The following is a 42,251-nucleotide window of genomic DNA, read 5'->3' as shown; positions in this document are numbered from 1 at the left end:
GTTTATTTTGAGGAGACGGACGATATGATTGCGGCCATTACCAGGGAAAAAGAAATCAAGAAGTGGCGAAGAGAAAAGAAAAACAGGCTGGTAGAACGGATGAACCCCGGGTGGGAAGATTTAAGTGAGACGCTGTAAGATTTCTCAGTCGCTTCGCTCCTTCGAAATGACGGTTATGGGCGTCCCTCCTTCGAAATGACAAACCCCTGTCATTCCGAACCGCCGAAGGCGTGTGAGGAATCTGTATCACACCACAGAAGGAGGGTTTTGTCATGACGACCACAGGCTACGTCTACATACTGACCAATTGGAATAACCAGGTCATGTATACCGGGGTGACGAGTAATCTTGAGCGGCGAGTGTACGAGCACCGAAACAATCTTGTGAAGGGATTTACAGCGAAATACAACATATACAAGCTGGTTTATTTTGAGGAGACGGACGATATGATTGCGGCCATTACCAGGGAAAAAGAAATCAAGAAGTGGCGAAGAGAAAAGAAAAACAGGCTGGTAGAACGGATGAACCCCGGGTGGGAAGATTTAAGTGGGACGCTGTAAGATTTCTCAGTCGCTTCGCTCCTTCGAAATGACGGTTATGGGCGTCCCTCCTTCGAAATGACAAACCCCTGTCATTCCGAACCGTCCGCCTCCCCTTCCTGTCATTCCGAACCGTCCGACCGCCCCCTTTCCTGTCATTCCGAAGCGCCGTAGGCGCGTGAGGAATCTTGATCACGCATCCCCCCGGGATTACACAGCCTCTCAATCCGGACCGCCACACTCCCGTCATTCCGAACTGTCCGGTTGCCCCCTTTCCTGTCATTCCGAACCGCTGCCCCCCGCCGTCATTCCGAACCGCCGAAGGCGCGTGAGGAATCTGTATCACACCACAGAAGGAGGGTTTTGTCATGACGACCACAGGCTACGTCTACATACTGACCAACTGGAACAACCAGGTCATGTATACCGGGGTGACGAATAACCTGGAGCGGCGAGTGTACGAGCACCGAAACAATCTTGTGAAGGGATTTACAGCGAAATACAACATATACAAGCTGGTTTATTTTGAGGAGACGGACGATATGATTGCGGCCATTACCAGGGAAAAAGAAATCAAGAAGTGGCGAAGAGAAAAGAAAAACAGGCTGGTAGAACGGATGAACCCCGGATGGGAAGATTTAAGTGGGACGCTGTAAGATTTCTCAGTCGCTTCGCTCCTTCGAAATGACGGTTATGGGCGCCGCTCCTTCGAAATGACGGGATGTGGGGGAGTTCCTTCGAAACGGCAAGTAGGGGGGCGCACCCTCCATCTTCGAAACGACACAGAGGGAGGCTTCTTCGAAAGAACGGTTGTGGGCGTCGTTTCTCTGGAATGTGATACGAGGGCTTCACTCTTTCACAGGACAAACATGGACGCCGCTCTTTCGAAATGACAAGTTTCGGGTTCGTCGGACCGCCGTCAGTCCCTGACGACTTCCTTGATTTCGGGGACATCCTGTTTGAGGCGCTTTTCGATGCCGCTTTTCAGGGTCATCTGTGCCATGGGGCAGCCCGCGCAGGCGCCCGTGAGTTTTACTCTGACCACACCGTCGTCGCTGACATCGACAAGCTCGACGTCTCCACCGTCGGCCTTCAGGGCGGGCCGTATTTCATCGAGGCTTTTCCTGACTTTGTCTTTCATGCTCTTTCTCCGGCGGGCATTTGCCGCACGGTGTTTATGATAGGCAGGTTTTTTCAAATGTCAATCGGAGGAGTCTTTTTGTTGAAAACACCGGGCCCATGAAGTAACATGCTTTTCCGGAATGACGGTTTCTGCCCCGTACCGCGGCACAGGCCTTGTACGACAACCATGACGCCGGGACCGGCCTATCCGGCAAAGGAGCGTTCCTGTTGACATCCCTGCTCAATTTTCTTGCCTCCCTGTCGATTGTCCTGCTGACCATCGTCAGTGCCGGTCACGCCCTCATTTCCAAGCGCGACCCCAAGGCTTCCATGGGCTGGATCGCCCTGTGCGTCCTCGTTCCCCTGGGAGGCCCCCTGTTATACTTCTTTTTCGGCGTCAACCGGGTACGGACCCGGGCCAGAAAGCTCCGTCCCGAGGAGGACGAACCACCGTACAGAATCTATGATGGGAGAGCGGAGCAGGAACTGGTGCGGGCCTTTGCCGTCAACGCCGCGGACTGCGCCGAACTGGTGAACATTTCCGGCGCCGTTACGAAACAGCCGCTGGTGGGAGGAAACAGCGTCGATCTGTATCACAATGGGGAGCAGGCCTATCCAGCCATGCTCGAAGCCATCAGGGAGTCTCGGGAGTCCCTGTACCTGACGACCTACATTTTCGAAACAAACACGACGGGACGGCACTTCATCGCGGCCCTGGGCGACGCGGCCCGCCGGGGTGTCGATGTGCGGGTGATTCTCGACGGCATCGGGGAATGGTACTCTCTGCCCCGGGCGGGGACGCTCCTCCGCCGGGCAGGCGTTGCCGCGGAACGGTTCCTTCCGCCCCGCCTGATCATGCCGACCTTTCACATCAACCTTCGCAACCACAGAAAACTGCTTGTGGCCGACGGCGTGACGGCCTTTGCCGGAGGCATGAACATCGGAGACCGTCACCTGGCGGAGAACCTGGAGAATCCCGCGCGGGTGGTTGACATGCATTTCCGGCTTGAGGGCCCTGTGGCTTCCCTCCTGGAGGCTGTTTTTCTCGAGGACTGGGCCTTTGTCACGGGACAGCACCGATCCGGGACGGATTACCGGCGGAAGCCTCCGTACATTTCCGAAAGCGACCCTCCGGACGGTCTGGCCCGGGAAAACGGGCGATTCGAGGGCATCCGGCCTCCCGGGACAACGGAGAGAAAATCAATGGCGCTCTGCCGTGTCATTACCGACGGTCCCAATGACGATCTGGACAAGCTGTCGGTGATTCTCAACGCGGCCGTCACGGCGGCCCGGAAATCGATCACGATCATGACGCCCTATTTCATTCCGCCCCGGGGACTCATGGCGGCCCTCCAGGCGGCGTCGCTTCGGGGAATACAGGTGAGCATCATTCTCCCCGAAGAAAACAATCTTCCCTTTGTCCACTGGGCAACACGAAACCTGCTCTGGGAACTGCTCATGTGGGGCGTCGAGGTATATTATCAGCCACCGCCCTTCGTTCATACGAAGCTTTTTATCGTTGACGGGTACTATATCCATATCGGATCGGCAAACATCGATCCCCGGAGCCTGCGGCTCAATTTCGAAGTGGCTGTCGAAGTCTATGATCGCCCGCTCGCTGCGGCACTGGCGGATCATGTGAAACGGGTGTGCCGGGTGTCGCGGCGCGTGACGCTCCAGGAAGTGGACAGCCGACCATTACCGCTGCGCCTTCGGGACTCCCTGGCCTGGCTCATGTCGCCCTATCTGTGAGGAATGATGATGGAGCATCCGCGTCTCAGACGAGACATACAGCTTGTTGCCACGGTCTACCGGGGCCGGCGGGTCATCCTGTTTTCCGATCCCTTGAGGCTCTCCGGCGATACTATCGCGCTGGACATGGCCCTGTACCGGTTCCTGGAAAAGCTCGACGGCCGCCACGACCGGCGGGACCTTCTGGAAAGCCTCGCCGGGACGGGGTTTCCGGGAGCCCTCACCCTGGATGACGTGGACGGCCTCCTGTCTCACCTGGACCGTCACTACCTGCTGGACAGCCGGGGGTTCAGGGAAACGGAGAGGGCCTTGCGGGAGACCTTCGAACGCGAAAAGGACCGCCTGCCTGTTTTTGCCGGAAGGGCCTACAGCTCCGACCCGGTGGAACTGGCGACAACGCTGGATGCCCTCGAAAACGATCTTCCGGCCCTCGGCCGGGATGACACAGGCACTGCCGTCACGGGCCTGCTGGCACCTCATATCGACACGACCGTCGCCGGGAACCTCTACGTTGACCTCTACCGCCGTCTCCGGGGCCGGCGGTACGACCGGGTCGTCGTTCTGGGAATCAATCACCAGGGACAGGACGGACTCTACTCGGTCTGCGACAAGGGATTCCTGACGCCCTTCGGCAGGGTCGCGCCGGACTCTGACTTTATCGGCGAGCTTAAGGGGCTCCTGCCGCCGGGGGCCCTTGCTTCCGATGATTTCGGCCATAAAATGGAACATTCCATCGAGCTGCAGATCCCCTGTCTTCAGCACTACCTCGATCGGCCTTTCCAGATCGTGCCGATCCTCTGCGGCTCGCTTCACCCCGTCATCGAGGACGGCGATGCGCTCGAAGACCGGCGCTTCGCGGAAACCGTCCAGGTGCTGGAGAGCATGATTGCCCGTCGGGGCGGCGGGACGCTGGTTGTTGCCGCCGTCGATTTTTCGCATCTGGGGCATAAGTTCGGACACCACGAGCCCGCGCCGGTCATCCTGCCCGAGGCCCTTGAAAACGACAGACGCATCCTGTCCCTCATCGAGCAAGGAGACGCGGAAGGGCTTTTCAGCAACGCCTGCCGGACGGATCACCGGTTTCACGTCTGCGGATTTCCGGCGATGATGGTTTTTGTCCGCCTCATGCGTGAAAGCAGGGGAAGGCTCCTCGATCACCGGGTATATCACGAAGATGCCACGGGAAGCGCCGTGACCTACGCCGCCATGGTTTTTGAGCGGGCCTCTGACGGATGACGGTGTCGACACACAGGCCGGAACGCGCCGGCAGGCACTCCGGCAGGTCCGCCTCTCCGCCCGGCCGGAGAGAGATTATGAAAATGATGATTGTCTTTCTGACGGTCTTCCTCCTCGTATACGGAGGAATGCACCTGTACCTGTTCACGCGCCTGGGCGATCTTTTTTCCCCGGGACCCGCGGGAAGCCTCCTCATGGGGGGCCTGGCGGTCTTTCTCGTGGTCTCACCCATCCTGGTGCGTTTTGTCGAACGGCATGGACCGGAGGGTCCGGCTCTCCTGTTCGCCTACGCGGCCTATACCTGGATGGGATTTGTCTTTATCACCCTTTCGCTGCTCATCGTCTTCGACATACTGCGTTTGCCCCTGTCTCTTGCAGGGTTCGGCGGTTCGCGCCTGCTTGCGGTTTCCACAACCACGGCCCTGTCCCTGGTTCTCGGCCTGGGACTCTCTGCCTGGGGCTGTTACGAGGCCCGGAACGTCGGTATCACGCACATTACCATCGAGACGCCGAAACTGCCCGATCACCTGGAGCGGTTCCGCATCGTTCAGATTTCCGATGTGCATCTGGGGCTGGTATTCCGCGAAGGCAGGCTTTCAAGGATTCTCGACCTGGTCAGGGAAGCCGGGCCTGATCTGCTCGTGGCCACCGGCGACCTTGTGGACGGCCAGATGGATCACATCGCCGGGATGATTCCTCTCCTGCGGGCCGTTGAACCGCCCTGCGGAAAATACGCCGTCATGGGAAACCATGAGTTCTATGCCGGCGAAGACCATGCACAGGAATTCATGGAGTCGGCAGGATTCCGGGTGCTGCGGGACGAAACGGTCACGATTCTCGACGGCGCCATGGTTATCGCCGGTGTCGACGATCCCGCCGGCCAGGGACGGTCACCCCTGCGTTCACCCCGGGGTTTCGGAGAGGGCGAACCGGAAGACGGCCTGCTTGCCGGGACCGCCACCGGGTCCTTCCGCCTGCTCCTGAAGCACCAGCCCACGGTGAGCGGTGCCGACCCGAGCCCCTTTGATCTCCAGCTGTCGGGCCACACCCACCGGGGACAGATCGCCCCCTTCAACCTCGTGACAAGTCTCTTCTACCGGTATGCCTCGGGGTATCACCACCTGCCCGGAGGGGGACGGCTCTACGTCAGCCGCGGTGCCGGCACCTGGGGCCCGGCCATGCGGATCCTCTCCCCGCCGGAAGTGGTCGTCATCGATCTTGTCAGAACATCCCCGAAGGATGGAACCTGAAGGATTCCTGCGCCATGCCCGCAAAAGCGGGCATCCGGTGACGTTCACTTCTACAGGGGACAATGCGAACGACAGGTCATTGCCGCAAAGGCGGCAATCCAGGGGGTTCCATCGCACGAACAGAAACCCGCATCCGTCATTGAGGCCGCCCCGTTACGTCATTTCGACCGGAGGGAACCGGAGGGAGAAATCTTTCACGATGACAAGTGAAAAGCAAGATTTCTCGTCGCTTCGCTCCTCGAAATGACGGAGTATGGGTGCTCCTCAAAATAACGGGATGTGGATGCTCATCGAGAAGACGGCACCACGGACGCCCTTCCACATAACGGGATGTGGGTACTCCTCAAAATGGTGGAATGTAACAAGCCCACCATACCAGCGGATCACCGTCATTCCGAACCGCCGAAGGCGTGTGAGGAATCTGTATCACGGATGCTCCTCTGAATGACGGTGTCATGGGTGCCCCTCGGAATGCGGCACCACGGACACCCTTCCACATAACGGGATGTGGGTACTCCTCAAAATGGTGGAATGTAACAAGCCTCTCGAATTGACAAACGTCAACGCCCTCACTCCGGACTCCCGCATTCGCGGGAATGACGGAGGGGTAGTGGCGGCGAAAGGTTGGGGCGGCGGAGTGTTCTGAGTCTGTCGTCAGGTCCTCATTGTTTCAGGCCGTACTTCTTCATTTTGTACCGTAGCGTCCGTTCCGTGATGCCCAGGATGTCGGCGGCCCGTGTCTGGTTCCCCCCGGCTTTCTCCAGGGCCTGCTCTATAAGCTGGCACTCAAGGGTTTCCACGGAATCCTTCATCAGGCCCCCCGTGGCGCCGACGGCGGCGCCGGGACGGTGAGGCAGGGCGTCCTTGAAAGGCAGGTCCCGCAGCGATATGACCCTGCTCCGGGTGATCACGGCGGCCCGTTCGATGATGTTTTCCAGTTCTCGCACGTTGCCCGGGTAATCGTACTTGAGGAGAAGGTCCTGTGCCTCGCTGCTGACGCCCTCGATGGGCTTTTCGTTCTCCCGTGCGAAGCGGGTGATGAAATGGCTGACCAGGAGCTCGATGTCCTCTTTTCGTTCCCTGAGCGGGGGAATGTGCATGGCCACCACGTTCAGCCGGTAGTACAGGTCGTCCCGGAAGGTCCCCTCCTTCATGCGTTCTTCCAGATTGCGGTTGGTGGCGCTGATGATTCTCACATCGGCCCTGAGCGTCTGGTTCCCTCCCAGGCGCTGGAACTCCCGTTCCTGGAGGAAGCGGAGCAGTTTTACCTGCACCGGCGCCGACAGCTCGCCGATTTCATCGAGGAAGAGCGTGCCCTCGTCGGCCTCTTCGAAGCGCCCGACGCGGCGTGCCGTGGCTCCCGTGAAGGAGCCCTTTTCGTGGCCGAAGAGTTCGCTTTCCAGGAGCGTCTCCGGCAGGGCGCTGCAGTTGACGACGATCATGGGCTTGTCCGCCCGCGGGCTGGTTCCGTGTATGAGACGGGCGAAGAGTTCCTTCCCTGTGCCGCTTTCTCCCTGGATGAGAACCGTGGCCCGGCTCGCGGCGACGCGGCCTGCCATGTTGATGAGCGATTCCATACTCGGACTCCGGTAGATGATCCGGCCTCCGTCCATGTCCTTTTTCCAGAGTTTCTGCCGGAGGATCTCGTTTTCCCGGATCAGCGTACGCCGCTCCGCAGTGCGGTCGATGAGCAGGAGCAGTTCATCCAGTTCAACAGGCTTCGTGATGTAGTCCAGGGCACCCTCTTTCATGGCCTGTACCGCCGTTTCAACGGTGCCGTAGGCGGTCATCATGATGATGTCGATGGAAGGATTGATGCCTTTTATTTTTCGGAGCGTCTCGAGACCATTCATGCCGGGCATCTTGAAGTCCAGAAGAACCATGTCGATCTGACCGTCCAGGACCTGGTTCAGGGCTTCGTCGCCGGTGCCGGCCTCGGTGATCATGTGCCCTTCCCGGGCGAGAAAATCCCGAAGCAGCTCCCGTTGCGTCCGTTCGTCTTCGGTGATAAGAATGTTGAGTCCCTTCATTGCTATGTGTCTCCCGATCGCGGCTCACACAGGGGAAGGATGATCTCGAAGGTGGTGCCCCTCCCCTTGTTGCTGGCGGCATGTATTTCGCCTCCGTGGCCGTCTATGATGTCATGGGCCAGCGTCAGCCCCAGTCCCAGCCCCTTTTCTTTGGTGGTGTACTCCGGGTTGAAGATCTGCTCCAGTTCATCGGGGGCAAGACCCGAACCCGTGTCGGCGATGACCACCGCGACGCGGCTGTCCGGCCGCGGTTCGACGTCGACACAGATTGTGCCCGTGCCGGATATTGACTCCGCCGCGTTTTTCACGATGTTGTACAGGGCCTGGGTGAGCTTGTCCGCATCCATGGAAACCAGGGTCTCACCCTCCAGGGAGCTTCGCAGAATGATGCCTCCGTCCTGCAATTCTGCTTCCATGACGGCCAGCATCTTCCGGAGTACCTCCTCAAGGGAGCGGGGATGCAGCTCCATGCGCCTGATCCTGAAAAAGGTGACGAATTCCTCTATGATCCCGTTGAGTCGCCGGATTTCATCCCGTATGACGCCCGATATGCGGCTGAAGTCGTCCCGGTCGTCTTCGTCCCTGGGAGAAAATTCCCGTTGCAGCCGCTGGGTGGCTATGCTGATCGCGTTGAGGGGGTTGCGGATTTCGTGAGCCACGCCGGCTGCGAGCTGACCCAGCGCCGAGAGATGCTCCGCCCGGCGAAGCCTCTTTTTCATCTCCTCGACCCGATGGAGCTGGTTTGCCTGGTTCCGGTAGAGCCCCACCGTGGCCAGGGTACCGATGAGGGCGAGGATGACGGTGGTAAAGGTCATCCGGTTCCTGTTTTCCGCCAGGATCGAGCGGGCGCGGTTCCACTTGAGGCCCAGGCGGGCGTAGCCCACGACATCTCCGTCCAGGTGCAGCGGCGCCGCGACTTCCAGAAAATGGCTCCCTCCGGCCTGAAGCTTCCGGCTCGCCACGTCCTTTCCTTCCGGAACATTCAGGAGCGGCAGGTTTGCCGCGGTGATGCCTGCCTCCGGCAGATCCCCCGCCTCACCCAGGATGTTTCCCTCCCGGTCCGTCACATCGAGCCAGGCAAGTTCATGCTCCCAGCCGATGCCCCCCACGACTTTTTCCACGGCAATTCTCGTGGCCCAGTATTTTGTCTTTCCCTCGTCCAGGGCGATGATGTACAGATCCTGCCCGTCGCTCCGCAGGGCCGCCACAAAGCTCATGGCCGACGGAAGGCCCAGGGATTCGAAGAATTCCCTCATGAGCTTTTCCTGTTCCCCCCTCCGGGAGAGAGGAACATAGAGCGGCTCGTCAGGCGCCGTGCCTCCGCTGAGCAGGGTAACGCGGCCCCACCAGTTGAGAACGGCGATGAGGGTCACTTTCTCGCGGGCGGCGATCTCATCGAGATCTTTTTGGGAAAGGGTGCCGTCACGCTGGCGTCCTTCGATCTTCTGGGCCACCCGAATCAGAGAGTTCACGAACCGCTGACGTATGTGGTACTCGGTTTCAGAGAGTTCGACGATGGAATAGCCAAGATCCCCGCCCTGGGTCCGCACCAGGAAGTCCAGGTCTTCCTGGGCGACGTTCTCGATGGTGGCGACAATGTCCAGGCCCCGGTTTTCCATGAACTCCACCAGGGTGCCGTCCAGGCGCCGCAGGTCCATGAATCCCATGATCAGGATGAGACTGACAAAGACCGCCACCACCAGGAAGACCGTGAGGGGTATGATATAGCTTGAAAATGCCTTGGTATCCTCGTCGGGGCCGGGTGTCCTGTCCCGTTCCTCCTCCGGAGGGGCGTCGTTCTCGCTCATGGGGCAGCCGCTCTCATCTCCCTGATAGTGTGATGAAACGAATAGTATACCACCCCGCCATCTATTACAAGGGGGAGTGGTATGACTCCGGGGAGCGCCCATATTCCGTCATTTCAGAGGAGCGAAGCGACGAGAAATCTTGCTTTTCACTTGTCATCGTGAAAGATTTCTCCCTCCGGTCGAAATGACGGAAAGGGGCGGTTTTATAAAAATTGTACCATTCCCTGGCCGGCCCGTTCAATCATTCGACAATTTTGTCGAATAGGGCCGCACAGAGTGGCGTTCTTCTAACGACTTGATTTATAAGGAAAATACAAGATACGCCTCGGTTGCCTTCGACAATTCTTTCCGGTTTCCTCGGGCCGTTCATTCCGGAAGGAACCTCGAAAACTCCAGTCATAACATGCACTTCAGCCTTTCCGGCCACATCCGGCACGGTTCATGCTTAATAGTAAGGCAAGAACAAACCGGAAACAAACCTCCAGGGTCCGGTTTAAACCGTAGAAGGACTGTTGAGACAAATATTTTGTCCCCCCGCCGGTTGCACGAGCCGGTCAGGGGGACCGGGAAGCGTCGGCTTCCAGGGAACGCACACCATCTACGACAGGGAGACCTCGAGTCTCCCTTTTTTTTGACATTCACCCCGTAGTTTCTTTACAGTATCTCTGTTCGAACCATAGAAAGGCACGTGACGGAAATGACACGCGAGGACAGTGATTTCAGGGTATGCGAAGGCCACTTGGACCGGGTATCCCGGACCTTCGCCCTCAATATCCGGGTTCTCCGGGGGGACGTATACCGGGCCATGCTTCTGGCCTACCTGCTCTGCCGCATCGCCGATACCATCGAGGACGAGCCTTCTCTTCCACCGGAGGCGAAAGTCGCCGGTCTGACGGCCTTCGCGGACCTCTTCCCCCCCGAACCGGGCCGCCCCGTCCCGATAGAGGAGTTTATCCACTCCCTGAACGTTCCCGGGACCGGCCCCGACACGGACCTTCTGCGTGACTCGCCCCGCGTGTTCAGGGAGTTCCTGAAGCTCCCCTCCCGTGCCCGGACGACCATATCGGAGCGGGTGCGGGAAATGTCCCTGGGCATGGCATCCTTCCAGCGCGGCCGCTCTGGCGGCCTGGTAACGCTTGCCGACCGGGAAGAGCTGGAGCGCTACTGCTACTACGTGGCGGGTACGGTGGGACTCCTGATAACGGACCTGTTCTTCAGGGACGGGGAGGGATGGATACTCCCCGACAGCACCCGGGACGCCCTCGTTTCCCGCAGTGTCGGCTTCGGCCTGGGACTGCAGATGACCAACATCGCCAAGGACTACATGGGCGATCTCGGCCGCGGATGGTGTTACGTGCCCCGCTCCTATTTCGACGACGAGGGCATCGACCCCGCCGGGGATCTCCTGGAAAGCAATGGCAGGGCTTACGGACGAGTACTCGGGAGACTCCTGGACGATGCCCTGGCCCACCTCGACGAGGCCGTCATCTATGTTCTTCATATTCCCCGGCGCTTCATCCGGTACCGCCTGTTCTGTCTCTGGCCGCTCTTCATGGCCCTGGAGACTCTGGCGCTGGTGAGCCGCAGCGAGGCCCGCCTGTTTCGGGGCGAGGCCGTAAAAATTACTCGACAGGACGTAAAAAAAATACTAGTGAGAAGTTCATTCGCGGTCCTGTCGAACGGAACGATCCGGTCCCTCTACGATGGAGCCAGGCGCCGCGCGGCACGGGAGAACTGAAGGGAACCGGCATTCCGCCGGCCTCCTTCCGTCATTTCGACCGGAGGGAACCGGAGGGAGAAATCTTTCACGGCGACGACGATTGAAAAGCAAGATTTCTCGTCGCTTCGCTCCTCGAAATGACGGAATATGGGTGCCCCCCGGAACGACGGGATGTGGATGCCCATCGGAATGCGGCGTCATGGACAGCCCTCCAAATGGCGGGATGTAACAAGCCCATTATACCAGCGGATCACCGTCATTCCGAACCGCCGAAGGCGCGTGAGGAATCTGTATTACGGATACCCCTCGGAACGACGGAATATGGGTGCCCCTCGAAATGGCGGCGTCATGGACAGCCCCCCAAATGACGGAATTCACAGGACTCGAAAGGAGATTTTCGTGAAAACCCGCGTGACTGAACTCTTCGGCATCCGGTATCCCATCGTGCTTTCCGGCATGAGCTGGATCAGTGTTCCTTCCATGGTTGCCGCCGTTTCCAACGCCGGCGGCCTGGGCATTCTCGCCACGGGCCCCCTCAACGCCGGCGAGACCCGGGCGGCGATCCGGGAGGTGCGTTCCCTGACGGACAAGCCCTTCGGGGCCAATGCTACGCTCATGTTCCCCGGTGCCCATGAAAACGCCCGGGTACTCCTGGAAGAGCGGGTGCCGGTCATCAATTTTTCCCTGGGAAAGGGCGACTGGCTGGCGAAGGGCGCCCACGCCTACGGGGGTAAGGTCATCGCCACCGTGGTGAACGAGCGCCACGCCCGGAGCGCCCGGGAGCAGGGCGCCGACGGCCTCATCGTCACGGGTCACGAGGCGGCGGCCCACGGGGGTGACGCCACGTCCATGGTCCTCATTCCCGCCGTGGCCGACGCCGTGTCCATCCCCATCATCGCCGCCGGGGGCTTCATCGACGGCCGGGGGCTCATGGCCGCCCTCGCCCTGGGTGCCGAGGGGATCGCCATGGGAACGGGCTTCATGACGACCCGAGAGAGTCCCCTGCACAGCATCTACAAGAACCTCTCGATGGAAAAATCCATCAACGACACCATCTACGGGACCCATTTCGACGGCCTGGGCTGCCGCTCCATGACCACGCCGGCGGCGCTCAGGGCCTACCGGAAGGGGATACTGGGCCTTCCCAACTTCCCGGCGGCGCTCACCAACTCCCGGGACATCGCCCGTTCGCTGGGCCTACCTTACTACAAACTCTTCCTGGGGGTCCTTGCTTCGGGCTGGAAAAACATGGTCACCATGGCCTACCTGGCCAACGCCTTCAAGATGATCCGGGTGGCCACGGAAGAAGGCGACACCCGGGAGGGGGTGCTCCCGGTCGGCCAGTGCCAGGGACTGATTCGTGACATTCCCACCGTGGCGGAGCTCATGGATCGCATCGTTGCCCAGGCCGCCGCCATCCCGGAACGGCTCGCCGGGACGATGGAATGAAAAGGATAACCTAAAGGATGATACAAGAGGCGAAAAAGTGAAAAATTACTTGACCTCATCAGAACTGAATGCTAGATATGATGGAAATCGCGGGGGCGGGCCTTCTGAGGATCCGTGCTCCGACTGTCTCGAGGGAGGGGGGTGAGGCCGGGAAAGCAGCCGGATAAAGCAGTTCTCAGCAGTTCAGACAAAGCGTCCCCGAAACGTGCGTCGGGGGCGACACAACAGGGTTTGAACCACACCAATCTGACACTAATCTGGAGGATGTATTATGAGAAAACTTTTAGTAGCATTGTTCGCCCTCGGCCTGGTGGTGGCCTTCACCGCCCCGGTGTACGCGGCCACGGTCGATTTCACCGGTCATTACCGGTGGCAGGGCAAATGGCAGTACAATGACGAGGTGAGAAGTCCGAACTCGACCAACCAGGCCTGGATGGACCAGCGGCTGCAGGTGGATTTCACCATCAACGTGGCTGAAGGACTTGCCGTCAAGGGCCGCTTCAATGCCATGGACCGGGTTTGGAACGGTAATACAACGGGAGCCTTCGGCGCCGATCAAGCTGAAAACATTTATTTCAGGCGAACCTATCTCTCCGCCAGAACCGAGTACGGCCTTTTCGAGGTTGGATACCGGAGCGCCGGTACCTGGGGAACGGTATTCGCCGATACGGAAGCCGACGGTCGTCCCCGCGTTTTCTGGACAGCCCCCTTCGGTAACCTGACGATGCTGGCCTTGTACGAAAAACTTGCAGAAAATGATGTGGGTATACAATCTTCCGAGGAGGATATGGACGCGGTGGCCGTTGCCGGTATCTACAAGCTCCCCTACGGCCAGGCCGGGCTCCTCTACTACTACATCAGGGACATGAGGGAAACCGCTGTGGGATTCGTCCCGGGTGGGTATGATCACATAACGCAGCTCCTCTCACCTTACTTCAAACTCACCTTCGGGGATCTCTACCTGGAAGGCCAGTACTACTACAAGTTCGGCGGTTTTGACTTCGCCGATGCCGCCATACAGGATGTCGATTACAGAGGCCATTCCTGGTACCTCTACGCCAAGTACGCCATCAACCAGTGGTACGTGGGCGGCCAGTACGCCTTCGTAGCGGGTAATGACGGCTCCGACCCCGGTAAAAACAAAGCAGGCCAGACCGGTTCCGACTACAACCCCACGCTGCTTCTCTGGAACGACGACATGGGCTTCAATCTCGGGTCCTACGGAAATACCACCACCGACGCAATGGCGAACGCTTGGCTGATCCAGGGCTTCGTGGGCGGAAACCCCATGCCGAAGCTCCATGTCAAGGCGGCCCTGACCTATGCCAAGGCCCACAAGACACCGGTAGCTGCGACCCTCATGGATAAGGAGATCGGTACCGAGCTCGATCTGGAAGCCAGCTACCAGATTTTCGACAACCTCTCCTGGTGGATCGGGTTCGGCTACCTCTGGACCGGCGACTGGTACAAGGCAAACAATCCTGCCAACCAGATCGACGATACCTGGATGGTCATGCACAGACTGCAGCTTGACTTCTAAACGAGCACTCTTAAAAGAAGTTCAACCGGCACGAACCAACAATCAAAACCACAAACCCCGGGGCTTCCCTCCCCGGGGTTTTTTTTGGCGGGATCGACGGGGACGGGGCAGCGAGGTCCGGGGAGGTGTGCAGGTGTTTCGCCGTTTCGAGGTGGGGTGGGGTGGCAGGGAGGTCTCGACCCCCCTGTCAGGCCGACGGTCTCCTGCTTCGAAACAGATCGATGATGAGGAGCAGGGCGCCGATGGTGACGGCGGCGTCGGCCACGTTGAAGGCGGGCCAGTGCCAGGCGGCGACGTGAAAATCGAGGAAGTCGATCACCTCGCCGTAGCTCACCCGGTCGATGAGGTTTCCCGCCGCCCCGCCGAGGATGAGGGTGAGGCCGGCGGTGAGGGCCCTGCCGGCATCCCGGTGCCGTTCCAGGCAGACGATGACGACGACCATGACGGCCAGGGTGACGATGAGGAGCAGGCCGAAGCGAAGCGACTCCGGCGCCCCGGCCAGAATACCGAAGGCGGCGCCGGGATTGCGGACGTGGGTGACGGAGAAGAAGCCCCCGATGACGGGGATCGATTCGTGGAGGGGCACCGTGGCTTCCAGGACATACTTGGTCGCCTGGTCGGCGAGAACCACGAGGATCGCCGCGAGGTAGGCGCCTGTCCCGGCGCGGCCCCGGGTGATGAGCCTCATGGCGTCTCCCGCAGGTTCCCTTCGCAGCGCCGGCAGATCGCGGGATGGCCGGCCACGGATCCCACGGTCTCGCTGTAGTGCCAGCACCGCTCGCATTTTCCGCCGGGGGCCTTCGCGACGGCAACGCGTAGCCCCGGGATCTCGACGCTCTCCCAGGCGTCGTCGAGCCCGCCGGCGGACACGATGGAGATGTCCGAGACGATACAGACGGTTTCGAGGGTCTCCCGGCAGGCTTCGAGGAGGGCCCGGAGCTTCTCCGGGGCCGCGATCCGCACGCTCGAGTCCAGGGAATGGCCCACTATCCCGTCCCTGCGGGCGATCTCGATGGCCTTCGACAGTTCCCCCCGGACGCTGATCAGCGTTTTCCACCGCTCTCCCAGGTCGCGGTCCAGGAACCGGGAATCGGCCTCGGGAAAGAGGGCCATGTGAACGCTTTCCTCACGCTCACCGGCGGCAGGCAGGGCCTTCCAGATCTCTTCGGCCGTGAAGGTCAGTATGGGCGCCAGGAGGCGGGTGATGCCGTCAAGGACGCGGTACATGGCCGTCTGGGCCGACCGGCGGCCCCGTGACCGCGGCGGTGAGGTATAAAGCCGGTCCTTGAGGACGTCCAGGTAGAGGGAGCTTAAGTCCACGGTACAGTAATTGTAAACCGTGTAATAGACCATGTGGAACTGGAACTGGTCGTAGGCGGTTCTGACCCGGGCGATGACTTCCTGGAGCCGGTGCAGGGCCCAGCGGTCCATTTCCTCCAGTTCTTCCGGGGGCAGGCCGTCCACGGCGGGGTCGAAATCGTAGAGGTTCCCCAGGATGTAGCGGCTGGTGTTGCGGATTCTCCGGTAGGCCTCCACGAGACGTTTCAGGATTTCCTCGGAGATCCGAATATCCACGGTATAATCTTCGGCGGCCACCCAGAGGCGCAGTATCTCCGCGCCGTAGTGGTCCACCATCTCCTGGGGGTCAATGAAATTACCCAGTGATTTCGACATTTTCTTTCCGTCACCGTCGACGACGAAACCGTGGGTGAGCACCGAGCGGTAGGGGGCCCTCCCCCGGGTTCCCACGGACTCCAGGAGGGACGAGTGGAACCACCCGCGGTGCTGGTCACTGCCCTCGAGGTACATGTCGGCCGGTGAGGCCAGGTCGGGCCACCGGGCCTGGTTCTCCAGGACCGCCGCGTGGCTGGTGCCCGAGTCGAACCAGACATCGAGGATGTTCATTTCCTTGGTAAAGGAGGTCCCGCCGCAGGCGGGGCAGGCCGTTCCCGGGGGGAGCAGGTCGGCCGCGTCGCGCTCGAACCAGACGTCGGCTCCCTGTTGTTCGATGAGGGACGTCACGTGGGCGAGTATCTCCGGTGTCAACAGGTGCTCCTGGCAGCCCCGGCAGTAAAAGACGGTGATGGGTACGCCCCAGGTGCGCTGCCGGGAGATGCACCAGTCGGGGCGGTTCTCGATCATGCCGTAGATGCGGTCCCGGCCCCAGGCGGGAACCCAGGTGACGCTGTCGATGGCTTCCAGGGCCTTGCGCCGAAGGTCGTTTTTCTCCATGGAGATGAACCACTGCTCCGTGGACCTGAAGATGATGGGGCTCTTGCACCGCCAGCAGTGGGGGTACTGGTGGATCATGTCCAGGTGTCCCAGGAGGGTCCCGGTTTCCCTCATTTTCTCGATAACCGCGCCGTTGGCGTCAAAGACGAACTGCCCGGCGAAGAAGTCCACCTCCGCCGTGAAGCGGCCGTCGTCGTCCACGGGGGCGTAAACGTCGAGGCCGTACCGGAGGCCGATTTCATAATCCTCCTGGCCGTGGCCGGGGGCGATGTGGACACAGCCCGTGCCGGCGTCGAGGGTGACGAAGGGCGCCAGGATGAGCACGCTCTCCCGGTCGATGAAGGGGTGACGGCAGGTGAGGCCTTCCAGCTTCGCCCCCGTGAAGACGGCCTTTACCTCGTGGTCGGCGCCTCTCATGCCGAAGGCGTCCAGACAGTAGTCCGTAAGTTCCTCGGCGAACACCAGGACCTCGTCGCCTACCTTGACGGCGGCATAGTCGAAGTCTTCCTTGAGGGCGATGGCCAGGTTGGCCGGAATGGTCCAGGGGGTGGTGGTCCAGATGACCATGCTCACCCGTTCACCGGCGAGTTCGGGGACGCGCTGTGCCACGTCGGATACGAAAGGAAATTTCACGTAGATAGAGGGCGTTTCGTGGTCCATGTACTCCACCTCGGCCTCGGCCAGGGCCGTACCGCAGGAACTGCACCAGTAGACGGGCTTCTTGCCCTTGTAGACGTCGCCGGACAGCAGGAGCCTGCCGAACTCCGCCACGGTGACGGCCTCGTAATCGTAGTCCATGGTGACGTAGGGATGGTCCCAGTCGCCGAAGACGCCGAAGCGTTTGAACTGCCGGCGCTGTATGTCCAGGTAGCGTTCGGCGTAGGCCCGGCAGAGGCGGCGCTTTTCCGCCTGGGGAATGGTGTGACGCTCGTCGCCGAGCTGTTGGTCGACCTGGTGCTCTATGGGGAGACCGTGACAGTCCCAGCCGGGTACGTACACGCTGTCGAAACCGGCCATGTTTCTGGATTTGATGACGATATCCTTGATGATCTTGTTGAGGGCCGTGCCCAGGTGAATGTCGCCGTTGGCGTAGGGCGGACCGTCGTGGAGGATGTAGGGCGTCCTGCCTTGAGAGGCGTCGCGGATTTTCCTGTAGATATCGATCTTATCCCATTCTCTCAGCATCTCCGGTTCCTTGACCGAAAGGTTCGCCTTCATGGCGAAGTCGGTACGGGGAAGGTTCAGGGTGTCCTTGTAGTTCATGGGTGCCTCCTGTCCATTTTACGAAACCGTCAAGAGTGCCCGTATATCACATACAACGACGGGCAGGCAATACCAAAACCGGGTCGGGAATGAGTTGAAGGGGGCGCGGGATGAGGGCAGCCGGGCATGAGTGGGGATGAAGTGGGCCGGGAGGGGCGCATTCTCGCCTCCTTTTCAAGGCCGCCTTCGTTCCCTTTTTGCCATGCCCGCCCATGGGGGAATCCGGAGGTTATCTGAAGAGACCGGAGTACCCCCACTATTCCCCGGGCGGTTCGAAACAGAAAAAAAGGGTCTCCCGCCCGGGGCGGGAGACCCTTGCCTGTGGTGCTGTGTTGTACCTGCTTTTTTCCGGCGGATGTTACATCATGCCGCCCATGCCGCCCATACCGCCGGGAGGCATCGGCATTGCCGGCTCCTCTTTCGGCTTTTCGGCCACCATGCACTGTGTCGTCAGCATCAGCGACGCCACGCTGCTGGCGTTCTGCAGGGCGAAGCGGGTCACCTTCGTCGGGTCGATGACGCCGGCATCCATGAGGTCCTCGAACTGCTCCGAGGCCGCGTTGAAGCCGTAGGCGTCCTTCTTTCCCTTGACCTTCTCAACGATAATCGAGCCTTCGTAACCCGCGTTTTCGGCGATCATGCGGAGAGGTTCCTCGATGGCCCGTTTCACGATGGCAAGGCCGGTCTGCTGGTCACCGGGAAGCTTTTTCTTTTCCAGGACCGGAAGTGTCCTGATGTAGGCAACGCCGCCGCCGGGAACGATCCCCTCTTCAACGGCAGCTCTCGTCGCGTTGAGGGCGTCCTCCACGCGGGCCTTCTTCTCTTTCATTTCCGTTTCCGTGGCCGCCCCGACTTTGATGACAGCTACGCCGCCCACGAGTTTGGCCAGTCGTTCCTGTAGCTTCTCCCGGTCGTAGTCGGAGGTGGTTTCTTCGGCCTGGGCGCGGATCTGCTTTACCCGGCCTTCCAGGGCGACCCGGTCGCCGTCTCCGTCGATGATGGTGGTGTTGTCCTTGTCGATGACGATCCTCTTGGCCGAACCAAGGTCTTCCAGCTTGGTCGCTTCGAGGCGGGATCCCATTTCTTCGGAGATGACCCTGCCGCCGGTGAGAACGGCGATGTCTTCCAGCATGGCCTTGCGACGGTCACCGAAACCCGGAGCTTTCACGGCGGCCACGTTCAGGGTGCCCCTGATCTTGTTGATCACCAGGGTCGCGAGGGCTTCGCCTTCGATGTCTTCGGAGATGATCAGGAGGGGTTTGCCCATCTTGGCGATCTGCTCGAGGATGGGGATGATGTCCTTCATGGTGCTGATTTTCTTGTCGTGAATCAGGATAAGGGGGTTTTCCTGTTCCACTTCCATCTTTTCAGCGTTGGTGACAAAGTAGGGGGAGAGGTAGCCCCGGTCGAACTGCATACCTTCCACCACGTCCAGTTCCGTCTGAAGGCCTTTGGCTTCTTCGACGGTGATGACGCCTTCCTTGCCCACCTTGCCCATGGCCTCGGCGATGATATTTCCGATGGTCTCGTCGCTGTTGGCCGAGATGGTGCCCACCTGGGCGATTTCCTTCTGGTCTTTCGTCGGCTTGCTCAAATTTTTCAGTTCATCGACCACGAATTCCACGGCCTTTTCGATGCCGCGTCTGATTTCCATGGGATTGCTGCCGGCGGCAACGGCCTTGACGCCTTCCCTGAATATGGCCTGGGCCAGGATGGTCGCCGTGGTGGTTCCGTCTCCGGCCACGTCGCTTGTCCTGCTTGCGACTTCACGCACCATCTGGGCACCCATGTTTTCAAATTTGTCTTCCAGTTCGATTTCCTTGGCAACGGTGACACCGTCCTTCGTCATCGTGGGCGAACCGAACGATCGTTCGAGAATCACATTGCGGCCCTTGGGACCGAGGGTTACCTTGACCGCGTTGGCGAGCTCGTTCACGCCTTTCAGGAGTGATCTCCTGGCATCTTCATCGTATTGCAACATTTTAGCTCCCATGTAGCTTTTTCCTCCTTTGTCGTTCTTACTTTTCTATAATTCCGAGAATGTCTTCTTCTCTCATGATGAGGTGTTCGACACCGTCGATCTTGATGTCCGTTCCGGCATACTTGCTGAAAAGAACGCGGTCACCGGGCTTGACGTCGAGCTTGATGATCTTGCCGTCTTCGGTTTTCCGTCCCTTGCCCACGGAGATGACCTCGCCTTCCATGGGTTTTTCCTTGGCACTGTCGGGAATGATGATTCCCCCCTTGGTTTTTTCCTCCTCCTCCAGTCTGCGTACCAGAATCCTGTCATGCAATGGTCTGATGTTCATCTGTACGACTCTCCTTTCCTCACATATGGTTTTGATTTTTTGGCAAGATTATCCTGCTGATTTAATTTTCCATAACATAAACACGAAACAGGCTCTGTCAAGGGAGGAAAGAGGCAAAAGGGGCATTTTTTGAGGATCAGCGCCTGCCGGACCGCTCTTTCCGCCATTTCGACGGTCCCTTTCCCTTCCGTCATTTCGACCGGAGGGAACCGAAGGGAAAAATCTTTCACGATGACGGCTGAAGAACAAGATTTCTCGTCGCTTCGCTCCTCGAAATGACGGGATATGGGTACTCCGTTCCGGCATTCCGACCATCCTGCTCCGTCATTTCGACCGGAGGGAACCGAAGGGAGAAATCTTTCACGATGACGGTTGAAAAGCAAGATTTCTCGTCGCTTCGCTCCTCGAAATGACGGGATATGGGTACTCCGTTCCGGCATTCCGACCATCCTGCTCCGTCATTTCGACCGGAGGGAACCGAAGGGAGAAATCTTTCACGATGACGGTTGAAAAGCAAGATTTCTCGTCGCTTCGCTCCTCGAAATGACGGGATATGGGTACTCCTCCAATTGACGGAATATGGGCACCCCGTTCCGGCATTGAGGCCGCCCCATCGCCCTTTCGATCGTCCCGTTCCGGCATAGCGACCATCCATCCCCTTCCGTCATTTCGACCGGAGGGAACCGGAGGGAGAAATCTTTCACGATGACGGCTGAAAAGCAAGATTTCTCGTCGCTTCGCTCCTCGAAATGACGGGATATGGATGCTCCTCCAAATAACGGAATGTGACAAACCCACCATACCAGCGGATCACCGTCATTCCGAACCGCCGAAGGCGCGTGAGGAATCTGTATCACGGACAGCCCTCCAATTGACGGAATGCGGATGCTCATCGAAATCACAGTGCCTTGAACGTCTTCAGAACTGCGACATAACAGGTCTCGCGGTCAGCGCTTGCCGATGTGCAGAACACCCTTCGTAATGTTCAGAAGATGGTTGTTCATGCGCTCTATGTCGGTGAGTATGTCGGAGAAGATGATGCCCGGCTCGCTGGTGCAGATTCCCGATTCCAGGCGGGTCACGTGGTTTATCTTGTATCGTTCGATGGCCTCGTCAATCTCGTCCATCAATCCCAGGGTTGCCCGGGCCGCCTCGCGGTCGTTGTCGATGATGGCGTCCGCGGTCAGATTCATCATGGTTTTTGTCTTCCCGAAAAGGCGTTTGAGTTCTCTCTGGGCATTTTCGGAGAAAAAGAGGTCTTCTTCGAAGGCCTGCTGGGCCAGTATGGCGATGTCTTCGCAGTAGTCGGCCACTTTTTCCAGGTCGTTGACGCTGTGGAGCAGGGCGGGAATCGACCGTTGCTGGCGGACCGTCAACTCGTTCCGGGTAATGTCCACCAGGTAGGCCGTGAGATTTTTCTGCATCTCGTCGACGGACTCTTCTTCAAAGACCAGTTCGTTCATGAGTTTGTGGTTGTATTCCACGACGCAGGCTTCAGCTTTTTCCAGCATGCTCCTGCAGATGGAAAGCATCACCGTGATTTCCCGTATGACTGCCATGAGCGCCAGATAGGGCGTGGACAGGAAGTTCTGGCTGAGGTAGCGAATTTCCTGGGCCTTTTCATCTTTCTCGGGAAGGATCCGCTTGAGGCACGATTCGAAGAAGGACATGAAAGGCAGCGCGAGGAGGGCGATCACGACGTTAAAGACCGTGTGTCCCAAGGCGATCTGCCGGGGCAGGCTCCCGGAGACCTGGGGCAGCAACGCCAGGTAGAGGGGGATCATGAGGAGAGCGGCCGCGAGTCCGACGGCAGTAAACAGAATGTTCCCCAGGGCGAGCTGTTTGCTGGCCGGGCTGGATCCGATGGCGGCGATAATGACATTTACGGAGGCTCCCACGTTGATGCCGAAGACGAGAAAGAGCGCCCCCCGGAGATCGAGCAGGCCCGCCAGGGAAATGGCGATTATCAGGCCCATGGAGGTGCTGCTGTTGCGCAGAAGGAGCGTGATAAGCAGACCGGCCGGGAGTGCCGCGAGGGGCCGGGATTCGAGGAACAGGAAAATGGATCTGATGGCGGGCGTTTCTCCGAGGATGGCCATGTCGGAACTTATCATGGAGATACTCAGGAAGAGCGCTCCGAAGCCGAAGAGGGCCAGCCCCCGGTTCTGGTGCGTTGACTTCGGGGCAATGAAGTGCAGCAACGCGCCGACGAAGATGAAGAAAGGGGCGATTCCCGCCAGGTTAAAGGCGATGATATGCGCCGTCATGGTCGTCCCCACACCGGCCCCGATCATGACGGCCAGTGCCGGTACAAGATGGATAATGCCCGCGTTGAGAAATCCCGTTGCCGTCACCGATGTGGACGTGGAGCTTTGTGTAAGCGCCGCGGCAGTTACTCCGGCAAGAGCGGAGCGGGTCCATTTGCCGGCAAGGTTTTCGAGCATCGCCCTGACGGTTTCGTGGGTCAGCTTATTGAGGGAGCTACTCAACACATACATGGCGAAAACCAGAAGGCCGAGGCCGCCGGTGACGCCCAGTAGCGCGTGGATGTCCATTGAGTTATCCTGTTGTGTCGTCCTTGTTAATCACTCACCGAGACCTTTAAAAACTGTCGATTGGGTCATTTCGACCTTTCCCCTGTCATTTCGGCCTCTCCCCTGTCACTTCGAACGTTCCCCCGTCACTTCGAACGCATGTGAGAAGTCTGAAATATCCCTCGCTGCGTTCGGGACATAGATTTCTCGTCGCTTCGCTCCTCGAAATGACACAATTGCTTCGCTCCTCGGAATGACGGACCTTAAGACACTCCTCGGAATGACACAATCGCGATGCTCCTCAGACACAATTGCTTCGTTCCTCGAAATAACGGACCTTAAGGCGCTCCCCGGACACAATCGTTTCGCTCCCCGGAATGACACAATCGCGACGCTCCTCGGACACAATTAAAGGTCTCTCACCGGCACTGCCTGATCCATCGTCCGGCACGGGCCGGAGATACCGGGGAAACGGTTCCTTTGTCATTTATAACGTCGCGGGCGCGGATCCATCGACAGGCGACGCCCGCTGCAGGATGCCCAGGGTCTTGAGCCGGGGCAGTTCTCTGAAGAGGCCCGACGCGAGAGCCAGACGGTACACCTGCCGGGGTGCCTGACCGCCTTCGGCGGGATCGGTGAAAATGTCATGGAACACCAGGTAGCCGCCGGGGAGGACCAGGTGTGCCCAGCAGGCATAATCGCTGAATACCGTATCGAAACTGTGCCCGCCGTCGATGAATACCAGCGCCAGGGGAGTGCGCCAGGCGCGGGCCACGGTTTCCGACGTGGACACGATGGGGACGACCGTGTCCTGCAGGCCGAGTTCGTCCATGGTCTTCCGGAAGAGACGGAAGCTGTCGATTCGTCCCGTCTCGGCGTCCAGGAGATCGGGATCGAAGTATTCCTCACCGGGCTGCTGTTCTTCCGAGCCGCGGTGGTGGTCGATTGAAAAGAGGACTGAGCGCCCTTCGCGGCATCCGAGGGCGAGACAGGCGGCCGATTTGCCGCAGTAGCTGCCGATTTCCAGGCAGGGACCCAGGGGGGAGGCGTCCCTGGCCAGTTCGTAGAGGCGCACCGCCTCGTCAGGGTCGAGAAATCCCTTGATGGGCCGGGAAAGAATGGAGTGAATATCCATGGAAGACAGGTCCGCTTTCATTCCGCGCTCAGGCGATGACGCCCAGGTTCCGCCGCATGAGGCGGATGGCGACGCCATAATCCCCGCTGTTGAAGACGGCCGATCCCGTCACGAGAACATCGGCGCCCGCTCCCGCTATGGCGGCGATGTTGTCCGCGGTGACGCCGCCATCGACCTCGAGGAGGACGCGGGGGTTCCGGTTGTCGATGAGACGCCGGGCTTCCGCGATTTTGGGAAGCATGGTTTCGATGAAGGTCTGGCCGCCGAAACCGGGATTCACCGTCATGAGGAGAAGAAGATCCAGGTCGTCGATGATGTGGTCCACGGAAGAAAGAGATGTGGCCGGATTCAGGGACACTCCCGGCCTGCAGCCGCCCTTTCGAATGGATTCCACAGTCCGATGGAGATGCACCGCGGCTTCGACGTGGACGGTGATGAAGTCGCAGCCCGCCGAAATATAGTCTTCCAGTGAGCGGTCGGGATCTTCTATCATCAGGTGCACATCCAGGGGAAGCTCCGTCACTTTCCGCAGGGACCTGATGATGGGAGGGCCGATGGTCAGGTTCGGGACGAAACGGCCGTCCATGACATCCACGTGGATGAAGTCCGCGCCGGCGGATTCCAGGGCGGCAATTTCCTCGCCGAGCCTCGCGAAGTCCGCCGACAGAATTGAAGGTGCTATTTTGGTCATGTTCATTCCTCGATTCCCGATGTGCACGTAAGCGGTGCGGTGGTGGGCGGCACGGTCCCGTCCCCGTTTCAGAAGCCCAGTATGAGTGAATGAACGGTTCCCGTATCGGTCTCTCTCAGGCCCAGTCTCAGCTCCATAGTCCCTTTCGCCTCTCCGGGAAAGAAAATGAACCCGTGGGCGATGTCGCCGGAATATACGGGTTTTCTTTCAAGATTCCTGTTGTGGAGATCCTCGCCGATCCGGTGCCGCACTTCCTGGTCGGTGATCGCTCCCACCCCGCCCATAACCGTTCCGGCGGCGCCTCCGATGGCGGCGCCTTTCCCGGCGGCGGAGGCGACGTTCTCGCCCGTCACGATTCCCACGGCGGCGCCGATGATGGCTCCGCCGGCGGCCCCGAGAAGGCCCGTCGTGGCAGCCTTGGGCGCCACCTCACCGAGCTTCGTTTTCTCCGCGATGCGGTCGTAGGCGAGGTTCGCGTCAAGGACGGGCCAGAGATTGTTGTCGCGGTCAACGAGCCAGGTCCGTTCCGGCTGGATTTCAAGGGCGTGGGGGCCCCTATTGTCGAAAATTATCTGCACGGGCAGAACGCCGGCGCCGAGAATGTCAAATCCGAAGGCGTCTCCGGCCTGTTGGCTGTCGTTGAATGATTCGGCGGCAATGGAGGCTCCGGCAACGTCGACCACGTTGGGGTAGGCGGCGGGCATTCTGAAAGGAACCACCTTCCGTTCGTAGCGGGCACACCCCGTCACGACCAGCGCCGCCAGGGCGAGCAGGAGGGTAATGCGCAATACTGATACTGATCCGGTTTTCATGGTTCCTTCCTTTCCACGGGCCTTTCTACGGGTTGTTCCGTTGCATGGCACGTCCGTTTAAACCGTTCTCTTACTATAGGGGAATTTGTCCTGTCAACCGTATTGACGGTAGTGAGCCCGGTGTTGCTTAAACCCTGCCGACCGTGCTATTGAAGGTGTCACCATGAACATGATCGCCTACAATGCCGTCCTTTCAGCGGCCGCCCTGGCCGCCGTTCCCTGGTTCGCCTGGAAGGTGCTGGCGCAGGGGAAGTACCGGGAAAGCGCGGGGCCCAAGCTGGGGTTTCACAGACATGGAACCTTCGAGAACGCCGGCGGTTCCCCCCGAATCTGGATCCATGCCGTGTCAGTGGGGGAAGTGACGGCGGCGGCACCCATCGTCGCCCGGTTGAGACGGGCCTGGCCCGATGCCGCGCTTCTTCTCTCCACGAGTACCGAGACGGGGCGGGCCGCGGCCCGGCGGCTTGTGCCGGAAGCGACGGTCCTGTTTTACTATCCCCTGGACATTCCCCCGGTGATCAGGAAGGTTATGGATCGCGTAAACCCCGACCTCTTCGTGACCGTGGAAACGGAACTCTGGCCCAACTTCCTGCACCTCTGCCGGGAGCGGTCCGTGAAAACCGTCATGGTCAACGGCCGCCTTTCTCCCCGCTCTTTCAAGAATTACCGGGCCACGCGGTTTTTCTGGAAACATGTCCTTGGTTTCCTTGACAGTGCCGGGGTCATATCGGAAACCGACGGGTCGCGGCTGCGGGAACTGGGCATGGATTCCTCCCGCATAACGGTGCTGGGGAACGCCAAGTATGACGGTCTCGTGGAGCGGGCTGACGCCGCCCTGGGTGATGAAACGGCGCGGATGCTTTCGCTGGCCCGGGGGACACCGGTCATCGTGGCCGGAAGTACCCACGAGGGAGAAGAAAAAATCCTTGTCCGGGCGTACCGGCGTCTCCTGAAAGAACTTCCCGGTCTTGTGCTTGTCCTCGCGCCCCGCCACGTGGAGCGTACCGCCGCCGTTCTCTCTTTGCTCAAGGAGGAACAGTTGGGCCGCCGGGCCGTCAGGCTGAGCCGTATCGATGCCGGCGAGGTTCGGGGCGACCGGTCGGTCATCGTCGTGGATGTCATGGGTCGGCTCTTCAGCCTCTACGGCACGGCCTCTCTCGTTTTCTGCGGGGGCAGCCTGGTGCCGAAGGGGGGACAGAATGTCCTCGAGGCGGCGGCCTGGGGGAAGGTGGTCATTCATGGCCCCTCCATGGACGATTTCCGGGAGGAGGGACGGCTTCTCGCCGACGCCGAAGCCGGCGTCACCGTGCGGGACGGGAAGGAACTGGCCGGGCGAATGGCGGAACTCCTCGGGGATCCGGAAGAGTGCCGACGCCGGGGTGAGGCGGGGCGGCGGATCGTGGCGGAAAACCAGGGTGCCGCCGACCGCTACGTGGAGTTGATCAGCGGCCTGGTCCACACGGGGACGTAGTTAATTCGGTCGATTCTGAAGAATAACCTATATTCATACTATTACTGGACAATTTATGGTATTTGTGCCATATGCTTTGCAAGATTTCAACAACAAAACCACAGAAAGCTTGCACATTGCACCTATGAAACCGAAGCGACCTCCCCAGCACAATCGCCAAGAAGATTTGTTTCGTTCGGAGCTTTCCCAGATCATTGATCTCCGTCACCCCCTAGTGAAACCGGCAGGGATGGTTGACTGGGATCTGGCCGGACGGTCTATTCGGTGCGACCTCCTGTCCTGACACAACCCTCGGCGGCAAAGCTCATGATGTCATTGCAACATACGATAAGCGCGCCGATGTTGAGAACCTGGTTGGCGAAGCGCGGCGCGAAGGACTCGACGCAATCCCCTCGGGAAGATTCAAGAACAACCATGCATTTTTCCAGATTGCCATGCCGGCCTACACTCTCCGGCGCTACTTCAAAATGATGGCCCACCCTCGCGATGCCCAGGTCTCTCTTTTTACCGGTGTGAAGGACAATACGATTTGTATTGCCCGGCTGAAGTTGCCCATGATCGCAGCCAAGGTGGTCCGGGCGAATAATCGGGACAGGGTGAAGTACTCGATTCACGATACCAGAACACCGGGCCTTCTCATATGCTATGAATTACTTGACCGACTGCGCCTCGAAAAAAAACAGGCGTGCAACGCTTCACTATTTTAGGCGACCCGGTGCAAGAAATTTCTTGCACCGAATCGCAAAGAGGGTTCAAAATCACTTTTTTGGAGATCATCCATGCAGCATATCAGGTGGGTTCATTATCGAAGTGGGAAGGCCGTGCAAGATTCAGGTTACAAGTTAACAATGTCTCCCGGCTACGACGTCCCAGGGGAAAATCCTGTTTTGTCGAAGAACATAGTGCATCCCCACCAGCACTGTCTCCGATAGTTACAGTTTCAAGCTCCCGCATATGGCATATCACTGCTATACAGATCGGTCATGTGAAGCAATAAAGATCATGACTTTTTCATCCCACATTGTCATTGCCCTGGAGCCCTCGACAGGAAAGATTAAAATAGGCTTTGACAATATCTTCCACGCCGAGAGGGCCATTATCGTTATACCAGTATGACACACCGGTACACATCTGAAGGATTGCAAAAGTGGATAGTTTTGAATTCAAGCCTTTTTGATCGTTTGCCTGAGTTATTTTATCCACGATACCAGAAAATAGATTTTCGTATTTTTTCCTTTTTTCAATTATATTATAATGTTGTTCTGCTGTCAGGCTGCGTATTTCAGAATCTGTCACGTAAGTCATGTCCTTGTTTTTTATATGATAGTTTACGTGTATTTCAATGGCTTTATGAAGCTTCTTTTCAGGATCAGATTCTGTCTTTAAGGCTTCCTCAAGCTGGGAGGTTAGTTCTGTCAATGTATAGTGCATAATACAAAATAAAATTTCTTGTTTGGAAGAGAAATGATAGTAGACACTACCACCCTTGATACCTGCACATTTCGCTAGTTCGCGTAGTGTCGCTACTTCGAACGATTTCTCACGAAAAAGTCTAGCCGCTTCTTGAAGCAAAATTTTCTTCCTTGGATGCATCGCGTCCATGATTCTTGATCCTTTACCTCAACTTTCGGCATTGGCAAATTCGTAGCCAAGAAATGGCATAATATATTGTAATAACAGCACATAAGGCTTGAAGAGCCCCGTCTTTTGAATTATAATGGTTTCACCAAAAAACAAAATAGTCAATCCTGAAAAACTCGTTTTTTAGATCGCTGTCCTACCCACAGGCAGCAATTTCCGGTTAGGAAATTGCTGCCCCCGAACACGGAAAAACACAAAGAACAACGCGGCGTCTTTCAAAAAACTACTTAGCCCGGTTCGCACTGTCACGCCGGACATGACGCCGCTGGAATCAAGAGAAAACAGACCGTTGCAGATGAGTTTCGATGCTCTACCACCGTCTGCTCGCCCTTCAAAGCCTCCAAGGCTACCTTTGCCTTGAATGCCGGGGCATGATTCCTCCTGGGACGCTTGCTCATATCGATCCTCCTTACAGAGTCACTATAGAGCAGTTTTATCACTTATGCACCTGTCCAGTTCCGCCAGACCGGCTATCATTCGAGTGGTCCGATATCAAGCAGGATCTGAAGGCCCTGCAGGAGATCACTCTTGACGACATGGGGAAGAAGCTCGCCATCCGCAGTGTCAATGCCTCGGTTCCTGCGGAAAAGTCTTTCAGGCCATCGGTGTGGCACCCTACCCCGGACGATACGGGAAGTGTCGTGACAGTATCCACTTTTCAAAGAGCAAACACCACATGTGGTGCCAAGAACTTTTCGGGGACACCTATGTCCATGAAATAGAAGAATTATTTTTTTGCAGGTATTAAACTCCAGCAAAAGGTAGCTTTGTAATTCATTGGAAATATTGATCTCTTTGATCATTTAACAAGTTTGATTCAGGCCCTCTTTCTTTCAATACCAAGAATAGATCTCGCCTCAGCGGGATTCGCGACATCTCTGTCGAATTCTTTCGCTATACGTACTATTCGCGCCACCAGCTCCGAGTTGCTTTTTGCGAGAACACCTTTCGAATAATAGATATTGTCTTCCATGCCGACTCTTACATTTCCACCAATAAAAACCGCAACACCCCCGAGGATGAGTTCGTCTCTTCCTATACCAGAGACCGTCCAGTTTGCCTCATGTGGAATAGCATCAATTAAGTGAAACAAGTTTTTTACCGTTGGCGCCATAGCTCCAGGCACTCCAAGAACAAAATCGAAATTAAGCTGACCGGTTACCAGCCCTTTTCTAACAAGCGCCATGGCATTATGGATGTGGCCTTCTTCATACACCTCAAATTCCGGTCTCACGCCACCTTTCTTCATTTCCAAAGCAAGTTCTTCCATGATTGCTACTGAATTAATAAAAACATCCTGACCAAAGTTAATTGATCCCGTATTTAAAGTGGCATATTCCGGCTTTAGCTTTAGTGGCCCACCTCGCTCCTGCGCAGTCATATGGACAGCCCCGCCGGTCGACACTTGAATGATTGCATCACATCCAGTTGATATGATAGCATCTATGTTTTCACGATATCTTTCGGTGCTCTGCGATGGCGAACCATCCGGCTCACGCACATGAAGGTGAATAACAGCAGCTCCTTCTTCCCACGCCCGCTTTGCTTCAATTGCGACCTCTTCCGGTGTGACAGGGAGATAAGGAGTTATCTCTTTCGTTAATTCTGCACCTTGTATCGCTGCAGTAATAATCAGCTTTTTCATTTCTTCAATCCTTTCCTTTATCTAGCCGATCCCGAAAAACTCGTTTTTTCGGATCGTTGAGTTACCCACAAGCTCTTTGATAACCAAAGCGATACCAAGGCCGGTGACAACCGCGAAGTACTGTCTGAGCAATGGGCGCAAAAAAGCAGCAGCAAAGCGCTGCAGCTTCCGGAAGTTCATGCCGGCAACGCAGAGGATCGCATTGATACGGTCGCTTTCGGTTCCCTTCAGACGGTTACGGTCCATACGGTGCTCACGTTTTAAATGACCGATCACCGCACCACGGCGCTTCATCCAGTGCCGGAGGCTCCGCGGGGTTCTGCCTCGACGCCTGATGTCCACATGAATCTGGACATCATCTGTGTACCCGGTAGCCACGGTGCCCCATGTCAACGAAGACATGCTCCGGGGCACCGGCAATAGGCTCAACCTGTGAAAAGACACCGTCAAGGTGTGACCGTCATAGGGATTGCCGTGGATAGTCTGGGGCCGCTTTATCTGGCGGGCATGGGCATAGCGACTCTGCTGCGTGACGAGATGCTTCGATTCTCGGTTGTAGTAGTTCTGGCGCAACACAATACCCCGTTTCACGGATCGATGGGAAAGCGATACTGAAAGAACTTCATGCCCCCCATGCACTGCCAACAGGGATTCTCCACCCAGCCCTGAAGAACGTTTTCATCGCTGAGGTTGTGCATGTACGTGAGGTAATGCAGGGAAACCATCAGGCGGGTGCTGATGGCCGGACGACCCTGATCCGGACTGTAGATCGCGCCGAACAGATCGGCCAGCCGATCCCAGCCAACGGTCCCGGCCGGTTTCATCAGAGGATGACGAGGATCTATGACCTGTGAAAGCTCCGATTGAAACAAGTCTTCTTGCCGATTATGCTGGGCTGATCGCTTTGGTCTCATGGGTATAATTTACAATCTTTCTTTGGCTTTCTTGGTGCATTCTTGCAAAAACATATGGCACAAAAACAAACAAACATATAGCAAATTATATCATATAGATAGAAAAATTTTCAGGACCGACTATCTAGATCACTACATCTAACATTTACATCCAAAAAACTGAGATATTTTCAAGTCACTTGCTCCGTTTGCGCTGGAGTTTCTCCGGGGCTACGCAAACACCTCGCGCTTCTGTAATGATTATAGGGTCATCAAGATAATCAGCAGCCGTAGGTTGTGTGGGATCTTTTAAGGATTGAATAACCTTTTTTGCAACAAATTCTATCTTCCGTGATGTTTTCCCCACTTCTGTTATCCATCCTTTTGCTTCGATAAAATCTCCAGCATAAACAGGACTCAAGAATTTAACTTCATCATATCGAAGAAATAGCCCTTCATCCCCATCATGCCTAATAAGTAATTCAGTCGCTATATCACCGAATAGTTTGAGGATTTTTGCTCCGTCCACCATGTCACCGCCATAGTGAGCGTCAGCTTGAGACATTCTCACCCGTATCGTCGACTCGTATTTTTGCATCTTTTTTCTCCTTTTTGAAACGTTCAAGATTCTTCCGATCGGGATGCTTTCTGAACCTACCACCGCCTTCTATGGTATTGTCGTAGAGAAGGTACCTCGACAGTCATCCCTGTGACTCACGCACATGTACGTGAAGTTCGCTATTTAAAAGAACATCCATTGCCACATATTACTCTCGCGTCAGTCGTGACCGATCCACTCCAGAAGGAGTACCTACTCTTCCGTCAGCTCACCATCGGTTCCTTTGTTTTCTTCCCGTATATTAGGAGGTACTTCCTCTGCTCATTTTTACGAACTGCCTGAGTCTTTCCTCATCCTGTTATTTCTTTATGTCTTTAATTTCCCTTTCTGTACTATTACTTACTACACTTATTCATTAGTTATTTTTTTCAATTGGAGGTATCCCCCGGCAGTCATGGTTAATCTCTGCTGCGGATATACCAGAATTGGGAATAATTCCGATTCTACCATGCACAATCCTTTAACCGAATCACCGCTCTTAAATCGATCGGCGCTATACACATTCACATCAACGTACTTGTCTTCAAAGAAGATTGATCTTCTTTCGTCAGATTCCACATCTCTGTAGCCGGTTTGTTTAGATGCTACTTCAGAATCTGCCTCATTCCCTTTACCACCTGATGCGAGCAAGCTCCATGTAGTAAATTCTACAGCTTCCTCCGGCGAATTTACATAGTACAGTTGAAGATGCTTTTTATGGAAGTCTTGAACCAGTTCCTCGAAATCTTTTTGATCTTCCATTTTTTCAAACGGTATTGCAAGTTCGAACGTCTGATTTGGATATTTAACTGTTACCATATATTCATATTTTCGATATTTTACATCAACATTCTTTTCACCTAAATAGTTGTTCGCTTCAACATATATCTTTTCCAACTCCTTTTTGAGATCCTCTAAACTATATTTTTTTGAATTCACCATGAACTCTTTGCTAATTTTCCTTGACAATCCACTGCTTTTGCCGTCATTGTCAGCGAATATTCCACCTAGAGCCGGCAGGACCACTTCACTGGCACTCAACTCATCCAATATTCTCCCCGCATATAACCCAAATGCTTCATATCCTCCAAATATTGTCAGCTTGCTTGTTTCCAGGCCTTGTGCAATGGCTATGCTTTTGATTTTATTAATGATGCTAAAGCAGGAAACCAAATACATCGACATTGCTGCATTTTCTATAGTCTCTCCAGTTTTTTTGCATACCTCTTCTTCAATAGCTTGTCCTGGCTCTTTGATGCGGTATATCTTTTGATTATTCACCACATTTTCGTTCTTCAAATATCCCAACACAATGTTCGCTTCGTTAACTGATGGACCACTTAGCTCCGCTTTATTCTCATCATGGCTCTTTTGTTTTAGTTTGAATAATCCATACTCATCTACTGTTGCGACTGCTTCGCCACTTGCATTTATGTTTGAGACATCCACTATCGTTGTGTTCTTTATATCAAATTTATGCTCTGAAATTATCGAGCCCATGTCACTGTCAATGCCTTTGTAGTCTACTAGCAATACCCCATTGTCTTCACTGCTATCCATGTATTCTTTTGCGGCTCTGATTGCAAGTGGTGATGCTGTTATCATGCTCGCAGTGTTATTTAACGCATTCTCTATCTCGTTAAATTCCCCATGGTAATCTAAATATTTGATTGTTCCTTTATAACCGCTTATTTGAATGTAATTATCCAAGCTACTCAACAATTCTTTTATCTTTCCCTTGAGCGACGCATCTATTGAGGTAAAAAGCGTTCGCCAATTTTCATCAAGATATGGATACACTTGATGACTTAAGGAGTATTCAAGATTGCTATTTTTTCTTATTATGTCTCCAATTTTGGTTTCATGAGCATTGTTTCTTACGGACCATAGCAAGCAAACCGCAATTGCTTCGACATTTTCACTTATAAGCTCATTCACAACTTTTTTGACTTCATCTTCGTTCAATTCTAATACGATCTTACCGTCACTATCTATTCTCTCACTTACTTCTTTCGTCAATTCGCGCGTGACATACGGTTCGGGATAGTCCAGCCTGAACTCGAACGGACTCTCCTTGTAGCCCATAAATGTCAATATATCTCTGAATCCTTTAGTGCATATAATACCTGTCTTGCTGGTCATTCCGGTTCGTAGATAATCTAGAAATATCGATGTACTAATTTCGATTTCCTTTGTTTCTTTTAACAGATCTTCGACACTTAGTTTATAGAAATTGCTTGCTTGATTAAGCATGCGTTTTAAGTTTTCACAAAAGTCGCCATTTCTATTTGTCGCATCTCTAAATAAATTTGACTTCTCATCTTTCAAATTCAGCGTCAATAAACTGGTATAGTCGTAATCTATATTGACTCGCATCTTCAGATTTACATTCATAATTCGTCTCCTGATCTAAATTTACGTTGTCCCTTGATATTACGCATATATCTCTTCATACAATTTCCTTAAATCATTGTTTTCTCGTAATATTTGTAGTGAAATCTCGTCATGTCCTGCTGTATATCCATTACCCATGACCAATTTTGCATCGCTCTTTATCCCCTCAGCGCCCAGCGTTGCTTTTGTAAAGCTTGTTGCCATGCTGAAGAAATAAGCAATCCCATCATCTTTCGTGGCCATTATTGACGCCATTTCTGTATTCGGTACGTTTACAAGATTATATGTTATATCAGCCATTTCCCCCAAAGTTATTTCGGAAATAGTGTTTTTTAATTGAATTGGAGATTCAGCACTTCTTATTACATGATCACACAAATTCAAGCGCTCGAGACGATCAGCATTATTCGGATTGACTTCAACGCCTATAACTTTACCGGTGATGCCGGCCCTCTTTTTTGCTTCGTAGCAACACAACATTCCTGATTTACCACCAGCACCCATAATGACTACATTCATTCCCGCCGTCACCATCTTCGCGACTTGCGCGGGAGCTCCTGCCACATCAAAGACTGCCAAAGCGAGTGACTCACTCATGTCGTCCGGAAGTTTTGCAAAAATTGACTTTTCGAATATAATGGCCTTTCCATCGATCTCAACTCTATCTTTGTCGATGTATACTTTTTTAATTTTATTTATATACAGTGGGGTGAGCGTCAGGGATACTAACGTCGCAATTTTGTCTCCTTCTACAATATCAACTTTCTCCTTAAGCGACTCCCCGATTCTTTCCACCTTTCCAATAAGCATTCCACCAGACCCTGTTACTGGATTGTGTTGCTTCCCTCTTTCTGCCACTGTCCTCATAATGATTTTTGCAATTTCATTCTCATCTCCGTCAGCCTCTTCTCGAATCTGCGTAAAGCTTGCCGAATCTACATTAAGGGCTGCGACATCAATCATAATTTCATTATCCCAGAATTCTTCCATATTATTATTCAGCTTGTCAGCGGCCTGCGGCAACAGACCCTTTGGTGAAATTACTCTATGGGTTCCATATTCACATCCGTTCATTCCTATATCCTCCCTATAAAATAATTTTGATTTTATTCCGACATTTAGAACATATAGGAGCAACACTCGAGATACAAATAACGTACTCTCCTTATCAACTCAATATTCCTCCAATAAATTTTCAGAATGGGGCTCTCGGTATTTATTGTCAACTTGCTCCTGCTTAAAATTCTAGATTCTTTTCATAATTGTACATTGTCACATATGCTTTGACCAAAGTATTCTCATGAAGCACTCACATTATAATTATTCCTTGCAAACTCAGCAGAAATCCACCCCTGTTTCACTTTTTTAATAACTGCATTAGGATCCCTATCTTTCGGTGATCCATAACCACCTCCACCAGAGGTCAGTGAAACAACCTTTTCACCATTTTTAATAACTTCATTATCTTTTATTATATCAAGATCAATTCGTTTGCCTGACACATCGATTTTAAATATTTCTGATTTCGCAGCATCCTTGCCGCCCAGAACTCCTCTAGGGGGATTTACTATGCAATCTCCATAATATCCTATGGTAATTTCTGTATCAACCGGTCCGAAAGCAACATCTACTCCCGGAGCCCCATCAAACTCTCCTGCTCCAAGGCTGTCTTTTCGAACAGCTACCCTATCTACCAGAATAGGATAATTCCTCTCAAACAACTCGACACTGTCACAGCGCATTGCCCCTCCGGAATCTGGAGTCCCAAACGTTAACCAGCCATCATATCCGAACAGACCGGGGCCACCTCCTGCACCCAAGAAAATTTGAGCGGCATATTTCTCGCCTTCTTTTCTGGGGTTTTTTCCCGAGATCACAGCCCAGTTAGCCAACATACCATTCGCACCCTCGGCAAAACCATATGGCTTGCCCATTTCCACGAACGCCATAGAGACCGCACTAAACGCACGACCAACAATATTAGTTGTTGCAATCGCCGTACTCGCTTCTCGACTCGGCCTCCCAATCACTGTCCCGTCATTCATTTTTATTTTAATGTGTTTATAACTACCTGCATTATGGGGTATTTGCTTAAGGTTACTGAATACCCCCCAGTATGCGGCAGCAGACAGAGTAGCTTCTGATACATTAAATCCGAAGGGCAGGTTCTTGGTTTTGTTGCCCGTAAAATCCACTGTGACAGTCTTTTCTTTCGGATTAACTATCACTTTAGCCTTTACTTCTACTCCGTCAGGAGCAACATCCCATATCGGATCATGTTTTATTGTAATTTCATTTTCCATCTTAGGCAATTTTCCTATTTCGTCTGCCATTAGACGGTCACTATAATTTAGAATCCAGCTTATGTACTCTTTTACCTTTTCAACACCGTATTCATCACATATTGCAATTAACTCTCTCTCCGCAGTTCTTACGGCACTGAGTTGGCCTAAATAGTCACCGTAGTACCGGTCTGGCACGCGATTTCTATACATTATCATCCTAATTAAATCTTTTCTGTCCTCGTAACCGGATTGAATCTGCATAATAGGATAATGTAACCCTTCCTCGTATATATTTTTTGCTTTCGCTGGATATGAGGTAGGTAATGGAGCACCCAAGTCAGACTGGTGCGCTCTATTAATTGCCCAGAACATCAGTTCGTTATCGTAGAATACCGGAACTGCCAGCGTGTAATCTGCATGATGAGTTCCTCCTGCATGGGCAGAATTTGTTAAATAGCAATCACCTGGCTTGATATTTTCTTCTCCTACCAGTTTAAACACGGCTTCAGGCACTAAGTGTAGCGCCGCCAAATGAGTTGGATCGCCTTCTTCCACTATGAATTCACCGCCGTCCCCGAGTGTAACTCCAGACGAATAGTCCTTCCCGACATTTAATTGAGATGATCTCGCTGTCTTATGCAACACCTGGTCCATAGTCGGAGGAATTAAACCAAATCGTAAGTTCAGTAATGAAATATCGTATAATTTTAACAGCTTCATATGTCTTCGCTCTCCTTCCATACTTATTTAAATCTGGCCTAATCTTTTCAATCTTTTAATGAGTCAAGAATCTTTCAAGTATTAACCTTGACGGTCCCGTAAAAAGTCCAAATTTTCCAAAAGCAGCTTTATAACTCATTGGAAATATTGGGCTCGATTTTCAAAATTCGCCATTTTTCGACTTTTTACCTAGCTCGTCAAACTTTATTTCTTAGAGAAACGTCTTTCGTTCATGGAATGGTTGTCTTCTTCCCGTTGAACGCTTTCCCCTGACTCAACCAGTAGCGGTTCTTGACTGTTGCCCTGCTTGACTGTCGAAAAATCCTCTGGATGTTGAAGCCTGCCCGATATCGCAGACAAAAATCTCTACCATGGCAGTTGGCGCATCTACACACCTTGCACATCCTCGTGGTGGAACCATTGCTTTCAACGTGGTTTCCTTGGAATCAGGCACTTTTTCCGTGATTGATCACGGCGGTCGATACTAGTTTCGTCGCTTGCACCAAGTAATGGCTATGACAGCGTAGAGATGCAACACAATCTCTATAGCGGGACTCCCTTGCCTTTGTCTTGTTTGTACAGCTCGAATTATCCAGGCAATTGGATTGGGAAGAATTCCACACTGCCGCCTCGCATTGTCTCACCTTCGTGCTTCAAAAGAGCAACCCGACACCCGATTTTTGAGCAGTCCCGTTTTTGTGATACTCCGCGCTGACAGGGTACAGAGTTTGCGCATTAACCGCTTCTTCTGCACGACGAAAATTACCGTTCGTCTACAGGCCCTGATCAATCGCATCCATCCTTGTGAGTCGGTTACTTTTTCGTTCTCTCCACAATGCTGAAGGTCTTTCCAAGGCTTTATTTGAAAGAACCATGATTGATGATCCCGTAAAAAGTCCAAATTTTCCAAAGGCAACTTTGCAACTCACTGAAAATATTGGGCTCGATTTTCAAAATTCACCATTTTTTGATTTTTTACGAACTCGTCATGACTAACCAACTACTAGAAATGGTTGTCTCTAAACTACCAATACGGAATACTTCTGTCCAATGGATATATCGGCAGAAGTATTCCGTACACTTGTGGTATCCGATTAACATTAATATTGCTCTTCACCTCTTACATCCGCAGAAGAGTCTGGCAAGGGGGATTGCTAAATTATCCGGTTAGCCCTACGACCACCTCTCGAAGCTAATCCCCTTTTTGCCCAGATTACATCTTCATTCCGCACACACTCTGCTTGCAGTCAATGGCTCTTTATTATAATGAAGCTAGCTAGGCATTGCGCCGCCGAACTGCTAAATTAGCAAATCCCTTTTTCTTGTTTGTTATCAATTTATTTAATCTACATCCACCTTGAATACGGGGCTGAAACCCTTAGGTGCAACGATTGCGTCCATTGGAAATTCGTCAAAATTATTTTGTGTCAGGATTTGAACATTAGCCCCCATAACATCTGGAATTTCATCTATGTTTTTATCTCCATTTAGCACATCAACTAGAATGTTCATCGCTAATCGAGCCTGATATACTCCTTGCGTAGAGCTACCGGCCAATATATCGCCCGTCTTGATCCAAGGAATTACGTAATCTGACAGGTCAACAGATACTATCTTTATCTTACCTTTGAACCCTTTTTCCCTGATAGGAATGATGGCTACACCAGCCGCAAGAGCATCTCCTGCGATATAGTGCACTTTGTCACCAAATGTCATCAAAACATCTTCAATCATTTTGATTTGCAGCTCTTTTGCCATTTCCCCCCATTTCACTGCAAGATTTTCTACAGGAATTGGAGACTCATCTATTGCCTGCTTAAATCCCTTCCATGAATATTCAGCCCATGCTGCACCTGCCGGACCAGGGAAATATGCCGTATTTACTTTTTTCAATCCATTCTTCTGAGCATCCTCTATAATCAGTTTGCCGGCGGCATATCCCATCTGCACAAAACTGGTTCCAACTTTTGTTACAAGCTCATCAGTCCGGCAATCATTTAAGAGCTCTACAACGGGAATTCCCTGTTGGTGTAGTTTCGCTATAGCATTATCTTGAGCCGTATAACTTAACGGCACTATAATGACGCCATCAACACCTTTTACCGCCAAATCTTCCAATTGATCAATCTGTTTTATGTTGTTTTCATAGCCTCCCGCACTCAGAAGCGTCATAGAAACTCCTAGTCGCTTTGCCTCTTCAGCGATACCGTAGGCGGGACCCAGCCAATAGGGATCCTTCAAGTGCGGAAACAAAACACCAATCCTAAATGGCTTTTTTGCCTTCATCGGTGGGGTGTATTGTTCGTAACTTACAACACCCGATTCCATTTTTTCGCCGATACCGACGTTTTGCGGAGCATCTGTAACGGTGAATATTTCCAAAGGCCACCATTGTTTTTCTTCCGCGTTCGCATTTGAGAATGCAATTAACGAGAAGAAGACACACATTAGAATCAATACTACCGTTTTTCTCATAGTTCATTTCTCCTTTTTTTGTTCTATTTATCTGCCCGGATGCATATACCTGTCGAAAATTATTGCCATGAGCAGAAATACTCCCATAACAACCTCTTGACCATACGCACCCAAGTTCATTAAATTCATACCATTGCCCAATATCCCTATCAGAATAACTCCCATTAAAGCTCCCGGGACATTACCAGCACCTCCGCCAACAGCAACACCCCCTATAACGCACGCGACAAGGGAAGTCATCATCATGGTATGCCCCAACGTCGGCTCTCCTGAAGATACACGAGCACTCAACATAATTCCTGTCAATGCCGCCATAAAACCTGAAATACCATAAGCAATCAACTTATATTTCATGTTCGACAAACCAGACAAGACGGCCGCGTTAATATTTCCACCAATAGCCCACATATGCCTCCCCAAGGGCGTCATGTTATATAATACATACATCACGAGTGCTATCAAAACACTCACAATTACCGGAGACGGCAGACCTAAGAACGTTCCATAACCAAAGATGGCTGAAAACTTCTCCGTAAAGCCGTAAACAGGGGCCCCCGATGAGATCATGAGAGTAATTCCATTGATTATCCCCATCATTCCTAATGTTGCGATAAACGGAGACACATTGAACGTCGCGACAATAAAACCATTTAACAGACCTACTATGGTACCGACAGTAAGCCCGACCAATATACCAACTATTATTGCTACCGCTGGATCCGATATTTCTAACATGACCATGGTTGATATGATACTCACCAAAGCAGCAACTGCCCCTACAGACAGATCGAAACCACCCACTATTAACACACACATCTGCCCTAACGACATTATTGCAAGATATGTGGATTGACGAGCAACTGACAGAGCATTATCAGCCGTTAAAAATACGGGGTTCATTAAAGCAAAGAAAACCACAATGGAAACAAACAAGCCTAACTGTATTCCAAGTTTTCCATATTTTCCAAAAATGCTAGCCATTGTATTCGCGTTCTTGATTTTCATAAGCAATTAATCTCCGGTCATTATTTTTCATTCCTACTCAATACCAAAGTAGCTATTCAACAATTTCACACGCGAAGCCTCTTCATGCTCAAATGTATTAAATATTGCATGCTCATGCATGGTTATTATTCTGTGTGAAATATTCAATAGTTCATCAAGTTCAGACGTTATCATCACGATCGAGACATTGTTTTGAGACAATTCGTGCAGTAGTTTGTATATTTCCCCCTTTGCATGTATGTCAATACCGTGCGTCACTTCATCAAAAATAATTAATTTTGCTTTTTTCAAAAGACCCCTTGATACCAACGTTTTCTTTTGGTTTCCTCCGCTCATGTACAAAACCATTTTAGACGTGTCCTTAGGGACAATACTCAACTTATGGACGTTTTCCGTAACCTCCATTTTTTCTCTTTTTTTTTGGAGGAATCCCGTTTTAGTAAAACTCTTCAACGACAATATGGATTGATTTTCTAGTTGTGGTCGTCCCATAAATAATATTTTTGTTTTATCTGCAGGAAAATATACAATCCCTTTACTCAACATACGATTCGGGCTTGCTTTGCCTATTTCTTCTCCAAACACCTTCACATGACCGCTGACTATTTTTTCGAGACCAAACAGAAGCCTTCCGACTTTGTCTTTGCCGGATCCCTCTAGCCCTCCAACACCCAATATCTCACCCTCTCTAATATCAAAATTTAAATTTTTTAATCCTCCCGCTGTCGCGACATTCACTACTTCGAGTATTTTCTTGCCCTCGATTTTTCTCAAAGGCGGATAACTCATTCCCGTTTCATACCCTGTAATCAATCGGATTAAATTATCTTCAGTTATATCTTGCTTTGAATCGAGGGTCGTTATAGTGTGTCCATCTCGCAATACGGTCAGCCTGTCACACACCTTCTTGATTTCATCAATCCGATGTGAAATATATATTATACCCACTCCATTTCGTTTTAGTCGTTCAATCAAATTATATAATACGGCCATCTCCTCGTCAGTTAAAGATGCCGATGGCTCATCCAAAACGATTACGCTTGCATCATAAATGACGGCCTTTGCAATCTCTACAAGTTGCTGTTTTGCTATGCTCAGATTGCTGACTTCAACGTCCAATATGTCTTTGATATCAAGACCTTCCTTTTCCGTCCTATCCACAACATACTTTCGCATTAAATGCTTATTTAGAATACCTTTATTTGCAAATTCTCGGCCCAAAAAAATATTGTCAAGTACTGTTAATTGCGGGACCAGACTTCTTTCCTGATGACAGCAACTTATCCCTCTTTGCCTGGCGTCATATGCGTTCTTTATGGAAACTTCCTCGTTGTTGATGTATATTTTCCCCTCTGTCGGAGGATAAACGCCTGACAGCACTTTAATCAATGTCGTTTTCCCAGCCCCATTTTCACCAAACAAAACATGAGTCTCGCCTGCTCGCAATTCAAAATTCGCACCCTTGAGAGCAACAACACCTGGAAACTTTTTGGTTATGCCCTCCATCCTAATCAAGGAATCATTTCTTAAATTATCTGCGCCCATAAACTGACTCTCTCTTTTTTAGTATTTAATTTTGATGGTCCCGTAAAAAGTCATGCGGCGTTTTTACAGGTTTTAGTTCTGGATTCAGTCGCCGCGTTGAAAATAGTGTTGAGCCAGTGCCTGGTGCTCATGAAACGCTCTTTGACAGTCATAATAA

General features: G+C 53.6%; 34 protein-coding genes and 1 pseudogene. 12 read left to right on the top strand and 23 right to left on the bottom strand.

The window, feature by feature from the left end; translation table 11 throughout:
* The first annotated feature begins 272 nt into the window (after positions 1-272).
* A complete protein-coding gene (locus M0Q23_08790; GenBank protein ID MCK9528716.1) occupies positions 273-560 on the top strand; it encodes a GIY-YIG nuclease family protein in 288 nt (95 codons plus the stop codon).
* Between the two features lie 347 nt (positions 561-907).
* Positions 908-1,195, top strand: coding sequence for a GIY-YIG nuclease family protein (locus tag M0Q23_08785; GenBank protein ID MCK9528715.1), 288 nt, complete (start codon positions 908-910; stop codon positions 1,193-1,195).
* A 263-nt stretch (positions 1,196-1,458) separates the two neighbouring features.
* On the opposite strand, the gene M0Q23_08780 is transcribed toward M0Q23_08785, so the two are convergent.
* Positions 1,459-1,680 (bottom strand): NifU family protein, encoded by a 222-nt coding sequence (locus tag M0Q23_08780; GenBank protein ID MCK9528714.1) that lies wholly within the window; start codon positions 1,678-1,680, stop codon positions 1,459-1,461.
* Positions 1,681-1,889: 209 nt separating this feature from the next.
* Between M0Q23_08780 and M0Q23_08775 the strand changes: the two genes are divergently transcribed.
* The 3 genes from M0Q23_08775 (at position 1,890) to M0Q23_08765 (ending at position 5,899) form a co-directional block, all read left to right on the top strand.
* On the top strand, positions 1,890-3,413 hold the full coding sequence (locus M0Q23_08775; GenBank protein ID MCK9528713.1) for a phospholipase D-like domain-containing protein: 1,524 nt from the start codon (positions 1,890-1,892) through the stop codon (positions 3,411-3,413).
* A gap of 9 nt (positions 3,414-3,422) precedes the next feature.
* The gene (gene amrB, locus M0Q23_08770; protein ID MCK9528712.1) at positions 3,423-4,649 is read left to right on the top strand and encodes an AmmeMemoRadiSam system protein B; all 1,227 of its coding nucleotides are present in this window, start codon (positions 3,423-3,425) and stop codon (positions 4,647-4,649) included.
* A gap of 77 nt (positions 4,650-4,726) precedes the next feature.
* Positions 4,727-5,899: a metallophosphoesterase gene (locus M0Q23_08765; GenBank protein MCK9528711.1), complete on the top strand. Its 1,173-nt coding sequence runs from the start codon at positions 4,727-4,729 to the stop codon at positions 5,897-5,899.
* A 662-nt stretch (positions 5,900-6,561) separates the two neighbouring features.
* Here M0Q23_08765 and M0Q23_08760 read toward each other — a convergent pair.
* Positions 6,562-7,929 (bottom strand): sigma-54 dependent transcriptional regulator, encoded by a 1,368-nt coding sequence (locus M0Q23_08760; GenBank protein ID MCK9528710.1) that lies wholly within the window; start codon positions 7,927-7,929, stop codon positions 6,562-6,564.
* A 2-nt stretch (positions 7,930-7,931) separates the two neighbouring features.
* Positions 7,932-9,737 (bottom strand): ATP-binding protein, encoded by a 1,806-nt coding sequence (locus M0Q23_08755; protein MCK9528709.1) that lies wholly within the window; start codon positions 9,735-9,737, stop codon positions 7,932-7,934.
* Between the two features lie 32 nt (positions 9,738-9,769).
* Between M0Q23_08755 and M0Q23_08750 the strand changes: the two genes are divergently transcribed.
* The 4 genes from M0Q23_08750 (at position 9,770) to M0Q23_08735 (ending at position 14,446) form a co-directional block, all read left to right on the top strand.
* A complete protein-coding gene (locus M0Q23_08750) occupies positions 9,770-9,925 on the top strand; it encodes a hypothetical protein (protein MCK9528708.1) in 156 nt (51 codons plus the stop codon).
* 509 nt (positions 9,926-10,434) lie between these two features.
* Positions 10,435-11,475, top strand: coding sequence for a squalene/phytoene synthase family protein (locus M0Q23_08745; protein ID MCK9528707.1), 1,041 nt, complete (start codon positions 10,435-10,437; stop codon positions 11,473-11,475).
* 381 nt (positions 11,476-11,856) lie between these two features.
* Entirely contained in the window at positions 11,857-12,906 is a 1,050-nt protein-coding gene (locus tag M0Q23_08740) for a nitronate monooxygenase (protein ID MCK9528706.1), read from the top strand.
* Positions 12,907-13,177: 271 nt separating this feature from the next.
* Positions 13,178-14,446, top strand: coding sequence for a hypothetical protein (locus tag M0Q23_08735; protein ID MCK9528705.1), 1,269 nt, complete (start codon positions 13,178-13,180; stop codon positions 14,444-14,446).
* Positions 14,447-14,633: 187 nt separating this feature from the next.
* Here M0Q23_08735 and lspA read toward each other — a convergent pair whose 3' ends face one another.
* The 8 genes from lspA to M0Q23_08695 form a co-directional block, all read right to left on the bottom strand.
* Positions 14,634-15,134, bottom strand: a complete 501-nt coding sequence (gene lspA, locus M0Q23_08730) for a signal peptidase II (protein MCK9528704.1) — start codon at positions 15,132-15,134, stop codon at positions 14,634-14,636.
* Complete coding sequence (gene ileS / locus M0Q23_08725) at positions 15,131-17,941, bottom strand: isoleucine--tRNA ligase (GenBank protein ID MCK9528703.1); 2,811 nt, start codon at positions 17,939-17,941, stop codon at positions 15,131-15,133. The genes lspA and ileS overlap by 4 nt, the downstream gene beginning before the upstream one ends.
* 358 nt (positions 17,942-18,299) lie before the next feature.
* On the bottom strand, positions 18,300-19,934 hold the full coding sequence (gene groL, locus M0Q23_08720) for a chaperonin GroEL (protein MCK9528702.1): 1,635 nt from the start codon (positions 19,932-19,934) through the stop codon (positions 18,300-18,302).
* 25 nt (positions 19,935-19,959) lie between these two features.
* Entirely contained in the window at positions 19,960-20,250 is a 291-nt protein-coding gene (groES, locus tag M0Q23_08715) for a co-chaperone GroES (protein ID MCK9528701.1), read from the bottom strand.
* Positions 20,251-21,197: 947 nt separating this feature from the next.
* The gene (locus M0Q23_08710) at positions 21,198-22,805 is read right to left on the bottom strand and encodes a Na/Pi cotransporter family protein (GenBank protein MCK9528700.1); all 1,608 of its coding nucleotides are present in this window, start codon (positions 22,803-22,805) and stop codon (positions 21,198-21,200) included.
* Positions 22,806-23,271: 466 nt separating this feature from the next.
* Positions 23,272-23,940, bottom strand: a complete 669-nt coding sequence (locus M0Q23_08705; GenBank protein MCK9528699.1) for a class I SAM-dependent methyltransferase — start codon at positions 23,938-23,940, stop codon at positions 23,272-23,274.
* 7 nt (positions 23,941-23,947) lie between these two features.
* A complete protein-coding gene (gene rpe / locus M0Q23_08700; protein MCK9528698.1) occupies positions 23,948-24,610 on the bottom strand; it encodes a ribulose-phosphate 3-epimerase in 663 nt (220 codons plus the stop codon).
* A 68-nt stretch (positions 24,611-24,678) separates the two neighbouring features.
* Entirely contained in the window at positions 24,679-25,422 is a 744-nt protein-coding gene (locus tag M0Q23_08695) for a hypothetical protein (protein ID MCK9528697.1), read from the bottom strand.
* A gap of 163 nt (positions 25,423-25,585) precedes the next feature.
* On the opposite strand from M0Q23_08695, the gene M0Q23_08690 reads away from it, so the two are divergent.
* Both M0Q23_08690 and M0Q23_08685 read left to right on the top strand, forming a co-directional pair.
* Positions 25,586-26,893 carry a 3-deoxy-D-manno-octulosonic acid transferase gene (locus M0Q23_08690; GenBank protein MCK9528696.1) on the top strand — a complete coding sequence of 436 codons (1,308 nt, stop codon included), beginning with the start codon at positions 25,586-25,588 and terminating at the stop codon, positions 26,891-26,893.
* Positions 26,894-27,126: 233 nt separating this feature from the next.
* Positions 27,127-27,600 (top strand): hypothetical protein, encoded by a 474-nt coding sequence (locus M0Q23_08685; protein ID MCK9528695.1) that lies wholly within the window; start codon positions 27,127-27,129, stop codon positions 27,598-27,600.
* 304 nt (positions 27,601-27,904) lie between these two features.
* Here the strand turns inward: M0Q23_08685 and M0Q23_08680 are convergent, their stop codons facing one another.
* The 4 genes and pseudogenes from M0Q23_08680 to M0Q23_08665 all read right to left on the bottom strand — a co-directional run bounded on the left by M0Q23_08680 (position 27,905) and on the right by M0Q23_08665 (position 30,533).
* Entirely contained in the window at positions 27,905-28,495 is a 591-nt protein-coding gene (locus M0Q23_08680) for a TetR/AcrR family transcriptional regulator (GenBank protein ID MCK9528694.1), read from the bottom strand.
* Between the two features lie 284 nt (positions 28,496-28,779).
* Positions 28,780-28,974, bottom strand: a complete 195-nt coding sequence (locus M0Q23_08675; GenBank protein ID MCK9528693.1) for a hypothetical protein — start codon at positions 28,972-28,974, stop codon at positions 28,780-28,782.
* 377 nt (positions 28,975-29,351) lie between these two features.
* On the bottom strand, positions 29,352-30,179 hold the full coding sequence (locus M0Q23_08670; GenBank protein MCK9528692.1) for a 3-keto-5-aminohexanoate cleavage protein: 828 nt from the start codon (positions 30,177-30,179) through the stop codon (positions 29,352-29,354).
* 162 nt (positions 30,180-30,341) lie between these two features.
* Positions 30,342-30,533 (bottom strand): annotated as a pseudogene (locus M0Q23_08665) (transposase).
* Between the two features lie 99 nt (positions 30,534-30,632).
* Here M0Q23_08665 and M0Q23_08660 point away from each other — a divergent pair.
* Positions 30,633-30,794 carry a hypothetical protein gene (locus tag M0Q23_08660; GenBank protein MCK9528691.1) on the top strand — a complete coding sequence of 54 codons (162 nt, stop codon included), beginning with the start codon at positions 30,633-30,635 and terminating at the stop codon, positions 30,792-30,794.
* On the opposite strand, the gene M0Q23_08655 is transcribed toward M0Q23_08660, so the two are convergent.
* The 8 genes from M0Q23_08655 to M0Q23_08620 form a co-directional block, all read right to left on the bottom strand.
* Entirely contained in the window at positions 30,767-31,093 is a 327-nt protein-coding gene (locus M0Q23_08655) for a transposase (protein ID MCK9528690.1), read from the bottom strand. The two genes, M0Q23_08660 and M0Q23_08655, sit on opposite strands and share 28 nt — an antisense overlap.
* A 175-nt stretch (positions 31,094-31,268) precedes the next feature.
* Positions 31,269-31,670 (bottom strand): hotdog fold thioesterase, encoded by a 402-nt coding sequence (locus M0Q23_08650; GenBank protein MCK9528689.1) that lies wholly within the window; start codon positions 31,668-31,670, stop codon positions 31,269-31,271.
* Positions 31,671-32,039: 369 nt separating this feature from the next.
* Complete coding sequence (locus tag M0Q23_08645; protein MCK9528688.1) at positions 32,040-34,064, bottom strand: hypothetical protein; 2,025 nt, start codon at positions 34,062-34,064, stop codon at positions 32,040-32,042.
* A gap of 39 nt (positions 34,065-34,103) precedes the next feature.
* Positions 34,104-35,138, bottom strand: a complete 1,035-nt coding sequence (locus tag M0Q23_08640) for an L-erythro-3,5-diaminohexanoate dehydrogenase (protein MCK9528687.1) — start codon at positions 35,136-35,138, stop codon at positions 34,104-34,106.
* 224 nt (positions 35,139-35,362) lie between these two features.
* Complete coding sequence (locus tag M0Q23_08635) at positions 35,363-37,069, bottom strand: hydantoinase B/oxoprolinase family protein (protein MCK9528686.1); 1,707 nt, start codon at positions 37,067-37,069, stop codon at positions 35,363-35,365.
* Positions 37,070-38,410: 1,341 nt separating this feature from the next.
* Positions 38,411-39,544, bottom strand: a complete 1,134-nt coding sequence (gene torT, locus M0Q23_08630) for a TMAO reductase system periplasmic protein TorT (protein ID MCK9528685.1) — start codon at positions 39,542-39,544, stop codon at positions 38,411-38,413.
* 27 nt (positions 39,545-39,571) lie between these two features.
* Positions 39,572-40,549 (bottom strand): ABC transporter permease, encoded by a 978-nt coding sequence (locus M0Q23_08625; protein MCK9528684.1) that lies wholly within the window; start codon positions 40,547-40,549, stop codon positions 39,572-39,574.
* A 33-nt stretch (positions 40,550-40,582) separates the two neighbouring features.
* Complete coding sequence (locus M0Q23_08620) at positions 40,583-42,094, bottom strand: sugar ABC transporter ATP-binding protein (GenBank protein ID MCK9528683.1); 1,512 nt, start codon at positions 42,092-42,094, stop codon at positions 40,583-40,585.
* Positions 42,095-42,251 lie beyond the last annotated feature (157 nt).

It is taken from the genome of Syntrophales bacterium (genome assembly GCA_023228425.1).
Classification (GTDB): Bacteria; Desulfobacterota; Syntrophia; order Syntrophales; family UBA2210; genus MLS-D.
The sequence above is the reverse complement of the archived record's forward strand: the minus strand, read 5'-3'. Positions and strand labels throughout refer to the sequence as shown.

Coding starts and splice junctions, on each gene's coding strand:
- M0Q23_08790 (MCK9528716.1), top strand. CDS start 273: ATGACGACCACAGGCTACGTCTACATACTGACCAATTGGAATAACCAG.
- M0Q23_08785 (MCK9528715.1), top strand. CDS start 908: ATGACGACCACAGGCTACGTCTACATACTGACCAACTGGAACAACCAG.
- M0Q23_08780 (MCK9528714.1), bottom strand. CDS start 1,680: ATGAAAGACAAAGTCAGGAAAAGCCTCGATGAAATACGGCCCGCCCTG.
- amrB (MCK9528712.1), top strand. CDS start 3,423: ATGGAGCATCCGCGTCTCAGACGAGACATACAGCTTGTTGCCACGGTC.
- M0Q23_08765 (MCK9528711.1), top strand. CDS start 4,727: ATGAAAATGATGATTGTCTTTCTGACGGTCTTCCTCCTCGTATACGGA.
- M0Q23_08760 (MCK9528710.1), bottom strand. CDS start 7,929: ATGAAGGGACTCAACATTCTTATCACCGAAGACGAACGGACGCAACGG.
- M0Q23_08755 (MCK9528709.1), bottom strand. CDS start 9,737: ATGAGCGAGAACGACGCCCCTCCGGAGGAGGAACGGGACAGGACACCC.
- M0Q23_08750 (MCK9528708.1), top strand. CDS start 9,770: ATGAAACGAATAGTATACCACCCCGCCATCTATTACAAGGGGGAGTGG.
- M0Q23_08745 (MCK9528707.1), top strand. CDS start 10,435: ATGACACGCGAGGACAGTGATTTCAGGGTATGCGAAGGCCACTTGGAC.
- M0Q23_08735 (MCK9528705.1), top strand. CDS start 13,178: ATGAGAAAACTTTTAGTAGCATTGTTCGCCCTCGGCCTGGTGGTGGCC.
- lspA (MCK9528704.1), bottom strand. CDS start 15,134: ATGAGGCTCATCACCCGGGGCCGCGCCGGGACAGGCGCCTACCTCGCG.
- ileS (MCK9528703.1), bottom strand. CDS start 17,941: ATGAACTACAAGGACACCCTGAACCTTCCCCGTACCGACTTCGCCATG.
- groL (MCK9528702.1), bottom strand. CDS start 19,934: ATGGGAGCTAAAATGTTGCAATACGATGAAGATGCCAGGAGATCACTC.
- groES (MCK9528701.1), bottom strand. CDS start 20,250: ATGAACATCAGACCATTGCATGACAGGATTCTGGTACGCAGACTGGAG.
- M0Q23_08710 (MCK9528700.1), bottom strand. CDS start 22,805: ATGGACATCCACGCGCTACTGGGCGTCACCGGCGGCCTCGGCCTTCTG.
- M0Q23_08705 (MCK9528699.1), bottom strand. CDS start 23,940: ATGAAAGCGGACCTGTCTTCCATGGATATTCACTCCATTCTTTCCCGG.
- rpe (MCK9528698.1), bottom strand. CDS start 24,610: ATGACCAAAATAGCACCTTCAATTCTGTCGGCGGACTTCGCGAGGCTC.
- M0Q23_08695 (MCK9528697.1), bottom strand. CDS start 25,422: ATGAAAACCGGATCAGTATCAGTATTGCGCATTACCCTCCTGCTCGCC.
- M0Q23_08690 (MCK9528696.1), top strand. CDS start 25,586: ATGAACATGATCGCCTACAATGCCGTCCTTTCAGCGGCCGCCCTGGCC.
- M0Q23_08680 (MCK9528694.1), bottom strand. CDS start 28,495: ATGGACGCGATGCATCCAAGGAAGAAAATTTTGCTTCAAGAAGCGGCT.
- M0Q23_08670 (MCK9528692.1), bottom strand. CDS start 30,179: ATGAAAAAGCTGATTATTACTGCAGCGATACAAGGTGCAGAATTAACG.
- M0Q23_08655 (MCK9528690.1), bottom strand. CDS start 31,093: ATGAGACCAAAGCGATCAGCCCAGCATAATCGGCAAGAAGACTTGTTT.
- M0Q23_08650 (MCK9528689.1), bottom strand. CDS start 31,670: ATGCAAAAATACGAGTCGACGATACGGGTGAGAATGTCTCAAGCTGAC.
- M0Q23_08645 (MCK9528688.1), bottom strand. CDS start 34,064: ATGAATGTAAATCTGAAGATGCGAGTCAATATAGATTACGACTATACC.
- M0Q23_08640 (MCK9528687.1), bottom strand. CDS start 35,138: ATGAACGGATGTGAATATGGAACCCATAGAGTAATTTCACCAAAGGGT.
- M0Q23_08635 (MCK9528686.1), bottom strand. CDS start 37,069: ATGAAGCTGTTAAAATTATACGATATTTCATTACTGAACTTACGATTT.
- torT (MCK9528685.1), bottom strand. CDS start 39,544: ATGAGAAAAACGGTAGTATTGATTCTAATGTGTGTCTTCTTCTCGTTA.
- M0Q23_08625 (MCK9528684.1), bottom strand. CDS start 40,549: ATGAAAATCAAGAACGCGAATACAATGGCTAGCATTTTTGGAAAATAT.
- M0Q23_08620 (MCK9528683.1), bottom strand. CDS start 42,094: ATGGGCGCAGATAATTTAAGAAATGATTCCTTGATTAGGATGGAGGGC.